General features: G+C 69.5%; 50 protein-coding genes (1 of these 50 running past the window's edge). 25 read left to right on the top strand and 25 right to left on the bottom strand.

Annotated elements, in window-relative coordinates; genetic code table 11:
- The 6 genes from NNJEOMEG_RS12425 to NNJEOMEG_RS12400 form a co-directional block, all read left to right on the top strand.
- Positions 1–333, top strand: partial view of a transcriptional repressor gene (locus NNJEOMEG_RS12425; RefSeq protein ID WP_173084898.1) — the 3' portion only. The gene continues 75 nt to the left of window position 1, outside the view; 333 of the gene's 408 nt are visible here — the last part of the coding sequence; its start codon lies beyond the left edge, outside the window; its stop codon occupies positions 331–333.
- Between the two features lie 87 nt (positions 334–420).
- The gene (locus tag NNJEOMEG_RS12420; protein ID WP_173084896.1) at positions 421–1,476 is read left to right on the top strand and encodes a class I fructose-bisphosphate aldolase; all 1,056 of its coding nucleotides are present in this window, start codon (positions 421–423) and stop codon (positions 1,474–1,476) included.
- A gap of 422 nt (positions 1,477–1,898) precedes the next feature.
- Positions 1,899–2,465 carry a manganese efflux pump MntP gene (locus tag NNJEOMEG_RS12415; protein WP_173084894.1) on the top strand — a complete coding sequence of 189 codons (567 nt, stop codon included), beginning with the start codon at positions 1,899–1,901 and terminating at the stop codon, positions 2,463–2,465.
- A 68-nt stretch (positions 2,466–2,533) separates the two neighbouring features.
- A complete protein-coding gene (locus tag NNJEOMEG_RS12410; RefSeq protein ID WP_173084892.1) occupies positions 2,534–2,836 on the top strand; it encodes an EF-hand domain-containing protein in 303 nt (100 codons plus the stop codon).
- 76 nt (positions 2,837–2,912) lie between these two features.
- The gene (locus tag NNJEOMEG_RS12405) at positions 2,913–3,293 is read left to right on the top strand and encodes a response regulator (protein ID WP_173084890.1); all 381 of its coding nucleotides are present in this window, start codon (positions 2,913–2,915) and stop codon (positions 3,291–3,293) included.
- A gap of 20 nt (positions 3,294–3,313) precedes the next feature.
- Positions 3,314–4,219, top strand: coding sequence for an ADP-ribosylglycohydrolase family protein (locus NNJEOMEG_RS12400; protein WP_173084888.1), 906 nt, complete (start codon positions 3,314–3,316; stop codon positions 4,217–4,219).
- Between the two features lie 7 nt (positions 4,220–4,226).
- Here the strand turns inward: NNJEOMEG_RS12400 and NNJEOMEG_RS12395 are convergent, their stop codons facing one another.
- Together NNJEOMEG_RS12395 and NNJEOMEG_RS12390 are read right to left on the bottom strand one after the other, a co-directional pair.
- Complete coding sequence (locus NNJEOMEG_RS12395; RefSeq protein WP_173084886.1) at positions 4,227–5,006, bottom strand: TIGR03943 family putative permease subunit; 780 nt, start codon at positions 5,004–5,006, stop codon at positions 4,227–4,229.
- On the bottom strand, positions 5,003–5,956 hold the full coding sequence (locus tag NNJEOMEG_RS12390) for a permease (protein WP_173084884.1): 954 nt from the start codon (positions 5,954–5,956) through the stop codon (positions 5,003–5,005). Before NNJEOMEG_RS12390 ends, NNJEOMEG_RS12395 begins: the two co-directional genes overlap by 4 nt.
- A gap of 246 nt (positions 5,957–6,202) precedes the next feature.
- On the opposite strand from NNJEOMEG_RS12390, the gene NNJEOMEG_RS12385 reads away from it, so the two are divergent.
- From NNJEOMEG_RS12385 to NNJEOMEG_RS12375, 3 genes are read left to right on the top strand one after another with little or no spacing between them, the layout of a single operon-like run.
- The gene (locus NNJEOMEG_RS12385; RefSeq protein WP_173084882.1) at positions 6,203–6,736 is read left to right on the top strand and encodes an aminodeoxychorismate/anthranilate synthase component II; all 534 of its coding nucleotides are present in this window, start codon (positions 6,203–6,205) and stop codon (positions 6,734–6,736) included.
- Positions 6,705–7,970, top strand: a complete 1,266-nt coding sequence (locus NNJEOMEG_RS12380; protein WP_173084880.1) for a chorismate-binding protein — start codon at positions 6,705–6,707, stop codon at positions 7,968–7,970. The genes NNJEOMEG_RS12385 and NNJEOMEG_RS12380 overlap by 32 nt, the downstream gene beginning before the upstream one ends.
- On the top strand, positions 7,967–8,752 hold the full coding sequence (locus tag NNJEOMEG_RS12375; RefSeq protein ID WP_173084878.1) for an aminotransferase class IV: 786 nt from the start codon (positions 7,967–7,969) through the stop codon (positions 8,750–8,752). The genes NNJEOMEG_RS12380 and NNJEOMEG_RS12375 overlap by 4 nt, the downstream gene beginning before the upstream one ends.
- An 883-nt stretch (positions 8,753–9,635) precedes the next feature.
- Here the strand turns inward: NNJEOMEG_RS12375 and NNJEOMEG_RS12370 are convergent.
- The 4 genes from NNJEOMEG_RS12370 to NNJEOMEG_RS12355 form a co-directional block, all read right to left on the bottom strand.
- On the bottom strand, positions 9,636–9,881 hold the full coding sequence (locus NNJEOMEG_RS12370) for a hypothetical protein (protein WP_173084876.1): 246 nt from the start codon (positions 9,879–9,881) through the stop codon (positions 9,636–9,638).
- Between the two features lie 115 nt (positions 9,882–9,996).
- Positions 9,997–10,674, bottom strand: coding sequence for a CBS and ACT domain-containing protein (locus tag NNJEOMEG_RS12365; RefSeq protein WP_173084874.1), 678 nt, complete (start codon positions 10,672–10,674; stop codon positions 9,997–9,999).
- 95 nt (positions 10,675–10,769) lie between these two features.
- Complete coding sequence (locus NNJEOMEG_RS12360; RefSeq protein ID WP_173084872.1) at positions 10,770–11,687, bottom strand: tetratricopeptide repeat protein; 918 nt, start codon at positions 11,685–11,687, stop codon at positions 10,770–10,772.
- 159 nt (positions 11,688–11,846) lie between these two features.
- Positions 11,847–13,988 carry a methyl-accepting chemotaxis protein gene (locus NNJEOMEG_RS12355; protein WP_173084870.1) on the bottom strand — a complete coding sequence of 714 codons (2,142 nt, stop codon included), beginning with the start codon at positions 13,986–13,988 and terminating at the stop codon, positions 11,847–11,849.
- A 229-nt stretch (positions 13,989–14,217) separates the two neighbouring features.
- Here NNJEOMEG_RS12355 and NNJEOMEG_RS12350 point away from each other — a divergent pair, with 229 nt between their 5' ends.
- The 8 genes from NNJEOMEG_RS12350 (at position 14,218) to NNJEOMEG_RS12315 (ending at position 24,321) form a co-directional block, all read left to right on the top strand.
- Complete coding sequence (locus NNJEOMEG_RS12350; RefSeq protein WP_173084868.1) at positions 14,218–16,647, top strand: Lon protease family protein; 2,430 nt, start codon at positions 14,218–14,220, stop codon at positions 16,645–16,647.
- Between the two features lie 14 nt (positions 16,648–16,661).
- Positions 16,662–17,432 (top strand): hypothetical protein, encoded by a 771-nt coding sequence (locus NNJEOMEG_RS12345; RefSeq protein WP_173084866.1) that lies wholly within the window; start codon positions 16,662–16,664, stop codon positions 17,430–17,432.
- 46 nt (positions 17,433–17,478) lie between these two features.
- Entirely contained in the window at positions 17,479–19,308 is a 1,830-nt protein-coding gene (locus NNJEOMEG_RS12340) for a triose-phosphate isomerase (RefSeq protein ID WP_173084864.1), read from the top strand.
- Positions 19,280–20,422, top strand: a complete 1,143-nt coding sequence (locus tag NNJEOMEG_RS12335; RefSeq protein WP_173084862.1) for a potassium channel family protein — start codon at positions 19,280–19,282, stop codon at positions 20,420–20,422. Before NNJEOMEG_RS12340 ends, NNJEOMEG_RS12335 begins: the two co-directional genes overlap by 29 nt.
- Entirely contained in the window at positions 20,419–20,928 is a 510-nt protein-coding gene (locus NNJEOMEG_RS12330; protein ID WP_173084860.1) for a Crp/Fnr family transcriptional regulator, read from the top strand. Before NNJEOMEG_RS12335 ends, NNJEOMEG_RS12330 begins: the two co-directional genes overlap by 4 nt.
- A gap of 3 nt (positions 20,929–20,931) precedes the next feature.
- Positions 20,932–21,975: a MerR family transcriptional regulator gene (locus NNJEOMEG_RS12325; RefSeq protein WP_173084858.1), complete on the top strand. Its 1,044-nt coding sequence runs from the start codon at positions 20,932–20,934 to the stop codon at positions 21,973–21,975.
- Positions 21,972–22,853 (top strand): hypothetical protein, encoded by an 882-nt coding sequence (locus tag NNJEOMEG_RS12320; RefSeq protein ID WP_173084856.1) that lies wholly within the window; start codon positions 21,972–21,974, stop codon positions 22,851–22,853. Before NNJEOMEG_RS12325 ends, NNJEOMEG_RS12320 begins: the two co-directional genes overlap by 4 nt.
- Before the next feature lie 199 nt (positions 22,854–23,052).
- A complete protein-coding gene (locus NNJEOMEG_RS12315) occupies positions 23,053–24,321 on the top strand; it encodes a M48 family metallopeptidase (RefSeq protein ID WP_235956945.1) in 1,269 nt (422 codons plus the stop codon).
- 104 nt (positions 24,322–24,425) lie between these two features.
- Here NNJEOMEG_RS12315 and NNJEOMEG_RS12310 read toward each other — a convergent pair whose 3' ends face one another.
- The 7 genes from NNJEOMEG_RS12310 to NNJEOMEG_RS12280 all read right to left on the bottom strand — a co-directional run bounded on the left by NNJEOMEG_RS12310 (position 24,426) and on the right by NNJEOMEG_RS12280 (position 34,180).
- Positions 24,426–26,204 carry a SulP family inorganic anion transporter gene (locus NNJEOMEG_RS12310; protein WP_173084854.1) on the bottom strand — a complete coding sequence of 593 codons (1,779 nt, stop codon included), beginning with the start codon at positions 26,202–26,204 and terminating at the stop codon, positions 24,426–24,428.
- Between the two features lie 109 nt (positions 26,205–26,313).
- Positions 26,314–27,537, bottom strand: coding sequence for a cyclic di-GMP phosphodiesterase (locus tag NNJEOMEG_RS12305; RefSeq protein ID WP_173084852.1), 1,224 nt, complete (start codon positions 27,535–27,537; stop codon positions 26,314–26,316).
- A gap of 31 nt (positions 27,538–27,568) precedes the next feature.
- Positions 27,569–28,825 (bottom strand): cyclic di-GMP phosphodiesterase, encoded by a 1,257-nt coding sequence (locus NNJEOMEG_RS12300; RefSeq protein WP_268885687.1) that lies wholly within the window; start codon positions 28,823–28,825, stop codon positions 27,569–27,571.
- A gap of 147 nt (positions 28,826–28,972) precedes the next feature.
- The gene (locus NNJEOMEG_RS12295) at positions 28,973–30,136 is read right to left on the bottom strand and encodes a lytic murein transglycosylase (protein WP_173084849.1); all 1,164 of its coding nucleotides are present in this window, start codon (positions 30,134–30,136) and stop codon (positions 28,973–28,975) included.
- 44 nt (positions 30,137–30,180) lie between these two features.
- Positions 30,181–31,212 carry a WD40 repeat domain-containing protein gene (locus NNJEOMEG_RS12290; RefSeq protein ID WP_173084847.1) on the bottom strand — a complete coding sequence of 344 codons (1,032 nt, stop codon included), beginning with the start codon at positions 31,210–31,212 and terminating at the stop codon, positions 30,181–30,183.
- Positions 31,209–32,174, bottom strand: a complete 966-nt coding sequence (locus NNJEOMEG_RS12285) for a CobW family GTP-binding protein (protein WP_173084845.1) — start codon at positions 32,172–32,174, stop codon at positions 31,209–31,211. Before NNJEOMEG_RS12285 ends, NNJEOMEG_RS12290 begins: the two co-directional genes overlap by 4 nt.
- Positions 32,175–32,209: 35 nt before the next feature.
- Entirely contained in the window at positions 32,210–34,180 is a 1,971-nt protein-coding gene (locus NNJEOMEG_RS12280; protein WP_173084843.1) for a molybdopterin-dependent oxidoreductase, read from the bottom strand.
- A 115-nt stretch (positions 34,181–34,295) separates the two neighbouring features.
- Between NNJEOMEG_RS12280 and NNJEOMEG_RS12275 the strand changes: the two genes are divergently transcribed.
- From NNJEOMEG_RS12275 to NNJEOMEG_RS12260, 4 genes are all read left to right on the top strand, one after another.
- Positions 34,296–35,102: an AzlC family ABC transporter permease gene (locus tag NNJEOMEG_RS12275; protein WP_173084841.1), complete on the top strand. Its 807-nt coding sequence runs from the start codon at positions 34,296–34,298 to the stop codon at positions 35,100–35,102.
- A 15-nt stretch (positions 35,103–35,117) separates the two neighbouring features.
- Positions 35,118–35,447, top strand: coding sequence for an AzlD domain-containing protein (locus NNJEOMEG_RS12270; protein ID WP_173084839.1), 330 nt, complete (start codon positions 35,118–35,120; stop codon positions 35,445–35,447).
- 71 nt (positions 35,448–35,518) lie between these two features.
- Complete coding sequence (locus NNJEOMEG_RS12265; RefSeq protein ID WP_235956944.1) at positions 35,519–35,716, top strand: hypothetical protein; 198 nt, start codon at positions 35,519–35,521, stop codon at positions 35,714–35,716.
- A 124-nt stretch (positions 35,717–35,840) separates the two neighbouring features.
- Positions 35,841–36,299 carry a hypothetical protein gene (locus tag NNJEOMEG_RS12260; RefSeq protein ID WP_173084838.1) on the top strand — a complete coding sequence of 153 codons (459 nt, stop codon included), beginning with the start codon at positions 35,841–35,843 and terminating at the stop codon, positions 36,297–36,299.
- 231 nt (positions 36,300–36,530) lie between these two features.
- On the opposite strand, the gene NNJEOMEG_RS12255 is transcribed toward NNJEOMEG_RS12260, so the two are convergent.
- The 5 genes from NNJEOMEG_RS12255 to NNJEOMEG_RS12235 all read right to left on the bottom strand — a co-directional run bounded on the left by NNJEOMEG_RS12255 (position 36,531) and on the right by NNJEOMEG_RS12235 (position 42,116).
- Positions 36,531–37,103 (bottom strand): UbiX family flavin prenyltransferase, encoded by a 573-nt coding sequence (locus NNJEOMEG_RS12255; protein ID WP_173084837.1) that lies wholly within the window; start codon positions 37,101–37,103, stop codon positions 36,531–36,533.
- Positions 37,104–37,309: 206 nt separating this feature from the next.
- The gene (locus NNJEOMEG_RS12250) at positions 37,310–39,073 is read right to left on the bottom strand and encodes a UbiD family decarboxylase (protein ID WP_173084836.1); all 1,764 of its coding nucleotides are present in this window, start codon (positions 39,071–39,073) and stop codon (positions 37,310–37,312) included.
- Between the two features lie 216 nt (positions 39,074–39,289).
- Positions 39,290–40,921 (bottom strand): UbiD family decarboxylase, encoded by a 1,632-nt coding sequence (locus NNJEOMEG_RS12245; RefSeq protein WP_173084835.1) that lies wholly within the window; start codon positions 40,919–40,921, stop codon positions 39,290–39,292.
- Between the two features lie 33 nt (positions 40,922–40,954).
- The gene (locus NNJEOMEG_RS12240; RefSeq protein ID WP_173084834.1) at positions 40,955–41,326 is read right to left on the bottom strand and encodes a nuclear transport factor 2 family protein; all 372 of its coding nucleotides are present in this window, start codon (positions 41,324–41,326) and stop codon (positions 40,955–40,957) included.
- Positions 41,327–41,456: 130 nt separating this feature from the next.
- Positions 41,457–42,116, bottom strand: a complete 660-nt coding sequence (locus NNJEOMEG_RS12235) for a TetR/AcrR family transcriptional regulator (RefSeq protein ID WP_235956943.1) — start codon at positions 42,114–42,116, stop codon at positions 41,457–41,459.
- A 174-nt stretch (positions 42,117–42,290) separates the two neighbouring features.
- On the opposite strand from NNJEOMEG_RS12235, the gene NNJEOMEG_RS12230 reads away from it, so the two are divergent.
- Complete coding sequence (locus NNJEOMEG_RS12230) at positions 42,291–42,761, top strand: EVE domain-containing protein (RefSeq protein WP_173084833.1); 471 nt, start codon at positions 42,291–42,293, stop codon at positions 42,759–42,761.
- Between the two features lie 32 nt (positions 42,762–42,793).
- Here the strand turns inward: NNJEOMEG_RS12230 and NNJEOMEG_RS12225 are convergent, their stop codons facing one another.
- From NNJEOMEG_RS12225 to NNJEOMEG_RS12205, 5 genes are read right to left on the bottom strand one after another with little or no spacing between them, the layout of a single operon-like run.
- Positions 42,794–43,645 carry a universal stress protein gene (locus NNJEOMEG_RS12225; protein WP_173084832.1) on the bottom strand — a complete coding sequence of 284 codons (852 nt, stop codon included), beginning with the start codon at positions 43,643–43,645 and terminating at the stop codon, positions 42,794–42,796.
- A gap of 3 nt (positions 43,646–43,648) precedes the next feature.
- A complete protein-coding gene (locus NNJEOMEG_RS12220) occupies positions 43,649–44,704 on the bottom strand; it encodes a sulfite exporter TauE/SafE family protein (RefSeq protein WP_173084831.1) in 1,056 nt (351 codons plus the stop codon).
- Positions 44,705–44,729: 25 nt separating this feature from the next.
- On the bottom strand, positions 44,730–45,029 hold the full coding sequence (locus NNJEOMEG_RS12215; RefSeq protein WP_173084830.1) for a hypothetical protein: 300 nt from the start codon (positions 45,027–45,029) through the stop codon (positions 44,730–44,732).
- A 57-nt stretch (positions 45,030–45,086) separates the two neighbouring features.
- Positions 45,087–45,653, bottom strand: a complete 567-nt coding sequence (locus NNJEOMEG_RS12210) for a putative universal stress family protein (protein ID WP_173084829.1) — start codon at positions 45,651–45,653, stop codon at positions 45,087–45,089.
- A gap of 6 nt (positions 45,654–45,659) precedes the next feature.
- A complete protein-coding gene (locus NNJEOMEG_RS12205; RefSeq protein WP_173084828.1) occupies positions 45,660–45,827 on the bottom strand; it encodes a hypothetical protein in 168 nt (55 codons plus the stop codon).
- Positions 45,828–46,077: 250 nt separating this feature from the next.
- Here NNJEOMEG_RS12205 and NNJEOMEG_RS12200 point away from each other — a divergent pair, with 250 nt between their 5' ends.
- Together NNJEOMEG_RS12200 and NNJEOMEG_RS12195 are read left to right on the top strand one after the other, a co-directional pair.
- Positions 46,078–48,087: a S16 family serine protease gene (locus NNJEOMEG_RS12200; protein WP_173084827.1), complete on the top strand. Its 2,010-nt coding sequence runs from the start codon at positions 46,078–46,080 to the stop codon at positions 48,085–48,087.
- A gap of 69 nt (positions 48,088–48,156) precedes the next feature.
- Positions 48,157–50,031 carry a DUF262 domain-containing protein gene (locus tag NNJEOMEG_RS12195; protein WP_217270526.1) on the top strand — a complete coding sequence of 625 codons (1,875 nt, stop codon included), beginning with the start codon at positions 48,157–48,159 and terminating at the stop codon, positions 50,029–50,031.
- A gap of 56 nt (positions 50,032–50,087) precedes the next feature.
- Here NNJEOMEG_RS12195 and NNJEOMEG_RS12190 read toward each other — a convergent pair whose 3' ends face one another.
- Entirely contained in the window at positions 50,088–51,440 is a 1,353-nt protein-coding gene (locus tag NNJEOMEG_RS12190) for a sigma-54-dependent transcriptional regulator (protein WP_173084825.1), read from the bottom strand.
- Positions 51,437–52,906 carry a sensor histidine kinase gene (locus NNJEOMEG_RS12185; protein ID WP_173084824.1) on the bottom strand — a complete coding sequence of 490 codons (1,470 nt, stop codon included), beginning with the start codon at positions 52,904–52,906 and terminating at the stop codon, positions 51,437–51,439. The genes NNJEOMEG_RS12190 and NNJEOMEG_RS12185 overlap by 4 nt, the downstream gene beginning before the upstream one ends.
- Before the next feature lie 159 nt (positions 52,907–53,065).
- Between NNJEOMEG_RS12185 and NNJEOMEG_RS12180 the strand changes: the two genes are divergently transcribed.
- Positions 53,066–55,171: a SpoIIE family protein phosphatase gene (locus tag NNJEOMEG_RS12180; RefSeq protein ID WP_173084823.1), complete on the top strand. Its 2,106-nt coding sequence runs from the start codon at positions 53,066–53,068 to the stop codon at positions 55,169–55,171.
- The last annotated feature ends 151 nt before the right edge of the window (positions 55,172–55,322 follow it).

The raw sequence follows: 55,322 nt of genomic DNA, 5'->3' as shown, positions 1-55,322 counted from the left end.
CTCCAGGCCGTGCTCGACGCCGAGGAGGCCCTGGCCCCGCCCGCCCTCCTGGCCGCCCTGCGCCGCGAAGCCCCCATGGACAAGGTGACCCTCTACCGCTGTCTGGAGGCTCTGCACCACGCAGGGCTCATCCAGCGCCACGACGCGGGCGACGGCTCCGTGCGCTATTGCGCCGGAGGCCCCGGACACCCCGAACACCACCACTTCCACTGCCTGCGCTGCCGCCGCCTGCTCTGCCTGGAGCCCGGGACCGTTCGGGTCGGCGTGGACCTCCCCGGCGTCGTCCACGTGGACGTGCGCCTCGAAGGCGTCTGCCCGGCCTGCGCCTCCTGAATTTTTCGCCCCCTCGCGGACTTTCATTGCCCGCGCCCCCGGGCCGCGCTATACTCGCTGGAACCCCTTCCCCCGAGGAGACACGCCATGATCGACGCCATCGAGAAACTCCTGGGCGACCAGGCCCGGACGCTCCTGGACCACACCTGCTCCACCGTGCCCAAGCAAAGCCTCCACCTGCCCGGCCCCGACGCCGTGGACCGCCTTTACGCCCTCTCCGACCGCCCCGTCCCCGTGCTGGGCAGCCTCCAGGCCCTCATCGGGAACGGACGCCTGGCAGACACGGGCTACCTCTCCATCCTGCCCGTGGACCAGGGCATCGAGCACTCGGCCGGGGCCTCCTTCGCGCCCAACCCGGCCTACTTCGACCCCGAAAACATCGTGAAGCTGGCCCTGGAGGCCGGATGCAACGCCGTGGCCTCCACCCTGGGCGTGCTCGGGGCCGCGGCGCGCAAATACGCCCACAAGATCCCCTTCCTGCTCAAGTTGAACCACAACGAGCTGCTCAGCCTGCCCGCCAAGCACGACCAGATCATGTTCGCCCAGGTGGAGCAGGCTTGGAACATGGGCTGCCGCGCCGTGGGCGCAACGGTCTACTTCGGCGCGCCCGAATCCTCCCGCCAGATCGTGGAGGTCTCCCGCGCCTTCGAGCGCGCCCACCAGCTGGGCATGGCCACCGTGCTCTGGTGCTACCTGCGCAACCCGGGCTTCAAGAAGGACGGCGTGGACTACCACGCCAGCGCCGACCTCACCGGCCAGGCCAACCACCTGGGCGTGACCATCCAGGCCGACATCATCAAGCAGAAGCTCCCCGTGAACAACGGCGGCTACACCGCCCTCAAGTTCGGCATGACCAACCCCAAGGTCTACTCCGAGCTGACCACCGACCACCCCATCGACCTCTGCCGCTACCAGGTGCTCAACTGCTACGCGGGACGCATGGGGCTCATCAACTCCGGCGGCCCCTCCGGCGGCGAATCCGACCTGGCCGAGGCCGTGCGCACCGCCGTGATCAACAAGCGCGCGGGCGGCATGGGGCTCATCTCCGGGCGCAAGGCCTTCCAGCGCCCCATGGCCGAGGGGGTGAAGCTCTTGAACGCCATCCAGGACGTGTACCTCTGCAAGGATGTCACAGTCGCCTAGACCGGGCGTGAACTGGATACGACACGGCGGCCGGACGCGAAAGCGACCGGCCGTTTCGTTGTCGAGGGGGGGGGGGCGATGCCCCGGTCGTAGGGGAGGCCTCCGGCGGCCAGAGAGGGCGCTGCCCTCTCTGGACTCTCCCGCCGGGGGGGGCTCCCCCCTGGACCCGGCAGTTGCTTCGCGGGCTTCCCCGGCCACGACCACGTCGCCTGTCCCGGTCCTCTCCTCAGGGCGGCTGAACGAATCGTCTTCAAATCGGTCCGTCCAGCCGTCCTGAGGAGAGGACCGGGGCAGGCTTGAAGACGACGAACAGCGTGCCGGGGCGCACAGGATGCCAAAGCGGCGGGCCGATTTCCCTGGACCGCCGGCCGCCTCTTTGGCATCCTGCGCGCCCCGGCAGTTCTGCCCAAGGATGGACCATCATGCCCTTCGCGACGCTCTTCGCCATCGCCGTGGCCCTGGCCATGGACGCCTTCGCCGTGGCCCTGGCCACCGGCATCTGCCTGCGCCAGGCCCAGGCCGCCCAGCTTCTGCGCATGGCCTTCGCCTTCGGACTCTTCCAGGCCCTCATGCCCGTGGCGGGCTGGGTCCTGGGCCTCGCCGTGCGCGACTTCATCCACGCCTACGCGGGCTGGACCGCCTTCGCCCTGCTGGCCTTCGTGGGCGGCAAGATGATCTGGGAAGGCGTGAAAGGCGGCGAGGAGGACGACTCCTGCCCCCCCAAGGACCCCACCCGGGGCATGCAGCTTTTCGTGCTCGCCGTGGCCACCAGCATCGACGCCATGGCCGTGGGCCTCTCCTTCTCGGTGCTGGGCCAGTCTGTGTGGTTCCCCGCCGTGGTGATCGGCGTGGTCTGCTTCGTCATCACGGCCCTGGGCGTGAAGATCGGCTGCATGGCCGGACGCGTGGCCGCCCTCAGCCGCTGGGCCGAGGTGCTGGGCGGCGTCACCCTGCTGGGCATCGGGCTCAAGATCGCCCTGGCCGGTTGAGACTTGCGATGGACAAGGGTCTGCGCTCCTATTACTGTGTCGGAAAACGTTTTTTTCAGGAGCCGCTCATGAAACGCGCGATTCTGCTCATGCTGGCCCTCAGCCTGACCCTGGCCGTCCCCGCCCTGGCCCAGGACGACGCGCCCGTCAAGGGCGACAAGGCCTTCAAGACCCTGGACGCCAACGGCGACGGCAAGGTCACCAAGGACGAGTTCATGGCCGCCGCGCAAAAGCGCGCCGCCGCTCGCTGGGAAAAGCTCGACCCCACCGGCAAGGGCTTCGTCACCAAGGAAGACCTCGAAGGCGTGCGCGCCAAGGCCCGCGAGAAGGCCCAGGCCCGCAAGGCCAAGAAGGACGCCCCGGCCCAGTAGCCCCCCACTGCCGCGCTGGCCGGACCTCCCGGATCGGCCAGCGCGCGGTTCAAGCCGTTGCCCTGAGGAGCGAGACGTGAAAATCCTCGTGGCCGACGACGACCCGGTGAACCGGCGTCTGGCCTCCCTGCTGCTGGAGCGCGCCGGTATGGAGGCGCTTATCCTCCCGGACGGACTGTCCGCCCTGGAAGCCTTCCGGGAGCAGGCCTTCGACGCCGTGCTCCTGGACATGGAAATGCCCGTGCTGGACGGCCCGGAAACCGCCCGCCGCATGCGCGCCGCCGAGGCCGAGCAGGGCCGCCCCCCCGTGCGCATCCTGGCCGTCACGGGCCACACCGGCGCCGAAGAAGCCGCCCGCTGCCGCGAGGCAGGCATGGACGGCGTGATCGTGAAACCCCTGGGACCCGCCGCCCTGGCCCGCTGGCTGGGCAAGCGCCCCGGGGCGCCGGAGGCCTGAAGCCCCGGCGGGAGGGCCTCATGGACAATGCCTCTGCCATGGTCTGGGGCGCTCTGGCAGGCGACAGCCTGGCCCTGGGCGTCCACTGGATCTACGATCAGGCCGCCATCGCCGCGCGGCACGGCCGCATCTCCGGGCTGACCGATCCGCCGCCTGGCTCCTACCATCCCAACCGCCGCGCCGGGCAGTTCACCCACTACGGCGACCAGACGCTCCTCTTGTTGGAGTCTGTCGCGGATTGCGGCGGATTCGACCCCGCCGACTACTCCCGCCGCTGGCGCGCCCTCTTCGAGGGCGGCTACGACGGCTACCTGGACCGCGCCACCAAGGCCACCCTGGCCCGGCTGGCCGAAGGCTGGGAGCCCCAGGACGCCGGAAGCGCCTCCGACGACCTGGCGGGGGCCTCGCGCATCGCCCCCGTGGTCCTGGCCCTGCGCGCCGACCCGGAGGCCTGCGTGAAGGCCTGCCGCGCCCAGACAGCCCTCACCCACAACAACGCCAAGGTGCTCGACGCAGCCGAGTGCTTCGCCCGCACGGCCCTGGCCTGCCTGGAGGGAACGCCCCCGGCCGAGGCCCTGGTCCGCTCCCTGGAGGGCCGCCTGCCCGGTTCGCCCCTGCACGCCTGGATGGACGCCGGACTGGCCGCCGCCGGGGAGGACAGCGTGGCGGCCGTGGCCCGCTTCGGCCAGAGCTGCCACGTGGACGGAGCCTTCCAGTCCGTGGTGCAACTCATCGCCCGCCACCAGGACGCCCCGGCCGAGGCCCTGGCCGACTCGGCCATGGCGGGCGGCGACTCGGCCGCGCGCAACCTGATCGTGGGCATGGTGCTCTGCGCGTGGAAAGGCCTGGAAGCCCTGCCGCCGCAATGGATCGAGGGGTTGGACGCGCGGGAGCGCATCGCCACCGCGCTGGCAAAAACGGCCTGAGGAAAATTTAGAAGGCGTAGGGCTCTTCGGAGCGCCACTCGTACATCATGCCCATGCCCGGGGCCTGTTCGGGCTCCAGATCGCGGGCCAGGAAGGCCCAGTCGGGCTGCACGGAGGAGAAGGCCGATCCGCCCAGGGATTCCTCGGCGGCCTGGGCGTCGGCCTTGTCGCGCGCCAGACGGCCGTAGGCGACCACCCAGGCCCCGGCCTCGGGCAGTGGAGCGCCCTTTTCCGGGCGCACCCGGAAGCCCACGGCCGTGGCGTCCGCGAAGCAGCAGTAAAGCGCCGTGCGGTAGAGCAGGAATTCGCCGCGCGCGTCCATCTCCGGCGAGCGGCGCACAAAGCCGCGCACGGCATAGGGCAGGCCGGTCTTGCCCTGCAGCTCGCGGGCCGCGATGTCGTAGAGTTCGCCCAGGTTGATGCGCACGTATTCCACGCCTTCGCGACGCACCCGCGAGGGCAGCGCCTCCTCCTGGCCCGACTGCGCGGTGGCGTCCACCCCGGCGTTCCGCATCCAACGGTCCAGCCCGAGTTCGCTGACCAGGCAGAGCGCGATCACCAGCACGTAGAGCCCCGCGCGCGGCCACGTGGCCCCCGCGGGCGGCCGGGCCAGCGAATACGCGCCCAGGCCCGCCAGCACGGCGACGCACCCCCAGGAGATCGCGCGGAAGCGCGGATTGAGATACATCCAGTAGTTACCCGCCGTGAGCAGGTAGCCCAGAAAACCCGCCAGGGCGAGCAGGCACAGGGCTTCCACATACCCGGGCAGGCGTCGCGGTGCGTTCATCGCGGCCACTTCTCCAGGACGCCCATGAGCATGCAGGCCGCGAAGATCGAGGCCGCCGGGATCACGATGAGCAGCCGCACGATCTCCGGGCGGAACACCCCGCGCCACATGAGTACCAGCTTGATGTCCAGCACCGGCCCCAGCGCCAGGAAGGCCGCCTTGGCCGCCAGGGGGAAGCCCGAGAACGAGGCCGCCACGAAGGCGTCCGCCTGGGAACACAGCGAGAGCACCACGGCCAGCCCCATCATGCCGCTCACCGAGAGCAGCAGGTCCTTTTCGACGAGGTTCACCACCCCGGCCGGGGCCAGGGTCTTGAAGGCCGCCGCCACGGCCGCGCCGAACACCAGCACGCGGAACATGTCCAGGAAGTCGGCCTGGGCGTGGCGCAGGGCATGATCCAGCCGGGAGAGAAGGGACGGACGCCGCACGTCGGCGGGGGTCACCATGTCGGCCAGGGACCCGAACAGCCCGGGCTCGCCGCCGCAGCCGCAGGCCGCCGCCACGGGCCGCGCGCCGGGCAGCAGGAGTTCTTGCGCCGTGCGTCCGCGCACCGCCACGCCCACCGCGCAGGCCACGCCCGCCACCAGCACGCAGCGGACCACCACTACGCCCAGGTCGCCCTGGAAGGCCACCAGCGTGGAGGCCAGCACCACGGGATTGATCACCGGCCCGGCCAGCATGAAGGTCATGGCCGTGGCGGGGGGCACGCCCTTGCCCAGCAGGCGGCGGATCAGGGGCACGATGCCGCACTCGCAGCAGGGCATCACCATCCCCAGCACCAGCCCGGCCAGGATGCCCGTCGCCGTGCCCCGGGGCATGAGCCGCTCCAGGGTCCCGGCCGGGACGAACACTTCGAAAAGCCCCGAGGCCAGCGCGCCCAGCAACAGGAAGGGGGCGGCCTCCAGAAGGATGGCCACCAGCACCTGGGCGAAAAGCGAGACGAATTCCATGGGGGGCGTATCTCCGAGGCGGGGATTTATCCTCCCGGCGAGGTCCGGTCAACGACCCGGTCGCGTCCCCTGGCCGACGGTTTCCCCACCCCGCACGGTACGATGGCTTCGCGTCCCCCGGAGGACGGGCGCTCCACACCGGGCTTCCGCCCGATGTCCCAGGGACGGCGGCATACCCCCTTGGGCTGGCATCAACGCCACCCGGGACCGCTTGACCGCCGGGCCGAGCCTCCACTACCAGCGCACATGCGCATCCTCCTGGTGGACCATCGCGACAGCTTCACGCGCAACCTGGAGCACCTGCTGGCCCGCGCGGCCGGGAGCGCGCCGGAGATCGTCCCCTGCTTCGGCTTTCGCCCCCGGGACGCCGATGCGTTCGACCTCACCGTGCTCTCCCCCGGCCCCGGTCACCCGCGCGAACACACCGGCTACGGCCCGCTCCTGGAGTCGGGCCGCCCGGTGCTGGGCGTCTGCCTGGGGCTCCAGATCATCAACCTGCACTTCGGCGGCGCGGTGGAACGCCTGCCCGGCTGCGTGCACGGACGCGCCGGGCGCTTCCGCTTTCTGGGCCGCGAGATCGAGGCCGGGCGCTACCACTCCCTCCACCTGAGCCGCATGGCCCCGGACCTGGAACTGCTGGCCCAACAGGACGGCATCCCCATGGCCGCGCGACACTGCCGTCTGCCCGTGGCGGGCGTGCAGTTCCACCCCGAATCCTTCCTGACCCCGCAAGGCCCGGAGATTCTCCATGACCTCTTTCAGCTCGTGCTGCCCCGCTGACGGTCTCGCCTGGATCGACGCCCTGGCCCCGGAGCGGCCCGACGTGTTCGTCACGCCGCCCATGCCCGGCGTGGCGGCCTCCGGCCTGGCCGGGCTCTGGCCCGTAGCCGAGTGGCGGCTGGAGACCGGCGGCGGCCTGGAGGGGCTCAAGGCCTTCTGCGACGCCTCGGCCGGACCGGCCCTGGGCTTCCTCTCCTACCAGGCCGGGTTCCCGGGCCTGGGCGTGGCCCGGCGCCCCACCGCCTTCCCCGAGGGCGTGTTCCGCACTTACGGGGCCGTGCTCGCGCCCTCCCCGGACGCCCGCTCCGTGACGGTCCACGCCGCCACGCCGGGCCTGCGCGACGCGGCTCTGCGCCTGGTGTCTGGCGCGCGCCGCTCCCCAGCTCCCCCGCTCCCGGCACTGCACGCACCCCGGCCCTCCATGGACCGCGAGGCCTACGCCGCCGCCGTGCGATGCGCCCGGGAGCACATCCTGGACGGCGACGCCTATCAGCTGAACCTCTCCATCCGCTTCGACGCGGACTGGCCCGCCGGGAGCGATCCCCAGGCCCTTTTCACGGGCCTGCTGGCCCGGCGTCCGGCCATGTTTTACGGAATGTATCACGATGCGCCCTACACGCTGCTCTCCACCTCTCCCGAGCGGTTCCTGCGGGTGCGGGGCGGCATGGTGCTCGCCCAGCCCATCAAGGGCACGCGCCTGGCCGGGGCCGACCCCGTGGCCGCCGCCAGGGCTCTGCGCGCTTCGGCCAAGGAGGACGCCGAACTCTCCATGATCGTGGACCTCATGCGCAACGACATCTCCGGCCGCTGCGCCTACGGCTCCGTTAGCGTGGAGGGGCATCGCTCCGTGTTCCTGGTGGACGGGCTGCTCCAGATGTACGCCAACGTCAGCGGCGCGCTGCGACCCGACGCCGACGCCCTGGACCTGCTCTGGGACGCCCTGCCCCCGGGCTCCGTCACCGGCTGCCCCAAGGCCCGCGCCGTGGAGCTCATCGCGGACCTGGAACCCCATCACCGCGACGCCTACTGCGGCTGCCTCGTCCTGCGCCTCGGCCCCCGCGACCTGGACAGCTCCGTGGCCATCCGCACCGCCTGCCACGACGCCACCTCCGGCACGCTCGGTTTCTTCGCCGGAAGCGGCATCGTCGTGGACTCGGACCCGCACCTGGAATACGAGGAAACCATGGCCAAGGCCGCCAAGTTCCTGGCCCTGGCCCGGAGGAACACGCCATGATCGCCTGGATCGACGGCCGTCTCGTCCCCGGGACCGCCGCCCTGAGCCTTGAAGGCCCCTCCTTCCGCTGCGGCATGGGCCTTTTCGAAACCGTCCTCTTCCACCAGGGCAGGCCCCGACGCCTGGAACGGCATCTGGAACGCCTCGCCGCCAGCCTCGCCGCGCTGCACCTGCACCGCGACCTGCCCGCACCCTCCGAGGCCGCGCGCCTCGTCGTCGAAGTGGCCCACGCCAACGGTCTCGCCGGAGAAACCGCCCGCGTGAACCTCTTCTGCCACCAGGACCGCCCCCAGGGCGAAGCCACGCTCTGCATCACCGTCACCCCCTACTCCATCGACCCCCACGCCGCGCGCGCCCTGGCCGTCTATCCCCACGCCCACGCCTCGCACCTCTGCGCCCACAAAACCATGGCCAACCTCCACCAGCGACTCGCCTGGGACTTCGCCCGCCGCGCCGGAGCCGACGACGCCCTCCTCGTCGACCACCACGGCAACATCCTCGAAGCCGCCTGCGCCGCGCTCCTCTTCTCCGACGGCAAAGGCTTCTACGAACCCAAAACGCCCTGGAAACTCCCCAGCCTGACCATGGAAGCCGCACGACGACACCTGCACGTGGAAGAAATCCCCCTGACCCTGGCCGACCTGGACCGCCTGCGCCACGTCTACTGGCTCAACAGCCTGGGAGGCATCCAGCCGGTCGTGCGGGTGGACGACCGGACGCTGGACCCCGACTGGGAAACGTGCCGCCCCCTGCTGCGCGTGCTGCTGGGGTTGGACGGGTAGCACGCCGACAAAGGCCCGCCCGCCTAGACCCGCAAACGCCTCGCGACGGCGAATGGGGCGGATGTGGGGGTGGAGGGGAAAAGAGGGTGCGGATGGGAGGTGAAGTGAGGGGATAGAGAGAGAAGAGGAATAGCCTCCGGCGGCCAAAGGGCTGCGCCCTTTGGAATCCCTTATTGCTTCGCGGGCTTCACCGGGTAGGTCGGTGTATAGGGGGCGGCCAGTCTCCTGGTGCCCGGACAGCAGCAGACACCCGCCGGGAACGCGCTCAAAGCAGCGCTTATCCCGGCGGACTGCCATCGTCGCAAGCGACGATGAACAAGGAATCTCCATTAAAAATCCAAAGAGAAAGCTCTTGCTCACAATCCCCTGGCGCGAAGCGCCACGGCCCCCCCGCGCGGGGATTCGCGGCTTTGCGCGAATTCCCGCGCGACAGGTGGCGCAGCCGCAAGGGTCTTGCAGGCCGGTCCCGGTACTGCTCGCGGGGAGACCAGGCGGACCGATTGAAAGACGATCCGCCTGATCTCCCCGCGAACAGCACCAGGAGCGGCAACACCGTCCTTGCCGGTGAAGCCCGCGAAGCAATTGCCGGGGTCCGGGGGGAGGCTCTCCCCCCGGCGGGTGCAGGGCGGAGCCCTGCCGGGTGAGTCCAGAGAGGGCGGAGCCCTCTTTGGCGGGTCCAGGGCGGAGCCCTGGTAGGCCCCTGGTGGTGCCCGGTGCGAAGCCCCGCTCTCCGGGTCCAGGGCGGAGCGCTGGCCGCCGGGGTGTCTTCCCTGTTGGTCTGGTTGTTTGTTTGCCGCTTGCGTCGGCTGCTTTTCAGAACGCCGAAAGGGACGCCGGGGCGTCCCTTTCGAGGCGGCGGGGGCCGCCGGGGGTATCGGCTTGTCTAGTCGCGGCAGGCGCCGTGCCAGGCCACGAGGCTGAAGGGGGTGTAGTCGTTGGCGGGGTCCAGGGCGTAGCGGCAGCCCAGGGGGGATGCTTCGTCGGTGTTGCGGATGGTGCTGGGGGAGCCTTTGAAGTAGGGGCATTCGTTGTTGTTGCAGACCAGGATTTCGCCCCAGCCGGACTCGGGGGGGCCGAGCCACGGGGTCAGTTCCTGGTTGCAGTGGGGGCAGACGTGGGTCTGTGACATGGGGGTCTCCTCGGGGAAATGCGTGTGGAAGCCCCATGGAAGTAGGCGTTTCCGGGGCGCTGTCAAGCCGGGGCGGCCCGTCCTGGGTTGGACGGGCCGCGCGGGGCGTAGCTGGCTAGGGGATGATGGGGTTGAGGTTGTCGCGCACCCAGTAGAGCAGGGTGTATTTTTGAGAGAGCGCGTCCACCATTTCGGTGAGCACGGATTTGTCGGGGTCCTGGATGCGGATGTAGACGGCGCGGTGTCCTTCGTCGGCGTGGGTGAAGGAGGTGAGCACGCTCACGATGCGCGCGCCGAAGCCCTTGAGGTCGTCCAGCACGTCCTTGAGCTTGCCCGGGGAGTTGGGCAGGCTGAAGGCCAGCTGCACGCCGCCTTCGGTGACGCCGGTGATCTCCACGAGCACCTTGAAGACGTCGGAGTCGGTGATGATGCCCACCACCTTGAGGTTTTCGTCCACCACGGGCAGGCCGCCGAAGTTGTTGTTCATCATGAGAACGGCGGCTTTTTCCACGGTTTCGGAGGGCTTCACGGCCAAGGGGGTCTTGGTCATGATGTCCTTCACCTTGATCTCGGAGAGCAGGTAGTAGAGCTCGTGCATGTCCAGGCTGGTGGCCTTGGAGGGGGAGGCCTCCTTGAGGTCCCGGTCCGAGACGATGCCAAGGAGCCGCCCGGAGTCGTCCACCACGGGCAGGCGGCTGATCTTGCGTTCGCGCATGAGTTTGGAGGCCTTCATCATGGAGGTCTCCGGACCGACGGTGATCACGTCTTTGGTCATCCAGTCGCGTATGAGCATGGTGTGTCCTCGCTTTTCTGGGACGGCGAAAGCAGCCGTGCGTCATGATTGCAGAAAAACGAGCGAAGGGCAATGTCCGGCAGTGGTTTTGGGGGTCATTCCCAGGGCACTCCGTCCAGGTCCAGGTCGGGGTAGCGTTGGGCGTCGCTCAGGGGTTCCGGTTCAGGGGTTTGCTCCAGGTCGTGCCGTTCCGGTTCGGGCTCGGTGAATTCTTCGGGGAGCAGGTCCTGGGCCTTGTCCAGGGCCTTGAGCAGTCGCCTAGCGGGATCGAACTCCGGGTCCAGGTTCAGGGCGCGCTCCACCTGGGCGCGGGCAAGGTCGAACTCGCTGGCCGCGTAGTGCGCCCGGGCCAGGTTGAAGAGGAGGTGTTCGTCCTCCACGCCGAAGCCCAGGGCTTTTTCGTAGAAGGCGCGGGCGTCTTGCAGCATGCCCCTGCGGCGCATCTGGATGCCGAAGGCGTTGAAGAGGTGGCGGTATTCCTCGGTGAAGGCCGTGGGCAGCAGCATGAGTTGCCGGAACACGTGGCGGGCGTCGTCCAGGGAGCCCGAGCGCAGGTAGACGAAGCCCAGGCCGAAGATGGCCCGTACGTTGTGGTGGTCCAGGTCCAGGGCCTGCTTGAAGAGCGTCTCGGCGCGGCCGGTGTTGCCCGCGTCCAGGCTGGCCTGCCCGGCCTCGACCAGGCCCTCCACCCGCTCCATGACGGGCTTGACCTTGTTGTAATAATAGAGCGGTTCGGGCCGGTAGCGCTCCAGGAGGTCCTCGAAGGTGAGCGGACGGCCCTCGCCCTCCGGGTGGGCGTGGACGTTGAGGGGCCGGATGGTCAGTGCCTTTTCCGGCGACTTCTCCACGTAGTAGTACACGTCGCGCCCCGAGAGACGGGCCTGTCCGGCGCTGCTGGGCTTGTCCGGCCGCTTGTCCGACACGGCGGTGCGGAACGCGAATTTGAGGAAGATGCCGGGCGCGCCGACGCGTCTGCGTTCACCGCCTGTACAATCCGGTTCCGCATCGGCCACGCAAGCCCCCTGCCTGGACGTGTGAACGCCCGGGGCGTCCCGCTCCAGGCGTATCCCAGGATTGGCCTGGGGCGCAACACCCGTCGCGCGCGTAGCCCCGCCGGGAGGCCTCTGCGGGGCGAGGGGCACGCGCGCGACGGGGAGCGGCGGCCGGAGGGATCAGGACCGGCCCGGCCCCAGCGCGGGCGGACAGGAGCCGGGGCCGCCGCGCGCCTCGTCCTGCAGGGAGTCGATGAGCGCCTGGAGCGCCTGGGCCTGCCCGGCCAGATCGCTCACGGCCTTTGAAGCCTCGGCCATGGCCTGGGAGGTATGGGCCGAGACGGAGTTCACCTCTTCGACGGAGCGGCTGATCTCCTCGCTGGCCGCCGACTGCTCCTCGCTGGCCGCGGCGATGGCCCGCACCTGGTCCGAGGCGGACTCCACGAGCTTCACGATCTCCTCCAGGGTGCGCCCCGAGCCGTCGGCCAGGCGCGCGGCCTCGCCGATGAGAGTCACCGAGCGCTCCACGTTCTCCACGTTGCGCCGTGCGCTCTGCTGGATGGCCCCGATGGCGTCGCCCACCTCGCGGGTGGCGGTCATGGTCTTCTCGGCGAGCTTGCGCACTTCGTCGGCCACCACGGCGAAGCCCCTGCCCGCGTCGCCCGCGCGGGCGGCCTCGATGGCCGCGTTGAGGGCCAGGAGGTTGGTCTGGTCGGCGATGTCGGAGATCACGGTGAGCACACGGCCGATGTCCTCGGCCTGTGCGCCAAGCTGGCGCATGTCGTCCTTGAGCCGTTCGGACTGTCCCTGCACCTCGTGCATGCCCGCGAGCACCCGGTCCACGGCGCCGGAACCCTCCTGGGCCTTGGACCGGGCCTGGTCCGCAGTGGAGGCGGCCTGGGAGGCGTTGCGGGCCACGTCGAGCACGGTGGAGGTCATCTGTTCCATGGAGTTGGCCGTGTCGGCTGCGCGCCCGGCCTGTTCGCGCGCGCCCCGGCTGGAATCCTCGATACGCTGCTCCAGTTGCGAGGACGCGCCGCCCAGGCCCTCCACGATGCGTTCGAGCTTGCCGGCGGCCTGGAGCATGCCCTCGCTGCGCGCGGCCTCGGCCCGGCAGCGGGCGTCCTCGGCCTCGCGGGTGGCGGCTTCGGCGTCGCGGGCCTTCTGTTCGGCCTCCTGGGTCTTGGCGCGGATCTCCAGCATGTTGGCTTCAAGCTTTCCGGCCGTGGCGTTGAGCACGTCCAGGATGCCCCCGATCTCGTCGGTGCGCTGGTGGCTGGCGCGGTGGGCGTAGTCGCCCTTGGCGATGGCCGCGAGAAACCCGCTCACCTGGCGCAGGGGGGCGATGATCACCCGGGTGGAAAAGAGCCACACCACCACGGCGATGGCCAGAAGACCCGCCCCGCCCGTGACGGCCAGGTTGGCCTCGGCGGCGCGCGCCGGGGCCATGATCTCCTCGCGCTCGATGATGCCCAGGAGCTTCCAGCCCGTTTTGGGCGAAGTGACCGTGACGCCCAGGCAGGGCTTGCCGTCCACGCTCACGTCCTGGTGGCCGGAGGTGAGCTTGAAGAGCTCCGCCAGGTAGGGCGCGGCCTCGCCGACCTTCTTGAAGTTGAATGCCGGGTGCCGGGGATCGGCCAGCACCACGCCGTCGTCCTGCACGAGCACGAGATAGCCCGTGCGCCCGAGCTTGATGGACCCTACGAGGTCCGTGAGCTTTTTGAGCGAAATGTCGATGCCTATGACGCCGATCACCTCCTGGCCGCGCAGCACGGTGCGGGTCACGCTGGTCACGGCCTCCTTGGTGGTGGACATGTAGGCCTTGGACATGGACGGCCGGTCCTTCACGGGCAGGGCCTCCTGGTACCAGGGGCGCTTGCGGGGGTCGTAGCCGGTGGGCATCTCGGAGTCCTGCAGGGCGCTCACGAAGCCGCCGTTGCGGTTGCCCATGAACACCTCCACGTAGGCCGGATGGGCGCGCTGCACGGCGTCGAAGAGCGCCACCACCTCCTTGCCCACGGGGTCGTCCGGGTCCACGGTGGACTTGCGCGGCGCGCTCGTGCCCACGAAGGTGGAGGTCACCTCGTCGATGCGCGCGGCCAGGGGGCTGCGCGCCAGGGCGTCCGCGTTGAGCCTGCTCTCGTCCAGGAAGAGCGTCACCGCGTAGTCCACGTGGGCCAGCTCCCGCGAGGCGGACTGGATAAACGCCTCGGAGGACTCCGTGGAGACGTTGGCGGCCACAACCTTGAAAATCACCGCGAAGACCAGCGCGATGACCAGCAGCATGCCCGCGATGAGCTTGGTCTTGATGGAAAGGTTCATGGCGTCCTCCTTGCCGTCGGGACGGGGCGGCTTCAAACGTGATGGAATCTGCAACTATCTATTATTGCCACGAACGATGCGCCCGCGCAAGGCATCCGCAAGATCGTGACGCAAATCCCACGCAATCGACCCCTTCCCCCGGGAACGCCACGCTCGGACGCCCCCCCGACCCTTGCCGCCCGGGGCCGCCCGCGCTAGTGTCGCGGGAAAAACGATCCCAGGACCCTCCATGCCCAAATCCGCCCCGCTTCCCGTGGACAAGCTCCGCGCGGCCTGCCCGCCCGAATCCGTGCCCTACGCCACCAGCCAGGACATCCCCTCCGTGGACCCCAGCGCCTCGCGCTTCCAGCCCCGCGCCATCTCGGCCCTGGAACTGGGACTCGCGCTCACGGGCCGCGAATACAACATCTACCTGGCGGGCGACCCCTACATGGGCCGCACACACTTCCTGAAGTCTTTCCTGGCGCCCATCGCGGCCAAGGCCCCCACCCCGCCGGACATCGTCTACGTGCACAACTTCGACGACCAGGACCGCCCCCGCGCGCTGCTCCTGCCCGCTGGCAAGGGCCGCGCCCTCAAGGCCGGGCTGGCCAAGGCCGTGGCCGCCATCCGCGAGGACATCCCCTCGCGCTTCGAGCAGGAGGCCCACCTCTCCAAGCGCCAGAGCCTCGCCCGCGACTTCCAGGCCAACCGCGAGGACCTTTTCGCGGAGATGGAGGAGCGCGCCGCCGAAGAGGGCTTCAACCTCGAAGTGGACGAACACGGCGGCCTGACCCTCTACCCCCTCCTGGAGGGCAAGGTGGTCAGCGACGAGGACTTCGAGCGCATGGACCCCGAGACCCGCAAGGCCCTCAAGGCCCAGGGCGACGAGGTGCTGGGCAACCTGGGCTCCTACCTGCGCCGCCTCACCAGCGACGACCGCTCCTACCGCGACAGCGAAAAAAAGATCGACCGCGACACCGCCGCCGAGGTGGCCGACTGGCGTCTCAAGGACCTGCAGGAGGAGTTCGCCGCCCACACCGAGGTGCTGGAGTTCTTCCAGGCCGTGCGCCAGGACGTGCTGGAACACTACGACGCCTTCCTGGCCAAGGAGCCCCCGGCGCTGCCCACGCCCCAGGCCGCCGAACAGGGCCTCACCGCCGACGCCCTGGCCGAACGCTACGAGGTGAACCTCTTCGTGGACAACTCCAAGGCCGAGGGCGCGCCCATCGTCATAGAGGACCACCCCAACCATCCCAACCTCCTGGGCTCGGCCGAGCGCGAGTCGGACTTCGGCGCGCTCTACACCGACCACACCCTCATCAAGGCCGGCTCGCTCCACAAGGCTTTGGGCGGGTTCCTCATCCTGCGCATCGACGACCTGGCCCACGGCGGCCAGGCCTGGGAGGGCCTGCTGCGCGCCCTGCGCTCCGGACTGTGCCGCATCGAGGACCCCTCCGACGGTGACGCGGTGCGCACCCGCACCATCGAGCCCCAGCCCGTGCCCCTCACGGCCAAGGTGATCCTCGTGGGCACCGACGAGACCTACGAGCTCCTGCTCTACGGCGACGAGCGCTTCCAGAAGCTCTTCAAGCTCAAGGCCCACATGCAGGACCACATCCCCCGCACCCCCGAGAACGAGACCGCCCTCCTGGGGCTGGCCGGGGCCATGATCGCCAAGGCGGGGCTCAAGCCCTTCACCCGCGAGGCCCTGGCCGGGCTGGTGGAATACGCCTCGTCCCTCACGGACGACCAGGAGCGCCTGAGCCTGCGCCTGCCGCTCCTGCGCGAACTCATGTGCGAGGCCTCCGCCCTGGCAGGGCTGCGCGGGGCCGACATGGTGGACGGCGCGCTCCTGCGCCAGGCCCGCGAGGCGAGGCTCTTCAGGGCCAACCTCCTGGAGGAGGACTTCCTGGCCGAGTACGACCGCGAGATCATCAAGGTGGCCACCGACGGCCAGGCCGTGGGCCGGGCCAACGGCCTCTCGGTGCGCATGGTGGGCGATTTGCCCTTCGGCCTGCCGCACCAGATCGCCTGCACCGTGGGCGTGGGCCACGGCGGCATCCTGGACCTGGAGCGCGAGGCCGAGCTTGGCGGCCCCATCCACACCAAGGGCATGATGATCCTCAAAAGCTACCTGGTGAGCCAATTCGCCCAGGACAAGCCCGTGGTGCTCACGGGGAGCCTGTGCTTCGAGCAGAGCTACGCCGAGGTGGAGGGCGATTCGGCCTCCGGCGCGGAGCTGGCCGCGCTGCTCTCGGCCCTCTCGGGCGTGCCCATCAGCCTTTCCAAGGCCTTCACGGGCGCGGTGGGGTCCTCGGGGGCCATCATGGCGGTGGGCGGGCTCAACCAGAAGATCGAGGGATTCTTCGAGGTTTGCCGCCGCCGGGGCCTCACGGGCAGGCAGGGGGTGCTGCTCCCGCGCGACAACGTGGTGAACCTCATGCTCAAGGAAGAGGTGCTCCAGGCCGTGCGCGACGGGCTCTTCAACGTGTGGCCCGTGGCCTCCATCGAAGAGGCCATGGAGCTGCTCACGGGCATGGAGGCCGGCAGCCGAGGCCCCGACGGGCTCTACCCCCAGGGCACGCTCTTCCGGCTGGTGGACGAGCGCCTGGCCCGGCTGGCCCAGCTGGCCGTGAAATGGGGCGGCTTCTCCCGGCCCCTCAACCTGGAACCCTGATCGGGAGACATGCCATGTCCAAAGCCTGGATCCTCGAAAAACTGCCCGAGTTCGTGCGCGACATGCTGCGCGACTTCTGCCTCGCGGCCGACATCCTGGAGAGCCAGTTCGCCGTGTTCGACCAGACCAGCCAGCTCTCCTTCGAGGTCCTGCACGACCTCGTGGGCGAGGAGATGAACAAGGGCCTGCTCTGGCGGCTCAAGGACACCGCCCACCACCTCTTCCGCAACGACGCCAAGCCCGGGCTCTCCAGCCAGTTCCTGGACTGGTGCATCGGCTACATCTTCCACGAGACCATGAAGCTCAAGGAGGACGCCTACCAGCAGCAGAACTACGGCCCCTGGTTCCGCGAGCTCATGGACAGGGAGCTGCCCGAGGAGGAGCACCTGGTCTCCCGGGAGCTCTTCCAGGTGGTGCTCCAGACCAACGAGTCCATCCGCCGCGAGATCGCCCGCGTGCGCTTCTTCTTCGGCAAGTGCCGGGCGCTGTTGGCCTCCTACCTGGAAGACCAGGGCGACAACCCCCTGCTGGGCCGCCTCCTGCACGACCAGAACGCCCTCGTGCGCAAGATCTTCGGCCAGGAATACGAAGGCCTGCTGCGCGCCATCTACGGCGACGAACCCGAAGCCCTCTACGTGATGGCCTCCCAGAGCCTTCGCCAGGGCGGCTGGATGCGCCACGCCGCCGAGGCCGCCCGCAAGGCCTTCGAGGCAAACCCCGCCAACCCCCGCGTGTTGCGGGAAAAACAAATCGTTGATACGTGGCTGGAACGAGTCAAGTCCTGACATTTCCCCCCCGCCCAGCCATTCCCGCCAAGGAGGACGCCCCAGCATGACCCTGATGCACCTGAACCGCACCATGCCCCGGCTGCGCCTGGACAACAGCGACACGCCGGAGCTTTACAGGGAACTCTTCCCGTATACGAAGATCAGCCGCGTGCCCTTCGACGACACCATCGCCATGCCCCGCCCCGCCGAGAGGATGTTCATCACGGACACCACCTTCCGCGACGGACAGCAGGCCAGGCCCCCCTACACCGTCAAGCAGATCGTGCACATCTTCGACATGCTCCACCGCCTGGGCGGCCAGTCGGGACTCATCCGCGCCAGCGAGTTCTTCCTCTATTCCGACAAGGACCGCCGCGCCGTGGAAGCCTGCCAGGCCAAGGACTACAAATTTCCCGAGGTCACGGGCTGGATCCGGGCCAACGCCAACGACCTGAAGCTCGTGAAGTCCATGGGCCTCAAGGAGACCGGGCTTCTCACCAGCGTGTCGGACTACCACATCCACCTCAAGCTGGGCAAAGACCGCAAGGCCGCCATGGAGAGCTACCTGGCCGTGGTGGACCAGGCCCTGGAGTGGGGCATTGTGCCGCGCTGCCACTTTGAGGACCTCACCCGCGCCGACATCTTCGGCTTCTGCCTGCCCTTCGCCCAGGCGCTCATGGAGCGCTCGCGCCAGGCGGGCATGCCCGTGAAGATCAGGCTGTGCGACACCATGGGCTACGGCGTGCCCTACCCCGGCGCGGCCCTGCCCCGCAGCGTCTCCAAGCTCGTGCGCGCCTTCACCGACGAGGCCCAGGTGCCCTCGGAATGGCTCGAATGGCACGGCCACAACGACTTCCACAAGGTGCTCGTGAACGCCTCCACGGCCTGGCTCTCGGGCTGCTCCGGGGCCAACTGCACCCTGCTGGGCTTCGGCGAGCGCACCGGCAACGCTCCCCTGGAGGCCATGGTGGTGGAGTACATCTCTCTCACCGGCGAGGACGACGTCGCCAACACCCAGGTGATCTCCGAAATCGCCGCGTACTTCGAGGATGAGCTCGAATACGCCATCCCCGCCAACTACCCCTTCGTGGGCCGCGACTTCAACGCCACCTCGGCGGGCATCCACGTGGACGGCCTGGCCAAGAACGAAGAGATCTACAACATCTTCGACACCCAGAAAATCCTCGGGCGCAGCGTGCCCATCATCATCACCGACAAGTCCGGCAAGGCCGGGGTGAGCTACTGGATCAACCACAACATGGGGCTGGAGGGCGACGACGCCGTGGACAAGCGCCACCCCGCCGTGGACAAGATCTACAACCGCATCATGGAAGCCTACGAGTCCGGGCGCAACACCTCCTTCTCCAACCAGGAGATGCGCGCGCTGGTGAAGCGCTACATGCCGGAGCTCTTCACCTCCGAGTTCGACCACCTGAAGAAGCTGGCCCACTCGCTCTCGGCGCAGCTCATCCTCAAGCTTTCCGAAGAGAAGTGCCTGCGCGAGATGGACCCCGAACGCTCCTACGCGCGCATGGCCAAGTTCCTGGGCGAATACCCCTTCATCCAGTTCCTCTACCTGGTGGACACCGAAGGCCTGCTCGTGACCCGCAAGGTCTCTGACCCCGCCGACCGCGAGCGCTTCTCCACCATGCAGGTGGGCGTGGACCTCTCCAACCGCGAATGGTTCCAGAAGCCCATGCAGAACGGCAAGTTCCACGTCACGGACTTCTACACCTCGCAGTTCACGGGCAAGCTCTGCCTCACGGTGTCCGCCCCCGTGGCCAACGAGCGCGACGAGATCGTGGGCGTGATCGGGGCCGACATCCGCTTCGAGGAGCTTATGCGCCGCCAGGGCGACCTGGAAGATGAACAGGATCTGGTCGAGTTGGATTGAAAAACCCTTCGCCCTGCCGCTGGCCCTCACGGGAGTGATGCTGGCGGCTTCGGCGCTGGGATTCTCCTGGGTTGAATCGGAGACGCAGTCCGAGCCCGTCGGTTTTTTCGAGGGCCTCTGGTGGGCCATGGTCACGCTCTTCACGGTGGGCTACGGCGACTTCGCCCCCAAGACCGTGCCGGGCAGGCTCCTGGGCATGGCGGTCATGGCATCGGGCATCGGGCTGGTCTCCTCCATCACGGGCGCCATGGCCTCGGCCATGGTGGAGCGGCGCATGCAGCGCCGCAGGGGGCTTCTGCCGGTGAACGCCACGGGGCACGTGCTCATCCTGGGCTGGAACGGCCACGGACCGCTTCTCCTGGAGCGCCTGCGCCGCATGCCGGAGCTGGCCCAGGCCCAGACAGTCCTGGCCGCCGACATGGAACCCTCCCGCTTCGAGGAGCTCGTCCAGAGCCTGGGCCAGGGGGTCGGCCTGCATTTCGTGCGCGGCGACACGGCCCTCAAGGCCGTGCTGGAGCGCGCCAACCCCGCTAAGGCGCGTCTGGCCTTCATCCTGCCCGGCGAGGACGTCCCCCCCGAAGAGGCCGACAACCACTCGGTGCTGACCACGCTCACCCTGCACGCCCTGGCCCCCTCGCTCGTGATCTACGCCGAGGCCCTGCGCGACGCCGCCCGCGAACACCTCCTGCGCGCAGGGGCCACCAAGGCCGTGGGACGCGAGGAGCTGGCCGCCAAGGCCATGGCCTTCATGGCCTCCCACCCCGTGATGCACGACGTGCTCCACGCCCTCCTGGCGGGCGGCAACCAGGGCAGCCTGCGCTACAGGCCCCTGACGCGCCAGGAACAGGCCGGGACGTGGTCCGCCCTGGTGTGCGCTTCCCTGGCCGCCACGGGGCAGCTGCCCCTGGCCGCCTGCCGCCTGCCGCGCACCCTCAAGCTCTCCGACGTGCTCGACGCCTCCCAGGCCCTGGACAGCTACATCCTGGAGCTCTTCCAGGCCGCCGGGCGCGACGGCCCCCTGGGCAGCCAGGGCCCCAAGGTGGCCCTCAACCCCGGCCCCGGGACGGACCTGACAGCCTTCGACGGCATCATCTTCCTGGAGCGCTCGGCGTGAGCGGCTTCGAGGGCATCAGCCTCTTCGCGGACCTCGACCCCGGCGAGATCGAGGCCGTGCGCCCGCTCTTCACCCGCCGTGAAGTGCCCGCCGCCACGCGCATCATCGCCGAGGGCGAAACGGGCAGCGAGATGTTCGTGCTGGTGGCCGGCAGCGTGCGCGTGGTCAAATCCATGGTGCTGCCGGGCATCGCTCCCGAGGCCCTGGCCGGAAAGGAGCCCTCCAAGGTGCTGGCGCACCTCACGGGCGACGACGCGCCCTTCTTCGGCGAGATGGGCCTGGTGAGCGACGCCCCCCGCTCCGCCACGGTGGAGACCCAGGAGCCCTGCATCTTCCTGGTCACGGACCGCGAGCGCCTCTTCAAGCTGGTGCGCGCCCGCCCCGAAACCGGCTGCAAGCTCCTGGCCGCCCTCTGCGGGCGTCTCGCCCACATGGTGCGCACCTCCAACGCCGAGGTGGTGAAGCTCACCACCGCACTGGCCATCCTCCTGGCGGGCAGGAGCTGACCCGTGGCCCGGCCCGGGGACGACAACACGCTGACGCACCGCGACCTGGCCCGGGCCCTGGGCGTCAGCGAGACCACCATCAAGAGCTACCGCCGCAAGTTCCCGGAGTTCTGGCAGGCCGAGGGGGACGGCAAACCCCTGCGCTTCGCGCCCCGGTGCCTGGACCTGGCCCGGGCCATCCAGACCCATTTCCGGCGCGGCCTCTCCGTGGAGGCCGCCCGCGCCCGCCTGGGCGAAGAGTTCTCGCCCGCCGCGCCCGCACCCGTGCCGGTGGCCCCCGCGGACTCCGGCGCGCCAAAACCGCCGGGAAATGCCCCCGGAACGGCCGCCCCATCGCCCCCGGACTCCCTGGCGCGCATCGAGGGGCTTCTGGAGGGGCTCTTCACCCTGCAGAACCGCACTCATTCCCTCATGGCCGAGCTGCTGGCCAAGCTCGACGCCGTGGCCGAGGCCCTTCCGAGCGGGTCCTCCCCCCCCGCGCACGCCCCGGGCAGGTCCACGCCCGGCGCGGATGTCGGCCGCGCCGCACCGGCTTCGGCATGCGGCGCGCCCGGGAACCGGCCGGTCCAGGCTCGTCCGGCCGCCGTCCAGGGAGCAAGAGCACCCGGTAGCCCCCCACAGGCCCCGCTCCGGAGCGCCCCCGCATCCGACCCTCCCCGGACGCCCGCACCGGCCGACCAGACCGAAGAGGCCCCGCCCGACGCGTTCCAGGACCTCCCCGTGGTGGTGGTGCGCTCCTCCGACGGCAACTACCTGGGCATGACCCAGCCCTCCGGGCGTCCCTTCGCCCTGCGCCATTTCGCGCGCTTCCTCGCGCGGCGCGCGGGTCCCGAGGGCGGGCGCGCCCGCTGGCTCCGCCAGGGGGGGGACTGGGTGTTTTCCCTGGAGAGCCGGGGCCAGGCGCACGACCACCGTTTCCAGGAGGCCACCACGCCCAAGGGCAACGCCGTCGCCCGCTTCTCGGGCCTCTCCGTGGGCGGACGCGCGGCCTCCGAGGCAGCGCTCCAGGCCCTCCTCCGCCAGATGAAGGAAACCCCCGAGCCATGAGCAGCCTCACGACCACCGCCCCGCCCTACACCACGGCAGTCTCCGACAACCTCCAACAGGACGCCCGCACCCTGCGCGCGCACCTGCTGGCGCGGCGCCTGGAGGAACACCTGGAGACCATGCGCCAGGCCCTCGAAGAGGCCCGGCCCCTGGACGCCCTGACCCTGCGCCCCCAGGCCCTCTCCGCGGCGCGGCTCCTGCGCGAGGCCGTGGAGGACCCCTCGACGTTGGGCATGGACTCCTGCGAGGGGGCCTCCTGGTCCGACGAGGCTTCGCTCCAGGAGCAACGCCGGGCGGGCCTGCGCGACCTGGAGCGCCTGCGCGCCAGGCTGGCGCGCCTGGAGCGCGGCCCCTGGCGCACAGGGGCGGACCGGGAGCGCCGGGCGCTCGTGGCGGCCACGCTCCGGCGCTTCGCGGCGACGGCCCTGATCCTGGCCCTGGCCCTGGGGCTTTGGTGGGCGCTCCAGTCCTGGCGGATCACGGAGCGGACGCGCGCCCTGGAGGCCGCGCGCCTGGTCACGGCCCGGGAGGCCTTGGACCTCACGGCGCTCAACGCCTGGCAGGCCCGTCGCCTGCGCGGCGCGCCCCTGAAGAGCTTCCTGCCCGACATGTCCGGGCTCTGCGCCGGGCTGGACCTGCGCGCCGCCACGCCGGACCATCCCTGCCGCAAGGCCTGGGCCGAAGGGCGCGAGACGCTCTTCGGAGCCGCAACGCCTCCCGGCGGCAGGCCCATCGCCGCGCCATCGGAGGTGGAGGCCGACCCGTGGGGCGCGCCCTACGTGCTCCTGCTGCCCGGCGACGGGCCGGACCGCGTGGCCTCGGCAGGACCAGACGGCCTCCTGGGCAGCGCCGACGACCTGATTCGCGAGATCCCCTGACCGCTCGCACCGCGCGGACCGGCAGACGCCACGCCGGGCCGCCCGCACCTGCCGCCGGACGCACCGCATGAGTTGCCGGGGCGCGCCCGCCCCGTGCGCCCTGGCGCAGAGCCGTCCGGCCGCCTCAACGGGCGGTTGATCCCTCGCCGTTGCGTGCGGTAGAGTCCTCGCCGCGCGCCGTCCGCGCCCAGGAGCCCCCGTGACCCCCACCCTGCCCGCGTTGGCCGTGCTCGCGGCCCTGATCTTCACTGAAGCCCTCTCGGCCCTGGCCCGCTGGCTCAACGTCCGCTCGCTCTCCCTGGAGCTGCCCGCCCCCCTGCGCGGCATCTGGAGCGAGGAGGCCTACGCCAGGAGCCAGCGCTACCTGGCGGCCTCCACGCGCCTCGGCCTGGCGCGCGAGGGTTTCTCCCTGGCCTGCCTGCTGGCCTTCCTCTCGTGCGGCGGCGTGTGCTGGCTGGACGGTGCGGCCCGCGCGGCCTTCCCCGGCGAGGTGGGCGCGGGGCTGGCCTTCCTGGGCGCGCTGGCCCTGGCCCAGGCCCTGCTGGACCTGCCCTTCGCCGCGTGGTCCGCCTTCGTGGTGGAGGCCCGTTTCGGCTTCAACACCACCACCGCGCGCACTTTCGTGCTGGACCGGCTGAAGGGTCTGGGCTTGGCCGTGATCCTGGGGGGGGCGCTCCTGGCGGCCGTGCTCTGGGCCTTCCAGACCCTGGGCGGAATGGCCTGGCTCGCGGCCTGGGCCGTGGTCACGGCCTTCTCCGGGGTGCTCCTGGTGGTGGCCCCCACGTGGATTCTCCCCCTCTTCAACCGCTTCGAGCCCCTGCCTCAGGGCGATACACGCCAGGCCCTCGAGGACTACGCAAGGGATGAAGGCTTTGCCCTGGACGGCGTGTTCGTCATGGACGGCTCGAAGCGCTCCACCAAGGCCAACGCCTTCTTCACGGGCGTGGGAAAACGCAAGCGCATCAGCCTGTATGACACTTTGTTGGACAAGATGACGCCGGAACAGCTGGTGGCCGTGCTGGCCCACGAGATCGGGCACTCCCGGCTGGGTCACATCCGCACGGGGTTCTGGCTCGGGACGCTCAGGACCGGCCTGACGCTGGGGCTGGCCCAGCTTTTCCTGGGCTGGGGCGGGCTCCAGGAGGCCTTCGGGGCCACGCGGCCCTCGATCCATGTGGGGCTTATGCTCTTCGCCCTGGCCTGGCAGCCCCTGGCCCTGGGCCTGGGGGCGCTCTCAAACGCCGTGTCGAGGCGCTTCGAGCGCCAGGCCGACGCCTTCGCCGCCCGCGCCCCCGGCGGGCCGCAGGCTCTGGCAGAGGCCCTCAAGGCTCTGAGCCTGGCCAACCTCTCCAACCTCACGCCGCACCCTTTGCTGGTGGCTCTTGAATACAGCCACCCGCCGGTGCTGGAGCGCCTGCGTCTGCTGGCCGCACATGGTCCGGGGCCGCGTCCGTCGGGGGCCGCCTAGTGTCGCGATCTTGAAAAACATGATAATGTTTTTCAAAATGAACGATCTATGGTTTTAGCTAGTTGAATGAATAATCCGTATGGACGTATTTTGAGGACGCAACACTAGTCCAGGGCGCAGAAGCCCGAGGCGATGTCCTGGCACTCCTTGAACACCTTGGCCTCGCAGCGGCAGCAGACGGCAAAGTCGATCTTTTTGAGAACCTCCCGCACGGCTTCGGACTTGGAGTCGAACACCTGGTCGCGCCCAAGGCCCTGCATGCAGCCGCACAGGCGCAGGGTGTTCAGCACCTCCTGCTTGAGCGAGCAGAGGTAGAGCCTGCGTCCTTCCTTTTCCAGTGAGGTCTCCTGCTGGAAGACCATCTGGCAGCCCGTCACGTCGATGAAGTTCACGCCGCTGGCCACCAGGATCACGTGTCGCTGGGGGGCTTCCTTGAGGATATGGTGCAGCTCCTCCGCGATGTGGTTCACGGCCCCGAAAAAGATGGAGCCGTCCAGGCGAAGGATCTTCACCTGGGGGCACTCGGGCAGCGGGTGGCGCGCGATGTTCACCAGGTGGCGCTTGCGGCCGACGGCCTCCGAGGCCAGGGTGATGAAGTGCGGGTGCGAGGTGCGGTTGAGGTAGAAGAGCAGCGAGAGCATCACGCCCGCGAAGAGGGCGAACTCCAGGTTCACGGCCAGGCACGAGACGGCCGTGATGGCCATCACCAGGGCCTCCTGGGAGCTGGTGCGCACGATGCGGTCGATCTCGCGGGCGTGCACGAGCCCCCCCGCCACCACGAAGAGCGCCCCGGCCACCCCGGCCAGGGGCAGGTGGGCCGTCGCCGGGGCGATGAGCACGGCCGCCAGGGCCACCGCGAAGGCCGAGATCACCGCCGCCAAGGGCGTGCGCGCGCCGCTCTCCAGGTTCACCCCCGTGCGCGTGAACGAGCCCGACGAGGCGTAGGACGAGAAGAACGATCCCCCCATGTTGGAGAGCCCCTGGCCCAGGAATTCCTGGTTGTTGTCCAGGCGCTGCCCGGTGCGCGCGGCCACGGCGCGGGCGATGGCCACGGCCTCGGCCAGGCCCAGCATGGCCACGGCCAGCGCGCCGGGGATCAGGTCTCCGGCCTGGTCCAGCCCGGCGAAGGGCCAGGAGACAGGGGGAAGCCCCCCGGGAAGCGCACCGGCCATGCGGATGCCCGCCGCCTCGCCGCCCAGGGCCCAGGCCAGCGCGCCCGAGAGGAGCATGGCGAAGAGCAGGCCCGGCACGCGCGGATGGCGGCGCTTGCAGTAGAGGGCAACGGCCATGGAAAGCCCCCCCACGGCCACGCAGGCCAGGTTGGCCCGGGAGACGGCCCCGGGCAGCGAGGCCAGGAACTGCCCCATGGACTGGCGCGGCAGGGCCACGCCCAGGAAGTGGTGCACCTGCCCCAGGCCGATGAGCACCGCCGCTCCGGCCGTGAATCCGGCCATCACCGCACGGGACACGAAGTTGATAAGCGCGCCCATGCGCGCCATGCCCAGGGTGAGCTGGAACAAACCTGCCAGGAAGGTGAGCGTGAGCGTAAGCTCCAGGTAGCGCGGGCTGAAGGGCTCGGCCAGGGGCGAAAGGTTGGCCAGGATGACGATGGAGATGGCCGTGGTGGGCCCCGAAATGAGGTGGTGGCTGGAGCCGAACACGGCGGCCAGCAGCGTGGGCACGATGGCGGTGTAGAGCCCGTACTGCGGCGGCAGCCCGGCGATGAGCGCGAAGGCCAGGCCCTGGGGCAGCACGATGACCGCCCCGGTGAGCCCGGCCGCAAGGTCGGCCTTGAGCCCGGCCCGGCCCAGACCGGTGGGCCAGTCGCAGCAGCGGGGCAGTTGGACGTGTTCGCGCAGGAAGTCGAGGGTGTTTCGGAGCATGGTGGGGTCCGTCTCTTCAGGGGATTCCCCTTCTCGTACCTCCGCGCGGCCTGCGCGGCAAGCCTCGGCGCGGCCAGGGACGCATTCTTCGGGCGAGGGGCCGGGAGGCTCAGAGCCAGATGTCGGAGCCCGGCGGCTGGACCTCGGAGGGCTCCACGGTGCGGGCGATTTCGTAGCCAGAACCGCTGGAGCCCGTGCCCAGGCGCACGGTTTCCACGCGGCGCGGGCGCACGGGTTTCCTGTCCGGCCCCAGGAAGAGGGTCATGGGCGGGTGCAGGGGCTGTCGGGGGTTGCTTCCGGTGACCACGGCGTAGAACCCGTTCTTGAGCTGGACCACGGTGCCTGGCGGGTAGACGCCCACGCAGCGCACGAAACGCATGAGCAGATCGCGCGGGAGGGAGGCGTTCATCTCGGTGTAGATGGTGCGCAGGGCGGCGTGGGGCGAGAGCCCGGCGCGGTAGACCCGGTCGGAGGTGAGGGCGTCGTAGACGTCGAGCACCGAGAGGATCCTGGGCAGGCCCGGGATGCCGTTGCCCTTGAGGTTCCGGGGATAGCCGGTGCCGTCCTGGCGTTCGTGGTGGTCCAGCACGGCCTCGGCCACGACGCCGGGGATCTGGCCCTGGTCCTGCACGTAGCGCCAGCCCAGCACGGTGTGGCGTTTCATCACCTCGAACTCGGCCGGGGTGAGCGATTGGGGCTTGGTGAGTATCTCGCGCGGGATCAGGCACTTGCCCACGTCGTGCAGCAGGCCCGAGAGCCCCAGGATGCGCAGTTTGTCCTCGCCCAGGCCCAGGTCTTGCCCGAAGAGCACGCCCAGGGCCGCCACGTTGAGGCTGTGGGTGTAGGTGTAGTCGTCGTAGGATTTCAGGACGGAGAGCAGGCGCAGCACGCTCCGGTTGGACTTGGCCGTCTCCACCATCACGCCCACGATGCGGCTGGCCTCGTCCATGTTCAGGTCCTGGCCCGCCTCGGCCTGGGCCAGGAACCGGCGGGTGGACTCCATGGACTGCACGAAGAGCCTGCGGGCGTAGCGCAGGGTCTGCCCGGTGTCCCACTGGGGGGGCACTTCCGCCAGGGCGTCCCTGCAGGCCGGGGCTTCTTCCGCCGGGGCGCAGGGCTCGGGCTGGGGATCGGGTTCCACGTCGAGGCCGCGAGTCACGTCGATCTGCACGCCGGGCACGCCCAGGGCGCGCAGTTCCTCTATCCTGTCGGCGTCGCGCAAGAGGCCGATGCGCGTGGTCAAATAGGGATGCTTGAACCAGGAGAGTTCGAACCCATGCACGAACATGCCGGGTCGGAGCTTTTCCAGGGGGATGCGCTTGAGGGCGCTCATCGGGCGATCCTCGGCGGACTGGCTTTTGATCTCACGGGGCGGCGGCGAACACGGCCTGGGGCGGCGGCATTTCACTGGGCTCCACGGTGCGCTGGATCTCGAACTCCTTCCGGGAGAGTTCGCCGCAGAGCCTCCAGGTGTCCACGCGCCTGCGGTAGAGGGGGTTGCGGTCCTTGTCGCAGAACACCATCACCTCGGGGAAGAGCGGCTTGCCCGGCGTCTGGCGCATCACCAGGGCGTAGCAGCCGTTGCGCAGCTGCACCACGCTCATGGCCGGATAGACCCCCAGGCGTTTGATGAAGCTGTCCACCAGTTCCTCTGGCAGGGCCTGGCCGCGCAGGTTGAAGAGCGTGCGCAGGGCCAGATGGCCGGAGATGCGCGGGCGGTAGACGCGGTCGGAGGTGAGGGCGTCGTAGATGTCCACCACGCTGATGATGGAGCTGAAAGGGTGGATGCCCCCCCGCGCGAGGCCCTGGGGATAGCCCGTGCCGTCCAGGCGCTCGTGGTGTTCCAGCACGGCGCGCAGCACGCTCTCGGGCAGGCCGGGATTGGGATGGGCGGCCAGGTGCTCGTAGCCCAGGAGGGCGTGGCCCTTCATGGTCTCGAACTCCGCCGGGGTGAGCGGCCCGGGCTTGGAGACGAGCCCTCCGGGGATCTTGCACTTGCCCACGTCGTGGAGCATGCCCGCCAGGCCCAGCAGTTCGAGCTGGTCGCCCTCCAGGCCCAGGGTCTTGCCCAGGAGCACGCCCAGGGCGGCAAGGTTGAGGCAGTGGGTGTAGGTGTAGTCGTCGTGGGCCTTGAGGGAGAGCACCAGGTGGAGCACGTCCTCGTTGGTGTTCACGGACTCCACCACTTTTGCGATGCAGGGCTTGAGCTCGTCGAGGTCCACGGGGTCGCCCCGGGAGACGTCCTCCATGAGGCCCCGTGTGGCGTTCATGGCGTGGTCGAAGAGCTTGCGGGCGAAGCGCACGGCGGCGCCGCGGTCGCCGGGCGGGGGGCAGGGGGCCAGACGTGGCGCGCCGGGGCGTTCCGGGGAGTCCCCTGTCGCCGGGGGCGCGGCGGAAAGTTCGGGGGAGCAGGCGGGCTCCGTCACCGCCGTCAAATCCTGGCTCCGCTCGGTGTCCACTTCCACGTGGCGCACGCCCAGGCGGGCCAGCTCGTCCACGAGCCGCTGGTCGCGCACCACGCCCAGCCTGGTGGACACGAAGGGGTGTCTGAACCAGGAGAGATCGAACCCGTGCACGAACATGCCGGGTTTCAGCAGCGCCACAGGAATACGCTTGATCATCGCCCACCACGCGGCACGGAGCTTCAAGGTTCCTACGTTATGCTTCCCCCATACCTCTTTGCGGAACGGCCCACAATGCGTGGAACACGTATTTTCGGCGTGGGGGAACGGGCAGGACAGCTTGTCCGCCGACGCCGGGCGTCCTGCTTACTGCCCCGCCTGCCCTCCGGACACCGGCGCGGGCGCGCCCTTGAGCCAGGCGGCCAGGCCCATGATGGTGTTCACGTAGGTCTGGGAGTGGTTGTAGCGGAAGAGGGCGGCGCGCACGGCCGCGTCGTCGTCGAGGTTGCCTTTCACGCCGTGGGCGTTGAGATAGTTGCCCATGGAGTGCATGGCGTCGCGCAGGTTGAAGATGTCCACGCGGCCGTCGCCGTCGCCGTCGCGTCCGTAGGCCAACAGGCTTGTGGGCATGAACTGGCTGATGCCGATGGCCCCCATGTAGGACCCGGGCATGGCCGTCACGTCCAGGCGGTTCTCCTGGGCGTAGCGGAAGAGGGCCTTGAGCTCCTTGTAGGCCCATGCGGCGGTCTCGGCGGCCTTGGCGTCCAGCCAGGCCTTGCGGTCCGGGGTGACGCGCTCGCCCTGGAAGGCGTCCATCACGGGGTCGGCGGTGGTGCAGGCGGCCAGGCTGGCCAGATTGTTGAGCGCCAGGTCGTCTCCCAGGAAGCGGCCGGTGCGCGTCTCCAGGGTGAGGAGCCCGGTGGTCACGGCCGGGGGCACGCCGTAGGCCTTGTGGATCTCCTCCAGCAGGGCCTGGTTGGCGTTGTAGAACTCACGGGCCTCGGCCAGGCGCTCGGGCGCGAAGATGGACTCCCACACGTCCGGCGGCCCCTTCTCGGCCAGGACCTTGAGCCGGGCCTGCTCCTCGGCCGGGGCCTTGTTCTTTTCGCGCCGCGCGGCCACCAGCAGTTCGGGGCTGGCCTTGCCGGTCTCCTTGAGGCCCAGGGACTTCTGGAAGGCGCGCACGCTCAGGCGGAACACGAAGTCCGTGCGCCCGGTCGCCTTGCCCGAGTACCAGCCCAGCTCCATGAGCCGCTGCTGCAGGCCCCGGATGGTGTCGGAGCCGTACTTGGCAGTGAACTTGTCGAAGAGCTTCTGGGACATGGGGCCTTCGGTGAAGCGTACCGAGGGGCGGGCGAAGGCGGCCTCCACCTGGTCGCGGGGCACGCCGTCCGCGATGAGCCGGGCCTTCACGGCGTCGAGAGTGGCCGCAGCCCGGACGGACGGGGCCGGAAAGGCCAGGAGGCAGGCGGCGAGGCACAGGCAGGCCAGGATCCGGGCGGCGGGGCGGAAGCGGACGGGGGTGTTCATGGCGTCTCCGTGAAGGTGCTTCGAGAGGGCTCCGGGTGCGGGGCTCAGCCCTGGGCCAGGAAGGCGCGCAGGTCCAGGAGGGCCACGCGGCCGTCCTCGAAAGCGCAGGCCAGGTGCAGGCCCTGGGGGCTCCAGAGGGCGCAGGTGGCGGGGGCAAGGGGCTCCAGGTCCAGGGGATGGGCGGCCATGCGCTTGAGCTCCGCCAGGAGCAGCGTGCCGTCCGCGAAGCCGCAGGCCGCGAAGGGGATGCGCGGGTTGGCGTCCAGGGCGGTCATGCGCGCCTCGGGCTGCACGGCGAAGGCCACGGGCGCGGGATTGGGGGCGAAGCAGCCGGGCACGGGCCAGCCCAGCACGGCCTTGGTGCCCGTGTGCAAAAGAAGCCCACCGTCGTGGGACCAGGCCAGGCGGCCGGGCCGGGCGGGCAGCCCCCCCAGTTGGAAGACCTTGCGCGATTCCAGGTCCACCACATGGATGGTGTTCTCCTGGTGCCCCAACGCCAGATACGAACCGTCGGGCGAGAAGGCCGGGGCGATGTTCATGCCCTGGAGGTCCAGTCGCGTGGGGGTCTGGGCCTCCTGGAGGTCCCACAAGGTGAAGCCCCCGGCGTGGGTGGCGGCCAAAACGCCCCCGGCCGGGCTGACGCAGAGCCCCAACACCGCCCCGGGGTGCGGCCCCAGGGTGGCCATGGAACCCGCGTGAAGGTCCAGCGCCAGGACGTTGCGCCCGGCGGCCACGGCCAGCATGTCTCCTGCGCGGGAGGCGGCCATGTGCTCCAGCCAGCAGCCGCTGGCCAGGGCGATCTGTTCGGCCGCGCCCTTGGCGTCCACGTAGGCCAGCACGCCGTCGTCGCCGCCGGTGATCCAGCCACCGGCGGGATGGGCGGCCACGCTCAGGCAGGAGCCCCGGTGCACGGGGAAGTATTCCATGGTCCCCGAGGGCAGGGAGACCACGCCCAGGCGGCCGTCGCCCAGGGCCACGGCCAGGGAGCCCGCGTCCGCCGAAAAGGCCACGCGCTCGGCGAAGGCCCCTGTCGACCACTGCCACAGGCCGGGGGAGAGGTTTTCGGGGGCGCTCATTGCTTCACCAGGCAGTCGCGGAAGGCGATCTCCAGGGCCAGGCGGTCCAGGTTCTTGCCGATGAACACGGCCTTGCTCATGGGGCGCTCGCCCTCCCTCCAGGGCAGGCCGAAGCCCATCTCCAGGAGCATGTGCACGCCCTGGAAGACCATGCGCTGGCGTTCGCCGGGCAGATGCAGCACGCCCTTGCAGCGCATCACCCGCTGGCCGTGCTCGTTCAAGTAGCCGCCGATCCAGGCCTTGAAGCGCTCGAAGTCCACGGGGCGCTCGCTCACCAGCGACACCGAGCCCACGTGGCCGTGGGAATGTTCGTGGGCGTTCTCGTCCAGGAGGTCGGGCTCGATGTCCAGCAGTTTGGCGAGGTCGAAGGAGCCCCGGCCCAGCACCTTCTCCACGGGCACGTCGCAGCGCTCGGCCACGAGCACCTCGGCCCGGGGATTGAGCGAGCGCACGGCCCGCACGGCGGCCTCCAGGCCCTGGGCGTCCACCAGGTCGGCCTTGTTGACGATCACCAGGTCCGCGAAGACCACCTGCTCGCGGGCCTCGGGCTGACTCTCCAGCTGGGCGTGGACGTGGCGGGCGTCCACCACGGTGGCCACGCTGTCCAGGGCGGCGCGCTCGCGGGTTTCGGCGTCCAGGAAGAAGGTCTGGATCACGGGGGCGGGGTCGGCCAGCCCGGTGGTCTCCACCAGGATGCCGTCCAGGCGGCCCTTGCGCCGCGTGAGCCCGGCCACCATGCGGATGAGGTCGCCGCGCACGGTGCAGCAGACGCAGCCGTTGTTCATCTCGAAGATTTCCTCGTCCGAGGTGGCCACCAGCTCGTTGTCGATGCCGGCCTCGCCGAACTCGTTGACGATGACGGCGTAGCGTTTGCCGTGAGCGCCCGTGAGCACCCGGTTAAGAAGGGTCGTCTTGCCGGCCCCCAGGAAGCCGGTGAGCACCGTGACGGGAATGGGAGGCATGAATACTCCGGATTGGATTGTGGAATGCCCGGGAGCTACTGCCCGTGCCCGGCGCTGTCAACCGGGACCGCCGGGCGCAGACTCACGCGGGCGCGGTAGTAGGGCGTGCCGTTGCCCAGGGCGCTGGCCCCGGCCGGGATCAGGCGGTTCAGGCCGTGCCCGGCCGCGATCCAGCCGCCCCGACGGCACAGGCACACGTCCGGTCGCTGGGCCGCGTCGAAGCTTACGAGCACCTTCACCCTCCCCAGGTCGCTTTCCATCCAGGCGGGCTCGCCGTCGGCGACGCCCTGGGAGCGCCCGGCGTCGGGGTGGACGCGCGCCACGGGCAGGGGGTCGTGCTCGGCCGGGGTCAGCTCGGAACACAGATGCTCCGGGCTGCCGGTGGTGAGGAGCGTGAGGGGGCGGCCGTCGGACGCTTCAGGGCCGAATTCCAGGGCGTCCAGGAAGCGGAAGCGCCCCGAGGGGGTGTCGAAAGGCCCCTCGCGCCAGGGGACCATGGGGGCGTCCGGGTCGCGCACGGGGCCGCGCCGGATGTCCTCCAGGGTGAAGCCCTTGTCCAGGAAGGGGCGGCAGATGATGGACAGCCAGTCGTCCAGGGGCTTCACGTAGTCCTTTGCGAAGGGGAAGCGCGCGGCCAGGTCCTGGTAGACGGCGAACTGGGAACGGCACTCGCCCCGGGGCGCGCAGGCCCTGTTCACCGGCCCCAGGTAGTTGTGGCCGTAGGAGGCCACCACGTCGTCCTCTTCGAGAAACGTCGCGCAGGGGAGGAAGAGGTGGGCCAGCCGGGCCGTGTCGTCCAGGAAATGGCCCATGTACGCCGTGAACTCCAAAGCCCTGAAAGCCCGGGCCACGGCCTCGGAGTCCGGGGCCATGCACGCGGGGTTGGCCGCGCTGACCACCGCCGCGCGCAGGCGCGGCGAGCGGCAGGCCTCCATGGAGCGGGCCAGGTCGGGCAGGAGCACCGCGCGGCGCGGCAGGTGGAGGTGTTCGCCCCAGACGGACTGGTCGTACGGGCCGTATTCCTCGAAGCCCTGGCTCACGCCGCCGCCGGGCACGCCCACGTTGCCCGCCAGGGCCTGGAGGGCGTCGATTGCGCGCACGCCCAGGTGGGCGTCCACGTGGCGGTGCAGGCCCCAGCCCAGGAGCACGGCGGCCGGGCGCTCCCGGCAAAGGGCGTGGGCCAGGCCGCGCGCGTCCTCGGGGGGGACGCCCGCCAGCCGGGCGTGCTCCTCCACCGGCCGCGCGAAGGCCAGGGCGCGGAAGGCCTCGAAGCCCTCAGAGCGCCCACGCAGGAAGTCCTTGTCCTCCCAGCCCTGTTCCAGGGCGTGGCGGGCAGCGGCCAGGGCCAGGTGGAGGTCCGCGCCCGGGGCGGGCCGCACGTGGCGGTGGGCCAGCGCGAGACTTTCGGTGGCGGCCGGGTCCACCAGCCAGACGGTCGCTCCGTTCTTGCGCGCCCGGGCCAGGATGCGCGCCATGTTGAACTGGGTGGCCGCCGGGTTGCGACCCCAGAGCACCAGGGTGCGGCTGTTCTGATGGTCCAGGGGGTCGTGGGAGAGTCGCGTGCCGAAATCGAGCGCCATGGCGGCGTAGGCCGTGCCGCTGCACAGCGAGCCCGCAAGCCCCGTGGCCCCGCCCAGGTGGGCGAAGAAGCGGCCGTTCAGGAGCTTGAGGGCCGTACGCTCGCCGTAGCCCTGGTAGTGCAGGATGGACTCGGGCCCGGACGACGAGGCGGCCTCGCCCAGCCGGTCGGCCAGTTCGTCCAGGGCCTGGGCCCAGCTCACGCGCCGCCAGGAGACGCCCTCGCGCCGCATGGGGTGGAGCACGCGCTCGGGGCTGTTCACGCGCGCCACGTAGGCGCGCATCTTGCGGCAGCGACCGCCCCGGTTGAGGGGATGCGCCGGGTTGCCCTCGATGGCCTGGAGCACGCCGTCCCTGGCCACGGCCACCAGGCCGCAGCAGCTGGGACAATCGCGCGTGCAGGTGGTGACGGTGCGCGTGACGCTCATGGGGATCTCCTTGGGAATGGGGATAACGCATCGCCCCCCGGGACGCCAGGGCTCCCGGGAGGTCTGGCCCGCGCGGTCTTGACCCGGCGACGCCTTCCCGGTAGCAGCCAGCCCCATGCCACAGGCCCCCACCCGCTCCGAACCCTCGGCCTTCACCCAGGCCCTGCCCATCGTGATGGGCTACCTGCCCGTGGGCTTCGCCTACGGCGTGCTGGCCGTGAAGGCGGGCCTGGGCGTGGCCAACGCGGGGCTCATGTCCGTTTTGGTGTTCGCGGGGTCGGCCCAGCTCATCGGGGTGGAGATGCTGGGCGCGGGCGCGCCCGCCCTCTCGGTGATCGCCACCACGTTCGTGGTGAACCTGCGCCACGTGCTCTTCTCGGCGGCGCTCTCGCCGCACCTCTCGGGCTGGCCCAGGGCGCGCATCGCCCGCTTCTGCTTCCAGCTCACGGACGAGACCTTCGCCCTGCACGCCACGCGCTTAAACAACCATCAGCAATCCACCGCGAAGACCCTGGCCATCAACGCCTTCGCCCAGCTGGCCTGGATCGCCGGGAGCCTGGCCGGGGCCCTGGCCGGGGGGCTGGTGCCCGACGTGCGCCCACTGGGGCTGGATTTCGCCCTGCCCGCCATGTTCGCCGTGCTGCTCACCGGGCAGCTGGCCGGACGCGCCCACGCCCTGGCCGCCGTGCTCGGGGCGGGGCTGTGCCTCGCGATCTCCCGGACTCCGGCCGCGCCCTACGCCGTGTTGGCCGGAGCCGTGGCCGCCGCCGGGATCGCCTCCCTGACTCCCTGGGCCGCGCCGCGCAGCGGCGGAGGCCGGGGCGGAGACCAAGCCCCGGGCGTCCCCGGTCCGGGCCGTGATCAAACAGGAGCCGGGCCGGAGCCGGACCGCGACGGGGCCGGACCCGCCAGCGGGCGCTGATCCGCAAGGACCACCATGGACCAGACCGAGATCTTCCTGACCATCCTGGGCATGGCCCTGGCAACCTACCTGCCCCGGCTCGCGCCCGCCCTGTTCTTCGCCTCGCGGCCCATGCCCGAGGCCCTGCGCCGGTTCCTGGCGGTGGTGCCCCCGGCGGTGCTGGGGGCGCTCCTGGCCCAGTCGGTGCTGCTGGAGCGGGGGCAGCTCAAGCTCACGCCGGACAACCTGTTTCTCTGGGCCGCGCTGCTCACCGGGTTCCTGGCGTGGCGCACGCGGGGGTTCTTCGGCCCGGTGCTGGCCGGGATGGCCCTGGTGGCGGGGGCGAGGGCCTTTCTCGCTGGGTGAGCGTTGCCACGGGGCCGGGGCTGGGCTATGCTCGGGACGCACCCCCTCAACCGGCAAGCGAGGAGCACCCCATGGGCATGGATGCCTTCACCGACAGCGTATCGATCCGCGGCGAGGACTGTCTGTACGACCCCAAGGCGGGCGTGGCCCTGATCCAGTGCGAAAAGTGCGGCCACATGAACCACGTGGACGTGGAAGTGGTGGATGGTGAACCCAGGTTCTACGGCTTTTCCTGCGAGAACTGCGGCACGTTCAACTCGGCCGACTGACCGGCCGGGGAGCCCCGCCGGGCGGACGCCGCCGCGAGCGCCCTGGCGCGCGGCCCTGTGCTGCGCGCTGGCGGCTCTCTTTCTGGCGGCCTGCGGCACGGACCCCGTGGAGCGCCTGAAGGCCTTGCCCGATCCCACCGCGCGGCCTCAGGCCCCGGCTCCAGGGCGCACCCTGCGCCAGGTGCTGGAGGGCTGTCCCTTCTTTTCCCGCGTGAGCTGGAGCGACTATCCCGGGCACGGCCAGCGTGCTCCCAGGGCGCGGGCCACGGGCATCTTCAACCTGGACTCCCTGGTGGGCAAGGCCTCGCAGGGGCGCACGTTCACCGCGCGCGACCGCGCGGCCCTGGCCAAGGCCGGGGCCAACCTGTGCTACGTTCTGGAATACGCCTTCCCTCCGGACAAGCCGCTGGGCGAGCGCTCCCTGACGGCCGTGATGATCGTGACCATGGACTGGAGCGAGACCGCGCAGCTGGCCGACGACGCCATGCTCACGGAGATCGCGTCCGGCGTGGCCGGTGATGCCGTGCTGCGCGCGGTCCTGGACGCGGCGGACCACTGCTGGGCGCGCACGCCGTCTCGTTAAGCGCCCTCGCGGCCGCCCGTGCTCCCGGACTCGCAGGAGAAACCCGCAAGCCCCCGCGTTCTGTTCGGGGTGTTGCAATTCTTTGGCCGCATTGTTTCCTCCCCGACGGACTTTCCTCCCGGCTCAACCGCGCCGTGCGACCCCGCGAAGCCGTTGCGGGGTCTGGGGGGATGATCCCCCCAGCGGGTGCAGGGCAGAGCCCTGCCGGGCGCGGGGCGGAGCCCTGGCCGCCTACGCCCCGTGCGCGCCGCTCCAGCGGCGGAAGAGGTCGTGCTCCAGCCCGAACTGGTCGAGCACCTTGCCCACGGTCTGGTCCACGATGTCCATGATGGTCTGCGGACCGTGGTAGAACGAGGGGGCGGGGGGCAGGATCACCGCGCCGGTTTCGGCCAGGGCGGTCATGTGGCGCAGGTGTCCCAGATGCAGGGGCGTTTCGCGCGGGACGATCACCAGCTTGCGGCGTTCCTTGAGCGTCACGTCGGCGGCGCGGGTGAGGAGGTTGTCGTTGAGCGACAGGGCGATCTGGGCCAGGCTCTTCATGGAGCAGGGGACCACCGCCATGCCCAGGGCCGGGAACGAGCCGCTGGAGATGGAGGCCGCCAGGTTGGCGTTGTCGTGCACCACGTGGGCCAGGGCCTGGACGCTTTGCAGGGAACGGTCGGTTTCCAGGCGCAGGGTGAGTTCCGCGCCCTTGCTGACGACGAGGTGGGTTTCCACGTCCGGCACGGTCCGCAGCGCCTCCAGGAGGCGCACGCCGTAGAGGACGCCGCTGGCCCCCGAGATGCCGACGACGAGTCTTCGCATGGGATCGGGATTCCTTTGGGCGGGGCCGCCGCCCGGTCGAGTGGAGGGCGCCGGTCCCGGGCCTGCCCTGGGCTTGGCCCGGAGCCGGTCCGGGACACGTCCCGGGGCGCTCCGGGCCGGAGCGTTCCGGCCCGGAAGTTTCCCCGGGATGGGTCGGCGGAGGCCCGGCCCTCCCCGTCGGGAGGGGCCGGACCGCCGTCACGCGGCTACTGGTCGGTTTCGAAGTCGTCCTTGAGGGGGAAGCCTTCGGGATAGTCCACCTGGCTGGTCTTTTCGTTCCAGGTTACAACGCCCTTGCGGGGCACGCCCGCAGTGGGGCCGCCCACGGCGTCGGTGTCCACCAGCAGGGCCGTGCGCAGGCCGTTGATAAGCCAGTCGCCCGCCACGGCGCGCTCGGCGCACCTGGTCCATTCGTCGCACCAGTCGCCCAGGCTGTAGCCGAACCACTTCCAGCGCGGGGTCACGGGGGGCAGCCCGGCCTGGTTCCACAGCTCGCGGGCCTCCTCCATGATCTCCTTCGTGGGCAGGGCCACGGGGGGCATGGCGTAGTGCATGGTGGCGTCGATCATGAGCTTGGCCTCCCAGGGGCGGTCGCGCAGCTTGGGGGCGTGTCCGTTGGCCTGGTGGTCCACGATCTTCACGGACTTCATGAGGTCGGTGCGGTAGGCGATGGCCCAGAGCACCTCCTCCACGTTGTTGGGGTTGATGTCCTCGTCCACGGCCACGGTGATCTTGCCCACGGAGCGCATGGCCGTGGTGGCGGCCTCCAGGGCGCGCCAGATCTCGGTCTTGGGCGTGTTCTTCTCCAGCACGATGACCGTGAAGCGCGAGACGCCGATCATGGGGCCGTGCAGGGCCACGTCCTTCACCTGGCGGATGTAGAGCACGTTCTTGAGGTGGTTGAGCATCACCGCCGAGTAGTTGAGCTGCTTGATCACGCCCGACTCGGAGGGGGCCATCTGGGAAATCATGGAGGTGATGGTGGCCTTCCTGCGCCGGGTGATGGCCGTGACCTCGATGGAGTGGTTGTACTCCTCCACGCTCATGTTGCCGTAGGACTCGCCGAAGGGGGCCTCCATCTCCAGCTTGGAGGGGTCGATCCAGCCTTCGATGATGATCTGGGCGTCGGCGGGGGCCCACAGGGGCACGGTCTTGCAGCGCACCTTGCGGAAGGGCGCGCCTGCCAGGCCGCCGGCCACGTCGAGGTCGTTGAGGTTCTCGGGGGTCTTCTGGGGGCCCACCACCTGGAGCAGGGGCGGAGCGCCCACGATGAGCGCCACGGGCATCTTCTCGCCGCGCTCCTTGTACTTCACCCAGTTGTTGTGCGCGCCGCCGCCCGTCTGGATGAGCCACATGCCCGTCATGCGGTCCGAGGCCTTGAGGCTGCACCGGTTCTGGCTGATGTTCTCGACGCCGGTGTCGAGATCCTTGGTGATCCACAGCCCGGCGGAGAAGTAGGGGGCGGTGTCCCAGCCCGGGGTGTTGTTGGGCACGGGGAGGGTGTCCAGGCCCTTGTCCGCGCCGCCCTTGAGGGCCTCGCCTTCAAGGATCAGCTCGTGCACCGGAGCCTCCTCGGAAGGGATCTCCACGGCGGCCACGGGATTCTGGAAGGCGTGCACCCACTTTTCGTAGATCTTCTGGCCCAGGGCGGAGATGTCCTCGCCGGAGTCCTCGATGCCCAGGGACGCGGCGTAGATGGCGGGGGAACCCGCCGTGACGCCCACCACCACGTCGCAGTCGCCCTTGTAGGAGCGGCCCTTGGAGTCGGTGACGTTGGTGAAGAGGAAGGCCCGCTTGGGGTTGTTGCTGGTCACGGTGCCAACGTCGCCCACGTAGCCCCAGCGCACGAAGGGGTGGAGGTGGCGGTCCTTGTTCATGGGGGCGTCGACGGTCCAGAGGAGCCCCGCCTTGTCGAGCTTGGCCAGGTGGTCGTCCAGGTCGTCATACTGCTTCTTGAATCCCTTTTGCATTCCCCGTCTCCTGCTCATGTTGGTTGCCGGTCTTTGGCGGGCGGCTTCGCCGTTTCACCAACCGGTTGGTTGAATCTTCGCGTTTGGCTCGGCCGCCGGGGAGCGTTGTTTCCGCGCATGCCCGGCCGGAAGGCTCCATCAAGGCGGCGGCCCGGGGATGCGCCCGCGCGGCCCGCCGCCCTGTGGCGGGCCGCAGGGCCGCGCCGGACGCCGGGCCTACTCCTTGAAGACGATGCCCACGGCGGGCTCCTGGGGGCTGGCCGTGGCGCTCATGTTGGCGGCGCTGCGCCGCCCGTTGGCCATCCAGTCGCCCTTGGCGGCGCGCAGGGCGCAGGCGTCCCACTCCTCGGACCAGTCGCCCAGGGAGTAGCCGCTCCAGGGCGACTCGGGCGTGAGCCGGGGCAGGCCCAGCTCCTCCCAGAGGGCGCGGGCGCGCTCCATGTATTCGCGCTTGGGCAGTGCCACGGGGGGGTAGGTCCCCTTGGCGGTGGCGTCCACGAGCATGGTGGCGTCGCCGTCGGAGCCCTTGAGCTTGGGCCCGTGCCCCGGCCCCCGGAAGGGGATCACGTGGGTGTCCTGGGCGGGGTTGCAGCGGTAGGCCATGGCCCAAAGCACATGGTCGGCGTTTTCGGGGTCGATGTCCTCGTCGATGGCGATGCAGAACTTGCCGATGGCCGGGGTGAAGGAGGCCGCGCCCTCCAGGGCTCGCCAAATCTCGGTGCGCGGCGTGCCCGCTTTCACGCTGACGAACAGGAAGCGGCGCAGGTTGGTGAGCGGCTCGTGCATGGAGACGCGCGTGACGCCCTTGATGTTCAGGGTGTCGCGCAGGTGGGCCAGGTAGAGGGGCTCGTAGGCCACCTTCTTGATCACGCTGGACTCGCAGGGCGTCACCTGGCTGATGATGGAGCTGATCACGTAGTTGGCGCGCCGGGTGATGGCCGTGACGGTCATGGAGTAGTTGTACTCCTCCAGGGCCATGTAGCCGTGGGATTCCCCGAAGGGGCCTTCGGGCTCCAGGCGGGCGGTGTCGATGGTGCCCTCCACGATCACCTGGGCGTGGGCGGGCACGAGGAGGTCCACGGTCTTGCAGCGCACCACTTCCACGGGGCTGCCGGCCAGCGCGCCCGCCACGGTGAGCTCGTCCACGTCCAGGGGCAGCTTCTGGGGGCCGGTGAAGGCCACCAGGGGCGGCGCGCCCAGCACGGCGGCCACGGGCATGGGCTCGCCGCGCTTGCGGTACTTCTCCCAGTGCACGCCGCCGCCCGCCAGGGTGGAGCGCTCCATCATCACGGCCACGCGGTCGCCGGCCTTGAGATTGCCCCGGTAGAGCCCCAGGTTCTGGATGCCGGAGTCCGGGTCGCGGCTCACCCAGAGGGCGGCCGTGAAATAGGGGGCCGTGTCCCAGCCCGGCGTGGAGACCGGGATGGGCAGGGCGTCCAGGCCCCTGCCCTCGCCCTTGAGGTCGTCGCCGGTGAGCACCACCTCCTGGCAGGGGGCCTTCTCCACCACGCGCGGGGCCACGGGATTGGCCATGGCCCTGATCCACGTGTCCCCGATGGCCTCCTCGGGGCAGCCCATGCCCAGGGCGTAGATGGCCCGGTTGCCCGCCAGCGCGCCCACGGCCACGGCCGCTCCGGGGTAGGAGCGGCCCTTGGCGTCGGTGACGTTGGTGAAGAGGAAAGCCTTGCGCTCGGGTTCGGGGATGTGCCCCCGGTACTGCCAGCGCACCAGGGGGTGCAGTTCGCTGTCCTTGTCGATGGGGCGGTCCACCACGTGGAGCAGGCCGTTGGCCTTGAGCAGCTCCAGGTGATCGGTCAGGTCGCGGCAGGAGCCGGGCGTCTGGGGCATGGGATCTCCTCGGATGGGGGGGCGAACCGGGCGTCAGGGCAGCTTGAGCGAATCGAAGCAGGCGTTCCAGGAGGTGATGAGGCCCTTGTCGTCCACCTCGAAGAACTCCACGGCCTCCTTCTCGAACACGGTGGAGCAGCGCATGGCGAAGGAACCCGCGCCGCAATAAACGCCCTGGAGCCGGAACCGGGTGTGGCCCAGCTGCGTGTAGACCAGGCGCAAATAAGGGGCGACGGCCTCGCGCCCGCGCAGGACGCCCTCGGCCCCCATGAGCTGGTAGATGACGGGGCTGCGCATCACCACGTCCTCGCGGAAGAGGGCGTGCAGCCGGGCCTCGTCGCGGTCGTTGAAGGCGGCGACCAGAGATTCGGCGAGCTTTCGGGCGGTTTCCTCGTCCACGAGCATGGGGACTCCGTGCGCGGCTACGATTCCCTTGAAACAGGGGTCGACGTAATGTCTTACGCTATGCACCAACCGGTTGGTTGAGTCAACGCAAAGCAGGCCGGGTCACCCGGAAACCGGGCGCGGACGGACCTCAGGCGCGGACCAGATACCGCGCGAGGATGTCTTCGAGCAGCGCGGCCATCTCCTCGAGGGAGGCCATCTCGCCGGGCATGAGCACGCTGGAGAGCTGCTCGCGGAAGGGGGCGTTGATGGTGCTCACCAGGAGCGAGCCCGCCAGGAGCACCTGGAGCGCGCCCGGCTTCACGTCGCGCAGACGGCCCGCGGCCACCCCGGCGCGCAGGTGGCGCGCCGTGATGGCGTGGATGCGCCCGTAGGCGGCCACGATCTCCGGGGTGATGCGCCGCGAGCCCCCGGCCATCTCGTGGGCCACGGTGCGCGGCAGGCGGTTGTCGGCCATGAAGGCCTCGGCGTGCAGGCGCACCACCAGGCGCAAGCCCTCAAGCGGGTCCTCGCACCCGGCCATGCGCTCCTCCATCCTGTCGGCCAGCTCGGTGAAGTGGCGCAGGAGCACCACCTGGTAGACGCGCTCCTTGCCGCCGATGTGGTAATAGATGGTGGCCTTGTTCACCCCGGCCCGGGCCGCGATGTCGTCGATGCGCGTGCCCTCGTAGCAGTGCTCCGCGAAGAGTGTGGCGGCGGCGTCCAGGATGCGGCGCACCGTCTCGGACTGGTGGTCGATGGTTTCCCTGTGGCCGTAGCGGGGCCTGTCGCGGCGGGGCATGGTGGGCATGGCGTCCTGGCCTCCCGTGTGGCCTGCGGGGAAGGCGTCTTGGGGCGGTGTGTACGCTCTGATCCCCCGGACGGCAAGGCCGCGACGGCGGCGGCCCCGGCCCGGCCTGCGCTGGCGCGCCCGCGCGCCTTGTGGCAGGAAGGCCCATCGAGTCACCCCCGAGGAGGCCCTTTCATGGCCCAAGCCTTCTGGCTTCTGAAAACCGAACCCGGCTGCTACTCCATCGCCGACCTGGCCGCCGCGCCCGACCGGACCACCGCCTGGACCGGCGTGCGCAACTTCCAGGCGCGCAACTTCCTGCGCGACGCCATGGCCGTGGGCGATCTGGCGCTCTTCTACCACAGCGTCACCGCCCCCTCGGCCGTAGGCGTGGCCGAGGTGGTGCGCGCCGGCTACCCGGACCCCACCGCCTTCGACCCCGAAGACCGCCACTTCGACCCCCGCTCCACCCCGGAACGCCCCCAGTGGTTCGCCGTGGACGTGCGCCTGGCCGAGACCTTCGCCCGACCCGTGCCCCTGGCGGCCATGCGCCTGGTCCCGGACCTGGCGGGCATGGAGCTTTTGCGCCGGGGCTCGCGGCTCTCGGTGATGCCCGTGACGCCCCGCGATTTCGAGCTCGTGCGGGCCATGGGCCGGGAGGAGTGAGAGCGCGGCGGAACCGGTCCCTCTGACGCCCCCTAGCCCTTGGTGATCCAGACGGGCATGTCGGTGTGGGCCACGATCCACTCCACCACGCCGCCCATGAGCAGGCGGCGCAGCCCCGTGCGCCCGTGGGAGGCCAGGATGAGCACCCCGGGGCCGCCCTGTCTGGCGTGCTCCAGAATGGCCTCGGCCGCGTTGCCCTCCAGGAGCGTCCCGCGCGCCGACACGCCCAGGGCGTGGGCCAGGGACACGGCCTCGTTGAGCACCGCGCGCGCCTGGGCGGTCAGCTCGGCGGAGGCCTGCGGGGCCAGGGCCAGGTATTCGTTGGGCAGGTCCACTACCGTGACCACGTCCAGGGAGGAATCCAGCCGCCAGGCCAGGTCCATGGCCTTGCGGGCCGCCTCCAGGGCGAAGCGGGAACCGTCGGTGGCCAGCACCAGGCGGCGGAGGTTCACGGCCGCGCCCTCGGGCACGATAAGCACGTCTGCGCGCGAGAAGCCTATGGTCCGCGCCGTGACGCTGCCCAGGAGCAGGCGCCCCATGGTGGAGGTGTTGCGCCGTCCCATGACGATAAGATCCGCGCTCAGGGAGTCGGCCAGGTCCGCGATGGCCTGGCCCGGCTCTCCTTCCTCGCAGGTCGTGGCCAGGGGGAGGCCGCGCCGGGCCGCCTCCCCAGCCGCCGCTTCAAGCGCCTGCTCGCAGGGTTTGCGCAGCACGCCCCGGATGTCGGAGACGCCCACCAGGCGCAGGTCGCCCTGGTAGGGGGGCGCCACGGCCACGGCCGTGAGGGCCGCGCCGTGCTCCCCGGCCAGGTCCAGGGCCGCGCGCAGGGCGTGCAGGCTGGCCGGGGATTCGTCGACGCTCGCGAGCAGACGCTTGAAGGGCATGGTTCAGGCTCCCTGTTCCTGGGCCTGGGCGGCGGGGCGGCGCGCCTTGAACATGCTGCCCAGGATGATCACCGCGCCCACCAGGAGCGAAATCACCATGAAGGCGAAGCTGATCTTGTCCAGCAGGGCCACGGTGGCGTCGCTCACTTCCATGAGGCCCAGCTTGGCCAGGTACTTGGGCATGGCGAACCCGCGCGACAGGGCCACGATGAGCATGATGGTTCCCATGACGATCTTGATCATGTGCTCGCGCACGAAGGTGGTGCCGATGGCCCCCAGCTGCACGCCCAGGAGCGACCCGGCCAGGATGATGAGCGTCAGGCGGATGTCCACCATGCCCTGGAGAGCCCAGTTCACCGATCCCGCCAGGCCCATGACGAAGGCGATCACCAGCTCGGTGGCCGAGGCCACGAGGCTGGTGGCCCCCAGGATGTAGATCATGCCCGGCACGCCCACGAAGCCGCCCACTGCGATGGTGGCGGCCAGAAGGCCCGTGGCCAGACCCACCGGCATAAGGAACCACAGCGAAATGCGCAGGTTGGCACGCTGGAAGCTGACCATGGGCCACAATTCGATCTTCTGCAGGCGCAGGGCGATGGAGCAGGTCTGCTCCGCGCCGCAGCTCTTGGCGGACTTGAGGGCGTCGGCCATGACGATGCCGCCGACCACCACGAGCACGGCCACGAAGGAGAGGCTCACGTAGAGGTCGGACCCTGCCTGCCCCCACAGGGAGAGGATGTGGTTCTGGATCTTGATGCCCACCTGCACGCCCACGCCCGCGAAAGCCGCCATGTACAGGCCCAGCTTGATGTCCACCTGGCCGTAGCGGTAGCGCTTGATGGAGCCCACCAGGGCCTTGGGGAACTTGTGGCACATGTTGGAGGCCACGGCCACGGTGCCGGGCACGCCCAGGCTCATCATGCCCGGCGTGAGCACGAAGGCCCCGCCCGATCCGATGAAGCCGCTGACCAGGCCCCCGATGAAGCCCACGATGAAGAGAAAGCCTATGCCCGCCGGATCGAGGGTGATGAAGCGGGCGGCCTCGTTGATCATGTCCATTGGTCGTCTCCTGGAATCGCTCGGGTTAGGCGCTCACGGCGGCGCGGGGGCGGGTGTCCTTGCGGGCCGGGGCCTGCGCGGCGGTCTGGGCCGGGGCCTTCTTCACGGCGTCGATGCCCAGGACCTCCCAGAGGGTCCCGGCGAAGGTGCCGTGCACCCACGAGAACAGGAACACCGTGGCGATGGGCAGCACGGTGTACACGCCGCCGCGCGCGAAATTGGCCATCATCAGGTCCTGAAGCAGGTACACGGCCGTGTAGAGGCCCACGCTGCCCAGGCCGTACGCCAGAAGCTTGCCCACCGGTTTCTTCTTCCTCGCCTGCATGAAGATTCTCCTTGCTGCTTGATGGTGCGTATCCAGGAAGGCGCCCTGCCCCCCGCCCTACCCAGTGACCTCGTAAAGGGGCATGCTCGGCCGGTAGCCGTCCCTGCCGCGCTGCTCCCTCACCGCCAGAACGAACTCCACGCGCTTGAGCCGCGAGCTCTCGCGCTCCAGCACCTCCCCCACCCGGCCGAAGCCCACCACGTGGCGAAAGGGAATGCCCGCCTGGAGCGCCCGTTCCGCGAAATCCCTCCCGGAGCGCATCGCGCGCTCCCGGAAAAACTCTCCCCGCCGGGACGCCTGCCCTTCCGGCCCCCCGGCCTCGGCAGGGCCGATGCTCAGCCCCACCACTTCCAGGCCGATGCGGTCCGCCAGTCCCAGGGCCTGGCTCACCAGGGCCTCGGGAAACTCCGGCTCCGTGCTCACGGCCACGATCTTCTTTGCGCAGACCCCCTCGCCCCCCACGGCCAGGGCCTCCCCGAAGAGGGCGTGCTCGGCCAGGCCCACCGCGCTGGCCTGGTCTTCCAGGCGCTCGCGGAACCGGCCCCTCCGGCTGACCCGGATGGCCGGTTCCCCCGCCTGCGCGGCGTTCGATGCTCCGGCGAGGCCGGTACGGCGCGTCCTCATGGCGGACTAGACCCTCACCCGGGGGCGCGCGTCCGGGGCGCGCCGCACGGCCTGGACGGCCTGGGCGTCCTTGCGGTCGGGGTCCGCCAAGTCGAGGGCGGCGAAGCGCTCGTCGCGCTCCGCGAATGCCAGGGCGGCGTAGACGGTCTCGATGCGATCCTTGATGCTGGCCATGACGGTTCCTCCTCGTGGGCGTTGTCCGTCCCCTTTCCCAAGAACCATGCCACAGGGTAATCTGCTGAAATAAAACGATATAATTTGGAGTCGCGCGCCTGATCGTTGCACATCGCAACATGAAGGCCCGCAAAGGGCGCGGAACCTGGCGTTGCAGGACGCAACGGGCGTTGCGGAATGTCACACCGTGAAACGGCGGTTGCGCGCGGCCCGGCACAGGGCGTAGCGTGTCCCAAACCACGGGGGACCCATGATCTTCTTCCAGAAGCGCCAGGAGGGCCGCGCGCCCGAAGCGCCCACCACCGACCTGGACCAGCTCGCGGCCAGGGCCGATGCGGCCCCGTTGCCGCCGCACGCGCGCGAGGCCGCCCTGCGCGAACTGGCGCGCCTGCGCAAGACCGACCCTTCCGTGGCCGAGTATTCCGTGGGCATGGGCTACCTGGACTTCCTGCTGGGCCTGCCCTGGAGCGCCGCCACCCAGGACCGCCTGGACCTCAAGGCCGCCTCGCGGATCCTGGACGCGCGCCACCACGGCCTGGGCCAGGTGAAGGAGCGCGTGCTGGAGCACCTGGCCTCGCGCGTGCTGCGCCAGGCCACGGAGTTCCACATCCTGGTGGTGGACGACGAGGACATCGCCCGGGCCAACCTGGAGCACGTGCTGAAAAAGGAAGGCTACCGCGTGCGCGGCGCGGCCAACGGCCTGGAAGCCCTGGAGGAGGTGCGGCGTTGGGAGTTCGACCTCATCGTCACGGACCTCAAGATGGAGAAGATGGACGGCATGCAGCTGCTGGCCGAGGCCCGCAGGCTCTCGCCCTCCACGCAGGTGATGATGGTCACGGGCTTCGCCACCGTGGACACGGCCGTGCAGGCCATGCGCCAGGGCGCGGTGTACTACCTGGCCAAGCCCGTGAACCTGGACGAGCTGCGCTCCACGGTGGCCGGCCTGGCCCGGGAGAAGACGCGCCCCGCCGTGTTCCGCAGCCCGGTGCTCTGCTTCGCGGGGCCTCCGGGCACGGGCAAGACCTCCGTGGGCCAGGCCATCGCGGAGGCCCTGGGGCGCAAGTTCCACCGCATGTCCCTGGCGGGGCTGCGCGACGAGGCCGAGCTGCGCGGCCACCGGCGCACCTACGTGGGCGCGCTCCCCGGCCGGGTGCTCCAGTCCGTGAACCGCCTGGGCGTGCGCAATCCCGTGTTCATGCTCGACGAGCTGGACAAGATCGGCAAGGACTTCCGGGGCGACCCCGCCGCCGTGTTCCTGGAAATGCTCGACCCCGAACAGAACACGCAGTTCGTGGACAACTACCTGGAGGCGTCCTTCGACCTTTCCCAGACCCTCTTCATCGCCACGGTCAACGACGTGGAGGAGCTTTCAGGCCCCCTGCTGGACCGCCTGGAGGTGGTGCCCTTCCAGGGGTACACCACGGGGGAGAAGGTGCGCATCGCCCTGGGGCATCTTGCGCCCCGGCAGCTGCGCGAGAACGGCCTGACGCACCCCTACCCGGAGTTCACGCCCGGCGCGGTGGCGGCGGTGGTGGAGGGCTACACGCGCGAGGCCGGGGTGCGCAACCTGGACCGGGAGCTGGGCCGGGCCTGCCGCAAGCTGGCGCTGCTGCGCCTGGAGGGCGGGGCCGGGGCGGGCGCGCTCACGGTGGACGAGGCCATGGTCCCGGCGCTTCTTGGCCCCGCGCGCCACGTGCGGGAGGCGGCCGGGGGCGCGCCGCGCGTGGGGGTGGCCACGGGGCTGGTGTACGCCGGGCACGGGGGCGAGATCATTTTCGTGGAGGCCATCCGCATGAAGGGCACGGGGGAGATCACGCTGACTGGCTCGCTGGGGGAGGTGCTGCGGGAGTCGGCGCGAACGGCCCTGAGCCTGGTGCGCTCGCGCGCCGGGGAGCTGGGGATCGACCCTGCGGCGTTCCTGGAGGAGGACCTGCACGTGCACATCCCGGCGGGCTCGGTGCCCAAGGAGGGCAGCTCTGCGGGTCTGACGCTGGCCCTGGCGCTGGCCTCGCTCTACACGGGCAGGCCCCTGCGCCGCGACGTGGCCATGACCGGCGAGATCACCCTCTCGGGCGACGTGCTCCCCGTGGGCGGCATCCGGGAAAAGCTGCTTGCGGCCGCGCGCGCCGGGGCCGCCCGGGTGATCCTGCCCGAGGGCAACCGTCCCCACGTGGCGGCCCTGGCCGGAGACGAGACCACTGGCGTCGAGGTGGCGTTCGTGAAGACCGTGCAGGAGGCGCTGGGGCTGGCGGGGGCGTGAGGGGGGGATAAGTAGCCACCGCTCCACCGTCTCGGAAAGCGCGATTTAAATAGACAAAACAAAAGGAGCATGCGAAGATTCAAAAAATTAGGCCGCCAAGCCGAAACAAAACCTTACCCACCAGGATGGCCAATGTACGCCGACGTGTCGAATATAAAAGAATTGCTTGGACCGGCCCGCCAACTTGCGGCCCCTTTGTTCCAGAGACCTTATGTTTGGACTGAAGATGATCAGTGGAAACCACTTTGGGATGACATACGCCAACTCGCAGAGCATAAAGCATTAAACCCAGAGGACAGTGCAGGCCATTTTATTGGCGCAATAGTTCTGGACCAAGCCAAAACATCAATCAACCGCCCAGATACGCGCTATATAATCGACGGCCAACAACGACTTGTAACAGTTATCACTGTACTTGCAGCACTTCGAGACACCCTTTCAAGTCACCATTTAGAAAATCAAGCGAAAACCATTGACAGCCTTATTGTCAACCCTGGGGCGTTTGCAGAGAGTGACGACAATTATAAGGTCTTACCCACCACAAAGGACCGGCGCGCGCTAAAATATGTTGTCAGTGCCAGATCCTATCACAATGTCCACGAAAATTGGAAAAGCAGTGTGGAAGATTTCTCACACTCCATTATCAACGCATATAAATTTTTTTACGCCAGCATCCAGGCATGGACGCAGGATGCATCTCAGCTACCATCTAAATGCACAGCCCTAATGTCTGTCTTGTCGGAAAAACTGAAGCTAGTTGTAATTAACATGGAAAACGACGACGATCCACAAGTGATTTTTGAAACGCTCAACACAAGAGGCACTCCGCTTCTTCCTTCAGACTTGATTAAAAACTTCCTTTTCCGCCTATCAGCCAATGAGGAGGATGAAATCCTCTCACTTTACGAAAAACACTGGCAACAATTTGACGTCGATGAAAGCTTCTGGAGGGAAAAATCGACCCAAGGCCGATTCGAGAGACTTCGGATCGATATGTTTTTCCACCACTATACAACCATGCTAAAGGAGAAAGACTTTCTGGTTGGCAATCTATTCTCAGAGTACAAAGGCTATGTAAAGACATCAGGCCACAGTATAAACAAGCACTTCAAAAGCATTAGAACATTTTCAAACCATTACAAGCGATTCTATCGCGACCACGGAACAGGCCTAGAGCAAACATTTTTTGAAAGACTCCATACACTCGAGATAACAACAGCCCTTCCTTTGTTATTAAAGGTCTACGATGAGCATTCAGACATCGATGACAGGCCAGAGCTATTTAAAATCTTGACGACGATCGAGTCTTATCTTGTGAGACGAACGGTGTGCCAACTCACAACTCAGGCTTATAACAACATATTTTTGGGCATGCTAAAACGTATCAACAAAACCGGGATATTCAACTCCACGACGATCAAGGAGTACCTGCTAAGCATGGCAGGAGATAGCGGGAGGTGGCCAAACGACGATGAATTTCACACAAGTTGGACCCAGCAGCCGCTATACAAGAAAATTAGCAAAGGCCGCCTCCAAATGATCCTTCGTGCGATAAACGCATCAATGGAGTCCACTAAAACTGAAAAAGTAAAAATTAAAGGCAAGTTAACGATCGAACATTTTATGCCGCAGAAATGGGAAGAGCACTGGCCGCGCCCTCATCACATTGTTAATGACCTCATAAAAAGAATAGAATTTGACGCAAACAGAAACAGAGCAATTGACACCCTTGGCAACCTGACTTTGTGCACGGGTCAACTAAATGCCGCCGCCTCCAACAACGGTTTTGCAGACAAAAAGAAGTTGCTCCTTGAACACACCGTGCTCCGGATAAATAATTTTATTCATCCCCTGGAAAAATGGGACGAGGCTGAAATCACCAAGCGCGCCAATGACATGTTTCACCACGCGAAAAGTCTGTGGCCTTATCCGGCAAATGTTTAATCTGCACTTAATGTACCCTGCCAAAACCACTACATAACAAGAGATGTCACCCTCACTCACTCCACCCCATACTTCTTCAACTTCCGCCACAAGGACACCCGATCAATCCCTAGTATCTCAGCCGCTTTCGTCTTGTTGCCGCCCTCGTGTTCCAGCACGGCCTCGATGTGGCGGCGCTCCAGCTCTTCCAGGGTGATCAGCTCCGGCCCTTGCGGACGGGCCAGGGACGGGGCCTCGCCGCGCAGGTCCAGGGGCAGGTCGCCCGTCTCGATCTGCGCGCCGTGGGCCATGATCACCGCGCGCTGCACGATGTTCTCCAGCTCCCGGATGTTGCCCGGGAAATCGTAGCCCATCAGCCGCCGCATGGCCTCCGCCGAGAATCCCTCCACCGCCTTGCCCATTGCGGGCGCGTACTTGGCGATGAAATACCCCGCCAGCAGCGGGATGTCCTGCCTGCGCCCCGAAAGCGGCGGCACGCCCAGGCTGATCACGTTGAGCCGGTAGTAGAGGTCCGCCCGGAACAGGCCCAGCTCCACCTCGGCCTTGAGGTCCTTGTTGGTGGCCGCCAGCACCCTGGCCTCCAGGGGAATCTCCCGCGTGCCGCCCACGCGGAAGAAATGCCGCTCCTGCAGCACGCGCAGGAGCCGCACCTGCATGACCGTGGACATCTCCCCGATCTCGTCCAGGAAGAGCGTGCCGTCCCCCGCCACCTCCATCAGGCCCTTCTTGAGCGTGGCCGCCCCGGAAAAGGCCCCCTTCTCGTGGCCGAACAGCTCGCTGGCCAGCAGGTCCTCGTTGAACGCCCCGCAGTTCACCGCCAGGAAACGACGCCCGCAGCGCGGGCTGGCCTCGTGCACCGCGCGGGCCACCAGCTCCTTGCCCGTGCCCGTCTCGCCCTGGATGAGCACCGTGGAGTCCGTGGGGGCCACGTGCCGGATGTTCTCCCGCAGGGCCTGCACCGCCGGGCTCTCCCCGATGATCAACGGACCGCGCCCCAGCCCCGCCATCTGCCGGGTGAGCCGCGCCACCTCCTGGCGCAGGCGGCGTTTGTCCATGGCCTCGGCCACCGTGGCGCGCACCTCGGCCAGCTGGTAGGGCTTGGTGAGGTAGTGGCAGGCCCCCAGGCGCATGGCCTCCACGGCCGTGGCCACGGTGGCGTGCCCGGTCATCACCACCACCTCGGTGTCGGGCCACAGCCGCTTGGACTCGGCCAGCACGGCGATGCCGTCCATGCCCTTCATGCGCAGGTCGGTGAGCACCAGGTCGAACTCGCGGGCGGCCAGGAGCTCCACGGCGACCTCGCCGCTGGACGCGGCCACCGTGGCGTAGCCCTCCCGGGCCAGGATGTGCCCGAGGTTCTCCACGGCGATGGGCTCGTCGTCCACGAGAAGGATCACGCCGCCCCTCATGCCGCGCCCTCCGAAGCGCCCTGGGGCGCGGGCAGCGGCAGGCGGATCACGAAGCGCGCGCCGCCCCCGGGGGCGCGCTCGGCCCGGATGGACCCCTTGTGCTTCTCGATGATCCCGAACACGATGGAGAGCCCCAGCCCCGTGCCCTTGCCCACCTCCTTGGTGGTGTAGAAGGGGTCGAACACGCGGCCCAGGTCCTCCTCGGGGATGCCCGCGCCGGTGTCCTCCACCACGATCTCGGCGGCCTCGCCGCCCGGCTCCACGCTCGCCGACACCGTTACGGACCCGGGCGGCGTCTCGATGGCCTGGATGGCGTTGAGCAGCAGGTTGATGAACACCTCCTGCATGCGCGCGGCGTCCAGCTCCAGCACCAGCCCGGCGGGCACGCGGGCCGTGAGCGCGATGCCCGAGGGCGCCTGGCTGGAGACCAGCCGGAAGGCCTTGGCCACCACCTCGTCCAGGTGCGCGGGCTTGAGGCTGAAGTCCTTGGCCCGCGAGAACTCCAGGAGCCCCTTCACGATGTCGCGAGCGCGCAACACCTCCTGCTGGATGTTGCCGAGCATGCGCGCGGAGAATTCCGGGTCGCACTCGCGGTGCTCCTCGATGAGGATCTGGCAGGAGGTGGAGATGTTGTTCAGGGGGTTGTTCAGCTGGTGGGCGATGCCCGAGGTGAGCACCCCCAGGGAGGAGAGCTTCTTCTCCTGGATCAGCTGGCCCTGGCGGCGCTCCAGCTCGCGGGTCATGCGGTTGAAGGCCTCCACCACGTCTCGGGTTTCGTCGTGCGCGCGTGGGGCTTCCAGGGTCTTGAAGCCGCCCCGGCCGATCTCGGCGGCGGCGGCCGTAATGGCCCCCAGGGCGCGCAGGATCTTGCGCGCCAGCAAAAGCGCCAGAGCCACGCCGGAGACGGCCAGGAAGGCCCCGGACACCAGCAGCTGGCGCTTGAGCCCGGCCACCAGCAGAAGCGTGCGCTCGCGCTCTGCGCTCTTGAGCTCCAGGGAGAGGTCCACCATGTCCTTGCCGGCCTGGCGCAGCTCCTCGCGGGCCGAGACGGCCTCCGGCGCGCCGTCGCCGTTGGCGGAGGCTTCGGGCAGCAGCGCCCCGCTGCGCGCGCCGTAGTCGTCCAGCACGCGGGCCAGGGCGGCCATGGTGCGCCTGGCCTTGGCGTCGCGCGCGTCGGCGGCCATGGCGTGCAGGCTGGTCCGGGCCTGGGCGATGTAGCGGCGGCTCTCCTCGAAATCCTCCGCGTGGCCGTAGAGCAGGTAGTTCTTCTCGTAGCGGCGCACCTCGAGGATGGTGTTGGAAAGGTCGTCCGCCGTCTCCATGAGCGTGAGCGTGGCCTCCAGGCGCACCAGGGAATTGAAGGAGACAACCCCGGCCACGGAAAAGATGAGCACCGGCACGATGACTCCCGCCAGCACCTTCTGGCGGATGGTCAGGTGGGGCAAACGGTCCAGGATGTCGGTCATGCGGCCCGCCTCCGTCGCGGCGCGAGGACGATACGCCCAGCCGGGGCAGATGTCAGCCCCGGGGGAGCGCTTGGAACCCGCCGCCATCCCGCCTTGCCCCGGCGCGGGCAAGGGCCTATGCAGGGTGAAACGTACGCGTCGTCCATCTGGGAGCGGTTCATGCGCATCCGGTCAAAGCTTTCGGCCCTGCTGCTCGCGGCGGTGCTCGTCCCCCTGTGCGTCCTCGGCTGGTTCGACTGGCGTCAGGCCACCGACCTGGGCCTCAGGCTCTCCGCCGACACAGCCGCCCGGCTGGAGGCCGTTGCCGCCCGCGAGCTGGCGCACTCGGCCGAGATGCTGGCCGAGGGCTGCTCCGACGCCCTGGATCTTCTGGAGACCGCCCTCTCGCTCATGGCCGGGGAGGCCGCGCGCCTGCTGGAAGCCCCGGCTCGGCATCAGGACACCCCCGTGCTCTTCGGCACGGACTTCGACGCCGGGGTCGTGCCGCCTGAGAAGCTCGTGCCGCTGGTGGATTCCGACGTGCCCGGCTCCTACGAACACCTCGTGTTCCACACGCCCCCGGAGCTCCCACCCGCCGAGGCCCTGCGCGAGGCACGCGCGCTCCAGGACATGCTGCCCACCATGCGCACCCTCTTCGCCCGCCACAAGGACCTCATGGCCTTCGGCTACGTGGGGCTCTCCACGGGCCTGCACATGGCCTACCCCGGCCACGGCGGCTACCCCCGGGACTACGACCCGCGCCGCAGGCCCTGGTACCGCAGCGCCGCCCGGGAGCGGGGCATCACCTGGAGCGTCATGGCCGACGCCGTCACGCGACAGGTGATGGCCACCATGGCCCTGGCCGTCACGGCCCCGGACGGAAGCCTGCTGGGCGTGGCCGGGCTGGACATCCCCATGGGGGCGCTCTTCCTCAAGAGCGACCCCTCGCGCAACGTCCAGGGGAACATGCGCACCCTGGTGCTCTCCGTGAAGCCCGGAGACCTGGCGGGACTGCCCGACCCCGTGGTGGTGGCCTCCCGCGACTACGCCCGCGAAGCCGTTGACTGGAAGGCCCCCGTGGAGCTGGTGCGCCTGACCTCCCCGGACCGCGAGGCCCTGGCCGCCGTGACGCACGACCTCTCCCAGGGCCGCTCCGGCGTACGCCGTCTGCCCGTGGCCGGTCAGGACAGCCTGCTGGCCTACGCCCCCGTGGCGGGCCGGGAGCTTGCCGTGGCCCTGCTCACCCCGCGCGGGGAGGTGATCGCCGGGGCCCTGGAGGCCGAGGCCCTGGTGCTGGCGGACGTGGACCGCATGGCCGCGCGCATGGGCTGGTTCGTGTCCGCCGTGGCCCTGGCCGTGGCTGGGCTGGCCCTGGCCGTCTCGCGCACGGCCACGCGCCCGGTGCAGGAGCTGGCCCGGGCGGCCCGCAGGCTCGCGGCGGGCGACTTCGAGGCCCGCGCCCCGGAGCGCGGGCGCGACGAGCTGGCCGAGCTGGCCCGCGCATTCAACGACATGGCCCCGCACCTGCTGGAGCGCCTGAAGCTCAAGGGCGACATGGCCCTGGCCATGGAGGTGCAGCAGCACCTCCTGCCCCACCGCCCCCCCGACATCCGGGGCCTGGACGTGGCCGCCACCAGCCTCTACTGCGACGAAACCGGCGGCGACTACTTCGACTTCCTGGAGTTCGCCCAGGAGGACGCCGCCCACGCCGACATCGTGGTGGGCGACGTGACCGGGCACGGCATGCCCGCCGCGCTCTTCATGGCCTCCGGCCGGGCGCTCCTGCGCGGCCGGGCCATGGGCCTGCCCGGCCCGGCGCTCCTGCTCACCGAGGTGAACCGCCTGCTCTGGCAGGACACCCAGCTCTCGGGGCGCTTCATCACCCTCTTCTTCCTGCGCCTGGACCACAAGGCCCGGGAGCTGATCTGGTGCCGCGCCGGGCACGACCCGGCCATCCTGCACGACCCGCGCGCCGGAACCTTCGAGATCCTCATGGGGTCCGGCATCCCCCTGGGCGTGGAGCCGGACTGGACCTACACCGAGAAACGCCGCCCCTGGCTGGAGCCCGGGCAGCTGCTCCTGCTCTACACCGACGGCATCCACGAGGCCGTGAACCCGGACGGGGCCATGTACGGCCGCGAACGCCTGAAGGCCGTGCTGGCCGCCAACGCCAACGCCCCGGCCTCCACGGTGGTCAACGCTCTCATGGCGGACCTCAAGGTGTTCAAGGATGGCCTGCCCCTGGAGGACGACGTGACCCTGGTGGTGGTGAAGGCCACGCACTGATGCCCGCCCAACCGCGGCGCCTGGGCCCCGGGGCGGCGCGCCTAGGAAGGAGCGCGCCGCCACCGGGGAAGCGCCTAGAACTGCACGATGCGCACCTGGGCCAGGCGGCCGTTGCCCTCGGAGGAGAGCATGAACTGCGCCCCGTCCACGA

The sequence above is a fragment of the Fundidesulfovibrio magnetotacticus genome, assembly GCF_013019105.1.
GTDB lineage: Bacteria > Desulfobacterota > Desulfovibrionia > Desulfovibrionales > Desulfovibrionaceae > Fundidesulfovibrio > Fundidesulfovibrio magnetotacticus.
Note: the sequence above shows the minus strand (reverse complement) of the source record. Positions and strands in the feature narration are given on the sequence as shown.

Coding starts and splice junctions, on each gene's coding strand:
- NNJEOMEG_RS12220 (WP_173084831.1), bottom strand. CDS start 44,704: ATGGACATGATCAACGAGGCCGCCCGCTTCATCACCCTCGATCCGGCG.
- NNJEOMEG_RS12275 (WP_173084841.1), top strand. CDS start 34,296: ATGCCACAGGCCCCCACCCGCTCCGAACCCTCGGCCTTCACCCAGGCC.
- NNJEOMEG_RS12310 (WP_173084854.1), bottom strand. CDS start 26,204: ATGCTCCGAAACACCCTCGACTTCCTGCGCGAACACGTCCAACTGCCC.
- NNJEOMEG_RS12190 (WP_173084825.1), bottom strand. CDS start 51,440: ATGAGGGGCGGCGTGATCCTTCTCGTGGACGACGAGCCCATCGCCGTG.
- NNJEOMEG_RS12280 (WP_173084843.1), bottom strand. CDS start 34,180: ATGAGCGTCACGCGCACCGTCACCACCTGCACGCGCGATTGTCCCAGC.
- NNJEOMEG_RS12265 (WP_235956944.1), top strand. CDS start 35,519: ATGGGCATGGATGCCTTCACCGACAGCGTATCGATCCGCGGCGAGGAC.
- NNJEOMEG_RS12290 (WP_173084847.1), bottom strand. CDS start 31,212: ATGAGCGCCCCCGAAAACCTCTCCCCCGGCCTGTGGCAGTGGTCGACA.
- NNJEOMEG_RS12230 (WP_173084833.1), top strand. CDS start 42,291: ATGGCCCAAGCCTTCTGGCTTCTGAAAACCGAACCCGGCTGCTACTCC.
- NNJEOMEG_RS12400 (WP_173084888.1), top strand. CDS start 3,314: ATGGACAATGCCTCTGCCATGGTCTGGGGCGCTCTGGCAGGCGACAGC.
- NNJEOMEG_RS12365 (WP_173084874.1), bottom strand. CDS start 10,674: ATGCTCATACGCGACTGGATGACCAAAGACGTGATCACCGTCGGTCCG.
- NNJEOMEG_RS12390 (WP_173084884.1), bottom strand. CDS start 5,956: ATGGAATTCGTCTCGCTTTTCGCCCAGGTGCTGGTGGCCATCCTTCTG.
- NNJEOMEG_RS12420 (WP_173084896.1), top strand. CDS start 421: ATGATCGACGCCATCGAGAAACTCCTGGGCGACCAGGCCCGGACGCTC.
- NNJEOMEG_RS12375 (WP_173084878.1), top strand. CDS start 7,967: ATGATCGCCTGGATCGACGGCCGTCTCGTCCCCGGGACCGCCGCCCTG.
- NNJEOMEG_RS12370 (WP_173084876.1), bottom strand. CDS start 9,881: ATGTCACAGACCCACGTCTGCCCCCACTGCAACCAGGAACTGACCCCG.
- NNJEOMEG_RS12300 (WP_268885687.1), bottom strand. CDS start 28,825: ATGATCAAGCGTATTCCTGTGGCGCTGCTGAAACCCGGCATGTTCGTG.
- NNJEOMEG_RS12210 (WP_173084829.1), bottom strand. CDS start 45,653: ATGAGGACGCGCCGTACCGGCCTCGCCGGAGCATCGAACGCCGCGCAG.
- NNJEOMEG_RS12200 (WP_173084827.1), top strand. CDS start 46,078: ATGATCTTCTTCCAGAAGCGCCAGGAGGGCCGCGCGCCCGAAGCGCCC.
- NNJEOMEG_RS12215 (WP_173084830.1), bottom strand. CDS start 45,029: ATGCAGGCGAGGAAGAAGAAACCGGTGGGCAAGCTTCTGGCGTACGGC.
- NNJEOMEG_RS12415 (WP_173084894.1), top strand. CDS start 1,899: ATGCCCTTCGCGACGCTCTTCGCCATCGCCGTGGCCCTGGCCATGGAC.
- NNJEOMEG_RS12355 (WP_173084870.1), bottom strand. CDS start 13,988: ATGAACCTTTCCATCAAGACCAAGCTCATCGCGGGCATGCTGCTGGTC.
- NNJEOMEG_RS12225 (WP_173084832.1), bottom strand. CDS start 43,645: ATGCCCTTCAAGCGTCTGCTCGCGAGCGTCGACGAATCCCCGGCCAGC.
- NNJEOMEG_RS12305 (WP_173084852.1), bottom strand. CDS start 27,537: ATGAGCGCCCTCAAGCGCATCCCCCTGGAAAAGCTCCGACCCGGCATG.
- NNJEOMEG_RS12240 (WP_173084834.1), bottom strand. CDS start 41,326: ATGCTCGTGGACGAGGAAACCGCCCGAAAGCTCGCCGAATCTCTGGTC.
- NNJEOMEG_RS12245 (WP_173084835.1), bottom strand. CDS start 40,921: ATGCCCCAGACGCCCGGCTCCTGCCGCGACCTGACCGATCACCTGGAG.
- NNJEOMEG_RS12350 (WP_173084868.1), top strand. CDS start 14,218: ATGCCCAAATCCGCCCCGCTTCCCGTGGACAAGCTCCGCGCGGCCTGC.
- NNJEOMEG_RS12345 (WP_173084866.1), top strand. CDS start 16,662: ATGTCCAAAGCCTGGATCCTCGAAAAACTGCCCGAGTTCGTGCGCGAC.
- NNJEOMEG_RS12180 (WP_173084823.1), top strand. CDS start 53,066: ATGCGCATCCGGTCAAAGCTTTCGGCCCTGCTGCTCGCGGCGGTGCTC.
- NNJEOMEG_RS12270 (WP_173084839.1), top strand. CDS start 35,118: ATGGACCAGACCGAGATCTTCCTGACCATCCTGGGCATGGCCCTGGCA.
- NNJEOMEG_RS12395 (WP_173084886.1), bottom strand. CDS start 5,006: ATGAACGCACCGCGACGCCTGCCCGGGTATGTGGAAGCCCTGTGCCTG.
- NNJEOMEG_RS12235 (WP_235956943.1), bottom strand. CDS start 42,116: ATGCCCACCATGCCCCGCCGCGACAGGCCCCGCTACGGCCACAGGGAA.
- NNJEOMEG_RS12410 (WP_173084892.1), top strand. CDS start 2,534: ATGAAACGCGCGATTCTGCTCATGCTGGCCCTCAGCCTGACCCTGGCC.
- NNJEOMEG_RS12185 (WP_173084824.1), bottom strand. CDS start 52,906: ATGACCGACATCCTGGACCGTTTGCCCCACCTGACCATCCGCCAGAAG.
- NNJEOMEG_RS12205 (WP_173084828.1), bottom strand. CDS start 45,827: ATGGCCAGCATCAAGGATCGCATCGAGACCGTCTACGCCGCCCTGGCA.
- NNJEOMEG_RS12250 (WP_173084836.1), bottom strand. CDS start 39,073: ATGCAAAAGGGATTCAAGAAGCAGTATGACGACCTGGACGACCACCTG.
- NNJEOMEG_RS12380 (WP_173084880.1), top strand. CDS start 6,705: ATGACCTCTTTCAGCTCGTGCTGCCCCGCTGACGGTCTCGCCTGGATC.
- NNJEOMEG_RS12195 (WP_217270526.1), top strand. CDS start 48,157: ATGCGAAGATTCAAAAAATTAGGCCGCCAAGCCGAAACAAAACCTTAC.
- NNJEOMEG_RS12340 (WP_173084864.1), top strand. CDS start 17,479: ATGACCCTGATGCACCTGAACCGCACCATGCCCCGGCTGCGCCTGGAC.
- NNJEOMEG_RS12255 (WP_173084837.1), bottom strand. CDS start 37,103: ATGCGAAGACTCGTCGTCGGCATCTCGGGGGCCAGCGGCGTCCTCTAC.
- NNJEOMEG_RS12295 (WP_173084849.1), bottom strand. CDS start 30,136: ATGAACACCCCCGTCCGCTTCCGCCCCGCCGCCCGGATCCTGGCCTGC.
- NNJEOMEG_RS12385 (WP_173084882.1), top strand. CDS start 6,203: ATGCGCATCCTCCTGGTGGACCATCGCGACAGCTTCACGCGCAACCTG.
- NNJEOMEG_RS12335 (WP_173084862.1), top strand. CDS start 19,280: ATGAACAGGATCTGGTCGAGTTGGATTGAAAAACCCTTCGCCCTGCCG.
- NNJEOMEG_RS12285 (WP_173084845.1), bottom strand. CDS start 32,174: ATGCCTCCCATTCCCGTCACGGTGCTCACCGGCTTCCTGGGGGCCGGC.
- NNJEOMEG_RS12320 (WP_173084856.1), top strand. CDS start 21,972: ATGAGCAGCCTCACGACCACCGCCCCGCCCTACACCACGGCAGTCTCC.